Here is a 57,671-nt window from a genome sequence, read left to right as displayed (position 1 = left end):
GGCACCCGCCGGCGGCGTGATGTATTTGCCGTTGGCGTCGTTCATCGACAGGCCGGTATAGCGCGGATAACCGAACATGCGCGCATTCTGGTCCCATGCACCGTAGCCAGCATCGGCATCGGAATCCGTGTAGGGACGGTCACTGCCCCACAGCGGCGTGCGATGACTGCGCTGCAAGTTGTATACGATGTTCCAGTTCTGGCCTGACTTGCCGCCGACAAAGTTGAAGTCGGCGAAGTCGCGCCCACCGCGCTTGGAGGTGCCGACCTGCACCTTGATGTCGTCGCCCTGATAGTTCTTCTTCAGGATGATGTTGATCACACCGGCGATGGCATCGGAACCGTAGATCGCCGAAGCGCCAGTCGCCAGAATCTCGACGCGATCGATCATGCCGGTCGGGATGTTGTTGTAGTTCTGGAAATTGGTCTTGCCGTTGGCCGGCATCGGGTAATCGGTCACGCGATGGCCGTCGATCAGCAGCAGACTGCGGTTCGAACCCATGTTGCGCAGGTTCAACTGACGCGCGTTGACAGAGGTGCTGCCCCAGCTCGGCGCCGTTTCGGCGATACCCGCCTGAGTGATGGAATTCATCAGCTCATAGACGGTGGTAAAGCCCTGTTTCTTGATCTCCTCACCGGTAATCATCGTCACCGGCGCAGGCCCTTCCACCTCCGCGCGCGCAATGCGCGAACCAGTCACCACGACTTTTTCCAGCGTGGCGGCTTTCTTGCTCGCCTCTGCAGGTGGTGTTTGCGCGGATGCATCCTGCGGCGCGGAAGCCGATTGCGCGTGCGCGACAAACGGCGTGAACAAAGCGACTGCCAAGGCATTGGCTAGCGCTCTTCGGCGAAATGCAACCTGTGACATGACTATCCTCCCCATGATGTTGGCCCTCCCCTGAGGGATGTAACGAACGGAACCGCGTCTGTTTAAAAACCACCACTCCTAAAAACAACCGGTACCTCAGCGCACGATCAGCTCGTCCACAAAGGTCCAGGTATGACGATCGTCCTGCGTGGGATGGCGGGTGATTTCCGCGCGGACGTAACGGGTATGGATCGGCTTGGTGGCGGTGAACGCCACGCGCTGCACATGGCTCAGACTGTCAGTGGCGACAGTCGTGACCTTCACCTCGCGCAAGGTCCTCCAGTGCTGCTGGTCGTCGGAGACCGAGAAGCGCACCTTGCGCGGCCACCAGATCCAGGAGTCAGCCTGCTGCAGCACACCGACGCTGATCTCATGGACGTCGGTGGCGTTGCCCAAGTCGACGGTGAGGCGCGGATCGGCCTCTTCCCAACCCAGCCAGGTGCCGTCCTTGAAGTTCTCGCCGCCGAGCACGCCGTCGGTGAGTGCGGCGGCACCGTGCTGGCTGTAGGTCGGGCTGGGTGCCGGGTCATAACTCGCCGCCGCACCGAAGGCCTGGCTACGCTCCAGCTGGAAACTGTGCGGATGGTCGTAGGCCTGGCCTTTGCGGAACGGCGCAACGCGCAACGTGCCGGGCGTGGACAGGTCCAACGTGTCAGTGAACGCAGGCGATGATGCTGTCGGCTCGCTGCCATCGAGCGTGTAGTGATTCTCCACGTCGGCAAAACCGCGCTGTGCTTGCAGCTGCCAGCCGTTATGCGCGGCATTGAGCGATAGCGAATACTCCGCCACGTTGCGGTCTTCCGGGCCGTAGCCGACGTGCCACGCATCGAGCCGCGGATACTGCGCCTGCAGACGCTGATGGAAATCCGCATAGCTCGCGGCGTCGGCCGTGCCGCCGCGCCACAGGCGCTCAGCGAAGGCGATCAAGCGTGGATACAGCCGTATCTCCGCATTCAACGGGTCGGCACGCTCGCTCCACAGCGGTGCTTCGGCGCCCAGTACCCGGTCACGCCGGCCCTGGCCCGACTCACCCAGCGGGTCGGTGAGATAGAGTTTTTCCACTGTGAGACGCGACAGCGGCGTATCGAGGTAATACGGGCTGGCGTTGACGATGCGGTTGCCATTGGCGAGCGCCTTGTTAGCACCTTCGTCGCCGCGCCACACCTCCACGACTACCGACGGATCGACGCCGCCTTCCAGGATCTCGTCCCAGCCGATCATGGTCTTGCCCTTGCCGGCAAGGTACACCTGCATGCGGCGCACGAAGTAGCTCTGCAGCCCCTTCTCATCGCCCAGGTCCTGCTCGCGGATCAGCTTGTCGCAGGCCTCGCAATGCGCCCACGCACCGGCCGGCACTTCGTCGCCGCCGATATGCACATAGGGCGAGGGGAACAGCGGCAGCACTTCATCCAGCACGTTCTGCAGGAAGGTGTAGACGTTCTCGTCGGCCGGGCAAAACACGTCGCTAAACACGCCCCAGCCCGACGGCACCTTGATCGGCTTCTTGGCGCAGGAGAGTTCCGGGTACGCCGCGATCGCCGCCGAGCTATGCCCTGGCATCTCGATCTCTGGAATCACCATGATGTTGCGCTGGCGCGCGTACTCCACGATCTCACGCACTTGCTCTTGCGTGTAGAAGCCGCCGTGGCGGCTGCCGTCCGGCTCGGTGCGCCAGGCCCCGACTTCGGTGAGCTTGGGGTATTGCTTGATCTCGATGCGCCAGCCCTGGTCTTCGGTGAGATGCCAGCGGAAGGTGTTGAGCTTGTAGTAGCTCATCAGGTCGAGCTGTTTCTTGATGAAGGCGACCGGGTAGAAATGCCGGCCCACGTCGAGCATGTGGCCGCGATAGACGAAGGCGGGTTCGTCTTCGATCTTCACCGCGGGGATCGATACCTTGGTCGCCTGCGCAGGCGCCACCGGCAGTAGCTGGCGCAACGTCTGCACACCCCAGAACAAGCCCTTGCCGGTAGCCGCGCTGATGGCGATGCCACGCGGCGTCACGTCGAGACGGTAAGCCTCATCGCCGGCGACAGCGGGATCGAGCTTGAGCACGATATGACGACCCTTGCGCGTCGCGTGCTCCGGCAAGTCGATACCGGCCTGCTCCGCGATGGCGTCATGCAGGAACGCGGCAATCTCTTTCGAGCGCGCATCCGTCGGCGCGTCGATGCTCACCTGCTTGTCCAGCACGAAGCTGCCCTTGCCTTCTTCGACATGGCTCGGATAGGGCACCAGCGGCAGTGCCGCCTGCGCCAGCGTGGCCCAGACCGATGCGACCACTACAAATCCCACCATCGCGATACGACGGCTCATCGCTGTGCCTCCGGCAGCTCGTCCCATACCTTCGGGTCTTCGGACCCGAGCACCCACGAGCAGAAGCCCTGCAGGCCGTATTTCTTCACTACCTCGTAGCGGTCGCGGAACGCCTGCGCATCCGGCAGGAACACCCATTCGCGCATGCCGTCGCGATAGAAGTAGAACCAGGATTCGTGCTCCACCGGGTCCCACTGCATCGTCACGCCGAACTGCTTGGCCAGCGGAAACGATTCGTCCGCATCGATGTAGCTCGCCGAGATGTTCGACGACTCCTTGCCGTCGTCCTTCACCGGGTTGCCCGCGAACCAGTGATAGCCGTAGAGCGCAATGCCGAGCGAAAGCTTTTCCTTGGGCACCACTTTCAGCGCGTACTCCAGGTGCTCCATCGTCCACGGCATGCCGGCCACCGGGCCGGGTGTGGTCCAGCGTGTGTGCTGGTCATAGGTCATCAGGCAGACCAGATCCAGCGACTGCGCCAGCGCCTTCAGGTCATATGCGCCGCGCCAGTACTCCCACATCCATTTGGAGAACGCGCCGCCGCCGGCATAGCCCGGCGCATTCGGCACGATCGCCATGGAAAGCTTCAGCCCGTGCTTGTGCAGCGCGTCGGCGGTTTCCTTGGTCATCAAGGTCAGCGCATCGCGGTCGGTCCAGGCGATGTTTTCGAAGTCGAACTGGAAGCCGGTGAACCCGTGCAGCTTCGCCTGTTCGATCAGCGACGCGATCATCGCCTTCTTCGCGGTAACGTTACCAAGCAGCTTATGAAACTTCTCGCGCTCGCCATTGGCCGACAGGATCGGCATCACCGGCACGCGATGTTCCTTAGCGATTTTCATCACGTAATCGTTAGGCTGCCCCGAGACCAGGCCGTTCTCGTCCACGCCATACCAGGTGGGCACCAGCACATCGATCTTGTCGGCATGCGCGACGAAGGAGTCGATCGATTTCTGCGACCCCATCATGTAGAACATCGCGCTCGGCGCCTTGGCGAACGCCAGCGCCGGCACGAGCAGCAACAACAGCAGCAGACGCTTCACGGAGTCACCCCCGGCGCAGCGGCGAGTTCGATGCGCAGCACATAGGCGTACTCGCCTACCGGCTTGGCCGGCAGCGTCACATGCAAGCCATCATCCTGCTGCTTCCACGCCACGGCCTTGCCATTGGCGAGCAGCCGCACCGAGCGCACGCCGTCGCTCGGCTTGAGCGAACGGATCACCGCCTTGCCATCCGCCGGCCAATCCAACTCGATTGCGTACAACGTGCCGTTGTGGGTGGTGAAGCGGAAGTCCTGAGCGGTATACGGCTTGGTCTTGGTGTCCTGGAACGGACCGTCCGCCACTTGGGTCGGGCCTTCGCCAAACTGCCGCCACGGCTTGCTGCCGTAGATCGCCTCGCCGTTGACCTTGAGCCAGCCGCCGATCTTAAGCAGCGTGTCCTGTGCCCCCTGCGGGATCACACCATCGGCACGAGGGCCGATGTTGAGCAGCAGATTGCCGTTTTTGCTCACCACATCGGCGAGCAGATGGATCAGCACCTGCGGTGACTTGTAAGTGTCATGCTCGATATAGCCCCAGGAATCGTTGCTGATCGAGGTATCGGTCTGCCAATGCGTTGGATGGATACCCGTGAGCTGGCCGCGCTCCACGTCCAGCACGCCCGCGCCATCAGCGAATTCGCCAAGCTTGTAGTTCACCACCACGCCGTGTGCCGCGCCCTGGCCGCGCCTTGCATCTTGGTTGTAGTAGTAGGCCAGCATCTTCGGCAACGAGTTGCGGAAGGTGGGATGGCCGATCCACCAGTCGAAATAGATCAGGTCCGGCTGATAGTCATCGATCAGTTCTGTGGTGCGCGCCAGCCAGTCGTCCAGCCACGCCTGCGAAACGAAGGTGAAGTCCGTGGACAGCACGTCGCTGTCCGAGCCGGCCATGCGCACCTGCGCGGGACCATAGAACTCGGCGTACTTCGGATCGTTCACGTCCGAAGCGAACTTCCGCCCGTTGCCCATGAACCAGTCGTGTTCTGCGCGATGCGAAGACAGGCCAAAGTGCAGCCCTTCCGCGCGGATCGCCTTGGACAGCTGGCCGATCACGTCACGCTTGGGACCCATCTTCACCGCGGTCCAGTCGCTCAGCTTGGAGTCGTACATGGCGAAGCCGTCGTGATGCTCGGCCACCGGTACCACGTATCGCGCGCCAGCCTCGCGGAACAATTTGGCCCACACGGCCGGGTCGAAATGCTCGGCCTTAAACTTGGGGATGAAATCCTTATAGCCGAATTCGCTTTGCGGTCCGTAAGTGGCAACGTGATGGGCGAATTCTTTGGAACCCTCCACGTACATGTTGCGCGAATACCACTCACTGCCGAACGCTGGCACCGAGTACACACCCCAGTGGATGAAGATGCCGAACTTGGCGTCGTCGTACCACGTCGGCGAGCGATACGCCTGCAACGACGCCCAGTCGGCGCGGAACGGGCCGGCGCCATCGCCCTTCTCCACTTCCGCCAGCAAGGCGCGGCGCTGCGGTTCGAACTTGGCGCTCGCCTTCTGCCATATCAGATCGTTCTGCTGCGGGCTCTGCGTTTTCGCGGTGGGCGCACTGGCCGGATCGGCGGCGAGAACGCTGCCGGCCGCAAGCAGCAACGCAACGCTCAAGGCGCGACGTATGGCTGTGTGGCGGGGCTTAGAGCAGTTCAATGCGATACGCATAAGCATGCAATCCTTTCGGTGACGTGGGCAGGCGCAGATGCAAACCATCCGCCTGCTGCTGGAAGGGAATCTCGGCGCCAGTGGCGAGCAAGGTAATGCGGCGCACTTTCAGGTCGGCGCCGATGGCATGGATCACCGCCTTTCCATCGGCGGGCCAGCCCAGCTCGATGGCGTAGAGCCGGCCATCCTTGCTGGTGAAGCGGAAATCCTGCGCGGTGTAGGGCGCGGTCTTGCTGTCCTGCATGGTGCCGGCGGCGACCTTGGTCGGACCTTCGCCGAACTGCTTCCATGGCCGCGTGCCGTAGATCGCTTCGCCGTTGGCGTGCAACCACTGGCCGATGGCCTGCAGGATGGTCTTCGCTTCGCCGGGAATGCTACCGTCGCCCTTAGGGCCGATGTTGAGCAGCAGGTTGCCGTTCTTGCTCACTACGTCCGCGAGTAGATGCACGATCTCGTCGGGATTCTTGTAGGTATCGCCCTCGGCATAGCCCCACGAATCCTGACTGACCGAGGTCTCGGTCTGCCATGGCTGCGGCCGGATGTCCGCCGCTTGCCCGCGCTCGATGTTGAGCGTGCCGCTGCCCGTGCGCATCGAGTCGAGTTTGTAATTGAGTATCGCGCCCTGTCCGCGCGTGGCGGCCTGGTTGTAGTAGAACGAAGCGAAGCGCGCGAGTGCGCCGCGGAAACGTGGCTGCCCGATCCACCAGTCGAAATACATCAGGTCCGGGTGATAGTCCTGCACGATCTCGGCGGAGCGCGCCAGCCAATCATCCAGATACGCATCGGAGACAAAGGTCCAGTCGACCTCCTTGCCGTCCTCGCCCTTGGCGCCTTGCAGCGGATGCGCCGGACCGTACAGCGCCGCATAGCGCGGATCGTTCACGTCGGAATCGAAGCGGCGGCCGTATTCGAAGAACCAATCGTGCTCGGCGCGATGCGAGGACAGACCGAGCTTCATGCCCTCCGCGCGGATCGCCTTGGCGAGCTGGCCGATCACGTCGCGCTTGGGACCCATCTTCACCGCGGTCCAGTCGCTCAGCTTCGAGTCGTACATGGCGAAGCCGTCGTGATGTTCCGCCACCGGCACCACGTAGCGCGCACCGGCCTCGTGGAACAGCTTTGCCCACGCGGCCGGATCGAAGTGCTCGGCCTTGAACTTCGGGATCAGATCCTTGTAACCCACCTGCGGCATCGGCCCGTAAGTGTCGATCTGATGCTGGTAGTAATTCGCGTACTGCCCTTCGCGTTCGTACATGTGGCGCGGATACCACTCGCCCTTGTACGCCACCACCGAGTACACGCCCCAGTGGATGAAGATGCCGAACTTGGCGTCGCGGTACCAATCGGGTGTCTTGTACTCGGCGAGCGAGGACCAGTCCGGCTGGAATGGCCCGGCCCATGCCTGCGTATCGACCTGCTTGAGCACCGCCTGCCGCGCGCCGTCATACTTGCTGTTGGCCTGTCGCCACTGCTGCTCGATGGTGCGCGCGTCCGGCGTGCCGGCCGTCGCCGCGAGCGACGCAGCCATCAGCATCCACGTGGACGTCATAGCCAAGCGATGCAGCGGACTCTTGCTCATCCGCTCAGTGCTCCACCTGACCAAGGCAAGTTCGACAGCAGGCAACGGATCGACACATGACAAAACCTCGGGCAACAGTGGTGGTGGCAAGACACGCGGCCGGAATGCCGCGCCCGGACTAGCGAAACTCGCGATCTCCTGTAGCCCGATCTCCCTTGGCGCGCGCCTGGCGATCGAGGAACCAGCTGGCCGCGCCGATCACGCCGAGCTGGCCGTGGTCTACGACGCGCACCGGGACTTTTTCCATAAAGGGGCGCATCACGCCCTTGTCGAGGAAGCGTTCGGCAAAGCTGCTGTGGCGCATGAACGCCACGATCCGCGACAGGAAACCGCCGGCAAGCCAGATGCCGCCGGTGGCCTGATAAAGCATGGCGAGATCGCCAGCGAAGGAACCCAGCCAGCCGCAGAACAACTGCAAGGTCTCCACGGCTCGCGCATCGCTGCCGTCGATAGCAGCTGCGCTGACATCGGCTGGCTCGGCGCAGGTTGGCGCCTGCCCGACTTCGGCACATAGCGCGCGATAGAGACGCAGCAGACCGGGGCCGGACAACACGTGCTCATACGACACGTGCGTATCGGGCGCGGCCAGCAGACTCAGCACCTCTAGCTCGCGACCGACGCGAGCGGCCAGCTGGATCTGCCCCGCTTCGCTCGCCAGCACGGTCGGCGGTGTACCGGGCAGACGCACCGCAGCGCCCAGCCCGGTGCCGGGCCCGACGATCACCATCGGTCCGGCCACCTGAATGTCCGAATGAGCCGGCGTATTCACCAACGGCGAACGGGCGATATCGATGTAAGCCGTGGCGTGCGCCAGCGCTTCGAAATCGTTGAGTACCAGCACGTCGTCGAGTTGCAGTGCGCTGGCGAGCGCGGCCGGCACGATCGGCCAGGGCAGGCTTTCGTTGATGACCACGCCGTTGAGTGCGCAGCCGGTGCAGGCCAGCACCAGTTGCCGCGGCGCCTCAGGCAGTTCGGCGCAGAACGCGCGCGCGATCGCGGCCATATCGGCGTAGTCGGCGCAGCGATAAACCTTGTACGCCAGCACCACAGGACCACTGGCGCGGGTGCCGGGCGTCATCAGCGCCATGCGCGCATGGGTGCCACCCACATCGGCGGCGAGGAACGGCGGACAAGTGTTGGGTGCGATCACATCCGGCGTACCGGACGACCGCACCCATGGCAGTTCGCGCACATCGACAACACCGCCGCCGATCGCTGCCGCACGGCCATTCACGACTGGCTTCCCGATACACGCCTTTCCGGCGCCGGGAAGGCGCGAGCGGACGCAAAAATCATTTCGTGTAGATACACGTTCAAGGCTCCCCGCCCCAAGACCCGATGGGTTGTACAGCGACTCGCCGCACATTTCATGGGCGAATTGATGTTTCATATTTATATAGATCGATGCAAGTTGCAGTGCAACAGGAAATTCTCGCGATCGACAGTCTCACGCAAAGATCACTTGTAAAACTATATTTCATATGTGCACACTTGCTCGGACCGGGCACGTGGCGGTTGAGCAGGCGCCCGGCATCCGCCAGAGTCCGCGCATCAGCGGGCCTGGGCGGGGTGCAAGTCGCTATCGGTATTCCAGTTCGCGGAGCTCTGGCATGGCGGAACCTGGCCTCCACAAGCAGCAAGGCGGGAGCACCCCTGACACCGGTAGACGGCTGGGGCTGACACCGCTTTCCTTCGGTGGCGCCCCTATCGGCAACCTGTATGCCGGCGTGGACGAGAGTGACGCCGCGCAGGCCATCGAACATGCATGGCGCCGCGGTATCCGTCATTTCGACACCGCGCCCTATTACGGCTACGGCCTCAGCGAAGAACGCCTTGGCGCCGTGCTGGCGGCCAAACCGCGCGAGAGCTACACCCTTTCCACCAAGGTCGGCCGCCTGATCGAAAGCGCCGAAGGCCGCGAGCCGCTCGCCGACGGTTTCGCCGTAAATAACCGCCAGGCGATCTTCGACTACAGCCGAGGCGGCGTGCTGCGTTCGGTCGAAAGCAGCCTGCGCCGCCTGCGTACCAACCGCATCGATCTGTTGCTGCTGCACGACATCGGCGCGCTCACGCACGGTGCGCAGCATCCGCAGATCCTGCGCCAGGCGCTGGACGAAGCCCTGCCCGCGATGGCGGAGCTGCGCGCGCAAGGCATCTGTACCGCCATCGGCCTCGGCGTCAACGAAGAAGCCATCTGCCTGGAGGTGATGCCGCGCTTCGCGCTCGACGCCATCATGCTGGCCGGCCGCTACACTTTGTTCGAGCAGCAAGACAGCGCGCGCGTCATGGACGAAGCGCTGCGCCGCGACGTCGCCATCCTCGCCGCCGCGCCCTACAACTCCGGCCTCCTTGGCGCCGCCGATGGCCCGGGTGATACCTATAACTACGCGCCGGCCGACGCGCCGACGCGTGCGCGTGCGCAGCGTTTCTACGATATCGCGGCGCAGACCGGCGCCAGCGTCGGCGCCGCCGCGCTGCAATTCCCGCTACTCCATCCGGCCGTCGCCACCGTGGTCTGTGGCATGCGCTCGGCCAGCGAAGTGCACAGCGCGGTCTCACGACTGGACACCGCGCTGCCACCCGAACTGTGGGCGCAACTGCGCGCCGCCGGCCTGCTCGCGCCGAGCGCGGTCACACCATGACCCTGATCGACGCGCATCAGCACTACTGGCAGGTCAGCCGCGGCGACTATGGCTGGCTGGCGGATGCACCCGCATCCTTGCAACGGGATTTCCTGCCGCACGAGCTCGCCCCGTTATGCGCTGCCGCACAGGTGCAGCACACCGTACTGGTGCAGGCCGCTCCCACCGAAGCGGAAACCCGTTTCCTGTTTGAACTGGCGCGCAGCAACCGGAACATCGCCGGCGTGGTTGGCTGGGTGGATTTTGAAGCGAACGATGTGGATGCACGCATCGATCGCCTGGTGCGCGATGGCCGCGGCCTGCTGCTCGGCCTGCGCCCAATGGCGCAGGACATCGCCGATCCCGACTGGCTCGCGCGCCCAGCGCTGGACAAAGCCTTCGCCAGCCTGCAGCAGCACGACTTGGCTTTCGACGCGCTGGTGCGTCCCGACCAACTGCCCTCGCTGCTCAAGCTGCTGACACGCGAACCCGGCTTGCGCGCCGTACTCGACCATGCGGGCAAGCCGGCCATCGACGGCAGCGACTCCCACGACTGGGCCGCGCATATCACCAGCCTCGCTGAGCGCACCGCGCTGTACTGCAAGTTCTCCGGCCTGCTGACCCAGCTCGCGCCGGGCCTGCCCGACGACGCCATCGCGCCTTACGTCGAACACGTCTTCGACTGTTTCGGTGCGGAGCGCCTGCTGTGGGGCAGCGATTGGCCGGTGCTGACCCTGCGCGGCGATTACGCGCATTGGCTGGCACTGGCCCGCGCACTGACCCATCGCTTCGCGCCCGGACGCGAAGCGGACATCTTCGGCGGCAACGCCGCCGCGTTCTACGGCATCGATCTCGCCGCACCTTCTTCGTCTGACAAGGAATCCCAGCCATGAACTCACGCCTGGCCGGCAAACACGCCCTGGTCACTGCCGCTGGCGCCGGCATCGGCCGCGCCACCGCCCTCGCCTTCGCCGAAGCCGGCGCGCAGGTGCTGGCGACCGATATTGACACCGCCGCGCTAGAGAGTCTCGCCGCGGTGAATCCGTCGATCCGCACGCAGCGCCTGGACGTGACCCGCCCCGACGAGATCGACACATTGGTGGCTGCCAACGACGCTTTCGACGTACTGTTCAACTGCGCCGGCTACGTGCATGCCGGCACTATCCTGGACACCGACGAGCAGGCCTGGAAGCGTTCCTTCGGCATCAACGTCGACAGCATGTTCCACCTGTGCAAGCGCGTGCTGCCCGGCATGCTCGAACGCGGACGCGGCAGCATCGTCAACATGTCATCGGTGGCGTCCAGCATCAAAGGTGTACCCAACCGCTTCGCTTACAGCACCACCAAGGCCGCGGTGATCGGCCTCACCCGCTCGATCGCCGCCGACTTTGTCGCACGCGGGGTGCGCTGCAATGCGATCTGCCCCGGCACAGTGAAAACCCCCTCGCTGGGCGAGCGCGTGCGCGCGCTGGGCGGCAATGAAGACGCCGTGTGGCGCAGCTTTATCGAGCGCCAGCCGATGGGCCGCCTCGGCACGCCGGAAGAAATCGCCGCGCTCGCGCTGTACCTCGCCTCTGACGAATCCGCATTCACTACCGGCACGATCCACGTGGTGGACGGCGGCTGGTCCAACTGAAGGAACGAACAAGATGAAACTGGTCCGCTACGGTGCGCACGGCACCGAGAAACCCGGCCTCATCGACGCCAACGGCGTGCTGCGCGATCTGTCCGACGCCGTCGCCGATATCGATCCCTCCGCACTCAGTCGCGAGAACATCAAGCGCCTCGCCAGCATCGATCCGGCCACCCTGCCTGAAGTCAAAGGCAGACCGCGCTTTGGCGCGCCGGTGTCACCCGTGGGCAAGATGATCTGCGTGGGCATGAACTACGCCAAGCACGCCGCCGAAACCGGCGCGGCCGTGCCCGAACAGCCGGTGCTGTTCATGAAGGCCACCAGCGCGATCATGGGACCCAACGACGATGTGGTAATCCCGCGCGGCTCGACGCGTACCGACTGGGAAGTGGAGCTGGGCGTGGTGATCGGCGAGACCGCGCGCGACGTACCGGTGGATGCCGCGCTGTCGCACGTCGCCGGCTACGTGGTGGTCAACGACTTGTCGGAGCGCGAATTCCAGTTCGAGCACGGCGGCCAGTGGGTGAAGGGCAAGAGTTGCGACACCTTCGGCCCGATCGGCCCCTGGCTGGTTACCGCCGACGAAGTGCCCGGTCCACAGAGCCTACGCCTGTGGCTGGAAGTGAACGGCCATCGCTACCAGGACAGCAACACCAGCGACATGGTGTTCGGCGTCGCCAAGCTAGTCAGCTACATCAGCCGCTACATGACGCTGATGCCCGGCGATGTCATCAGCACGGGCACGCCTGCCGGCGTCGGCCTGGGTCTGAAGCCACCCACCTATCTGCGCCCCGGCGACGTCATCGAACTCGGTATCGACGGGCTCGGCCGACAGCGCCAGCAAGTGCATGCGCATCCCGCCGACCAAGGCAACGCACGATGAGCCGTCCCGTCACGACATTGCTTCTCTCCGGCACAAGGAGGCCGGACGCATGGTGAAAATCACCGCACTGGATACCTACGACGTACGCTTTCCGACTTCGCGCGAGCTCGATGGCTCCGACGCGATGAATCCGGATCCGGACTACTCAGCCGCCTACGCCGTACTGCGCACCGACGATCCGCACGGCCTCGCCGGCTATGGGCTGGTCTTCACCATTGGCCGCGGCAATGACGTGCAGAAGGCCGCGCTCGATGCGTTGCGCCCCTACGTCGTCGGGTTGAGTCTCGACCAAGTGATCGGCGACCTCGGCGGCTTCGCCGCGCGCATGATCGGCGACTCGCAGCTGCGCTGGCTCGGCCCCGAGAAGGGTGTGATGCACATGGCCATCGGCGCGGTGGTCAACGCGGCGTGGGACATGGCCGCGCGTCATGCCGGCAAGCCGCTGTGGCGCTTTATCGCCGACATGACGCCGGAACAGCTGGTGAGCGTGATCGACTTCCGCTACCTCGCCGACGCGCTCTCGCCCGACGAAGCCCTGCAACTGCTGCGCACTGCCGAACGCGGCAAGGCGCAGCGCATCGAACAGCTGCTGGCCGAAGGCTATCCCGCCTACACCACCTCGCCTGGCTGGCTCGGCTATTCGGACGAAAAGATGCTGCGCCTCGCACGCGAAGCGGTGGCCAGCGGCTTCCGCACCATCAAGCTCAAGGTCGGCCACAACGTCGAGGACGATGTGCGCCGCTGCCGTCTGGCGCGCGCCGAAGTGGGGCCTGATATTTCCATCGCCGTGGATGCCAACCAGCGCTGGGATGTGCATCGCGCCATTGAATGGCTGCGCCGGCTGGCCGACGTGCAGCTGGCCTGGATCGAAGAACCGACCAGCCCCGACGACGTGCTGGGCCATGCCGCCATCCGCCGCGCCATCGCGCCCACGCCAGTCTCCACCGGTGAGCACACGCACAACCGCGTGATGTTCAAACAGCTGTTCCAGGCCGGCGCTGTCGACCTGGTGCAGATCGACGCCGCGCGTGTCGGCGGCGTCAACGAGAACCTGGCGATCCTGCTGCTGGCGGCGAAGTTTGGCGTGCGCGTATTCCCGCACGCTGGCGGCGTAGGCCTGTGCGAACTGGTGCAGCACTTGGCGATGGCCGACTTCGTGGCGATCACCGGAAAGAAAGAGGACCGCGCCATCGAATTCGTCGATCACCTGCATGAGCACTTCGTTGACCCGGTGACCATCCGCAACGGCCGCTATCTGGCGCCGACCACACCGGGCTTCTCGGCGCAGATGTTCGAAGCCTCGATTGCCGAGTTCCGCTTTCCGGACGGCCCCGCCTGGCAGGAACCCACCCAAGCCCTGAGCGCCTGAGCTGAGGAACCACCATGGCCACGCCGATCACCAACGTGCTGGATCTGCGCGAACTCGCCCGCCGCCGCGTGCCGCGGGCGTTCTTCGAATACGCCGACCGCGGCGCCTATGACGAAGTAACCTTGCGCGAGAACCGCCACGCCTTCGAGCGCATCCAGCTGCGCCAGCGCGTGATGATCGACGTCGACCAGCGTTCGCTCGCCACGGAGATCGTCGGCCAGCCGGTGTCGATGCCACTCGCCATCGCACCGACCGGGCTTACCGGATTGCAGCACGGCAGCGGTGAAATCCTCGGCGCACGCGCGGCGGAGGCAGCCGGTATTCCGTTCTGCCTGAGCACGGTGTCGATCTGCTCCATCGAGCAGGTGCGCGCCGCCGTCGACAAACCGTTCTGGTTCCAGCTCTACGTGATGCGAGACCGCGGCTTCGCACGTGAACTGATCGGCCGCGCCAAAGCGGCCGAATGCTCGGCGCTGATGCTTACTGCCGACCTCACCGTGCAGGGCCAACGCCACCGCGAGATCAAGAACGGTCTGTCGGTGCCGCCCAAACTCACTCTGCACAACCTGCTCGATATCGCCAGCAAACCACGCTGGGCGTGGAGCGTGTTGCGCGCACCGAGCCGTTCGTTCGGCAACCTGCAAGGCCGCATCGGCGGCACCGACAGCCTCACCACGCTCGCCCAATGGATCGCCAGCCAGTTCGACCCCACCATCACCTGGAAAGATCTGGATTGGATCCGCGAGCTATGGCCCGGCAAGCTGGTCCTCAAAGGCATCATGGACCCGCGCGACGCACGCCTTGCCGCGGATCACGGTGTCGACGCCATCGTCGTCTCCAACCACGGCGGTCGCCAGCTCGATGGCGCTCCCGCCACCATCGATGTGCTGCCCGCCATCGTGCAGGAAGTCGGCAACCGCCTTGAGGTGCTGTTTGATGGCGGCATTCTCAGTGGACAGGATCTGCTCAAGGCGCTGGCCAGCGGCGCACGTGCCGGGTTGATTGGCAAGGCGTTTCTTTATGGGCTTGGGGCGATGGGGGAAGCTGGGGTGACGAAGGCGATCGAGATGATTCGGCGCGAGTTGAGTGTGAGTATGGCGTTGACGGGGCAGACGGACGTGCGGGCGATTTCGCCTGAGGTGATCTGGCGACGCTGATCTCGCTTTGCGCTTTCTTGCCGCGGCCTGATTTAGGTCGAATCTTGGGGTGGTCTCGCGCCAATCCCTCCTACTTCGTCATTCCGGCGTAGGCCGGAATCCAGTGGCGTTGTCGCTTCGATTGTCGCGCTGTCGCGACCGGGCTCGCCTGCCGCGGGCTTTCGAACCGCTGCCGCGGTCCGAGTCACTTTCTCTTTGCTGGCCCAAAGAGAAAGTAACCAAAGAGAAATGGCCTGAGAGCAGGCGGTGTGCTCTGTAGCTGCGCCTTTTCCAGTGTCAGGCGTCGGGATGGGTTTCTTCAGGGCCCAATCGTCCAGCCCCCATCACTACATAGGGGCGTTGGGGATCAAGAGCAGCGCCAAGGCCATAGCAAAAGCGAAGACGCCTATCAGCTACTCTCTAATGCACTCGGCAAGAGAGAAAACCCTCTCCATCGGCACCCACTTCTGCCCCGCCTTCGCCCACGGCAGCCGCTGCTGAAACGTATTCATCAACGCCTCCCACGCTTGCACACGCGGATCGGCAGCATCGGCGGCCTGTTTGGCCGCGCCATCGAAACCGTCGGGCACATCCATCACCAACACCAGGCGATTACCGGTACGGAAGATTTCCAGATCGCTTATGCCGGCGGCGCGGATCGAGGCGACGATCTCCGGCCAGATCTGACTGGGCTGATGCCAGCGTTCGTATTCAGCTATGGCGAGCGCGTCATCGCGCAGGTCGAGGGCGAAATACTGGCGCGGCATATCAGGCTCCCGCCTGCTGGCGGCGCGCGAACAGCAGCACCACCACAAAGCTCACTGCCGGCACCGCCATTGCTCTCGCAATGCCGCCCGCATCGGATACCGCGCCCATCGCTGCGGTGAGCACTGCGCCGCCAATGATGGTCATTACCAGCAATGCGGAACCGAGCTTGCGTTCGTCGTCGCCGCGGCCTTCCACGCCCAGCGCGAAGATGGTGGGGTACATCACCGACATGAAGAAGCTGCATGCGACCAGGGCGCATGCACCCGCGTAGCCCGGCATCAGGATGGCAAACACGGTCAGTGCGATATTGATCGCCGCGAACAGAGCCAGCAGGCGGCGCGGCGCCAGATACTTCATCAGGGCGCCGCCCGCGAAACGTCCCGCCATGAAACACACCAGCGATGCGGTAAGGAAGTTCGCGGCGGCCTTGGCCGGTGTACCCGGCACGCTCGCCTGCACATAGCGGATCAGGTAGCTCCACACGCCGACCTGTGCGCCGACATAGAAGAACTGCGCCAGCATGGCCCAGGTAAAGCGGCGGTCGCGCAGCAGTCTCCGCAACGCACCCTCGCCTGCCGCCGGCTCTTCGCCCACTGCATGGACGGCGGGGAAACGCGTGAGCAGGATCAGCAATCCCCAGCCCAGCACCACCAGCCCGATCACCAGATAAGGCCACTGCACCGCGGCCGTTTCCTGCGCGAGATACGTCGCGCGGCTTGCCGCGCTCATCGCGGACAGTTCGTCGGGGGAACGTTCGATGCCGGAGAAGATAAAGTGCTGGCCGATCAGAATGCCGGTGATCGAGCCGAGCGGATTGAAAGCCTGGGCCAGATTCAACCGCTGCGCCGCCGATTCGCGCGGCCCCAGCAAGGTCACGAAGGGATTGGCTGAGGTTTCCAGGAAAGCCAGCCCACTGGCGATCACGAACAGCGCGAACAGGAAGAAGCCATACGTGCGCAGCTCCGCCGCCGGCCAGAACAGCAGCGCGCCGATGCCATACAGCGCCAACCCGAACACCACCGCGCTCTTGTAGCCGAAGCGCCGCATATACATGCCGGCCGGCATCGCTACCAGGAAATAACCCAGATAAAACGCGCTCTGCACCAGGCCAGCGCGGAAATCGTTGAGCACGAAGGCCTTCTTGAACTGGGCGATCAATACGTCATTGAGATTGTTGGCGACGCCCCACAGGAAAAACAGGCTGACGATCAGCACCAGGGGAAGCATGGAACGGCGAGAAACCTGGGCGGCCTGCGCGGTCGCCGCCGGCCGGTGCTCGGTACCCCAGCCGTTGTGTTGCATGTCCAAATCGCTGCTCCCGCTAGGCGGCGCCCGTCATGCGGGGCCAATGACAAGACTCGACTCGATGTGCAAATATGAACAATATATTCACTTGTAGCACAAGTCGCATCGCAGCATCGACGTCCAGACGTCCATCCACGCGGCAACCTTTGCGTGGCGACGTGCATCACAGTTGAGGCAAGCTTCACCATCACTCGGGGGATCCCATCGCGTTATGCCCAAGACACCACCCAAGTACCGCGCGCCGGCGCTGGACAAAGGCCTGGACATTCTCGAACTCCTTGCCGCTTCGCCGACACCGTTGACGATTGCCGAAGTGTCCGAGGGCGTGGGCCGCTCACGCGGCGAGATCTTCCGCATGCTGCAGGTGCTGGAAGAGCGCGACTACATCACCCGCGGCGAAGGTGACACCGGTTACTCGATCACGCCGCGCCTGTTCCGCCTCGGCATGGAGCAGCCGCAGCTCAAGACCGCGGTCGAAGCCGCGCTACCGGTGATGCATCGCCTCGCCGACCTGGTGGAACAGTCCTGCCATCTGGTGGTGCCCTCGCGCGAACAGATCGTGGTGATCGCCCGCATCGATCCGCCCGGCGAAATCGGCCTGGTGGTGCGCGTCGGCCATCGCCGCCCGATGTCGCAGGCCACCTCCGGCCATGTGCTGCTGGCCTATCAGAGCGACGAGATCCGCAACCTGTGGCTGGACATGATCGCCACCCACGAGCCCGACCTCGACCGCAAGAAGCTTCTCAAGCTGGTGGCGCAGGTGCGCGCCCGCGGCTACGCCAGCGCGCCCAGCCATATCGTCGACGGCGTCACCGACCTCTCCGCCCCGGTGATGGAGCACGGCCATGCGGTGTGTGCGCTCACCATTCCCTTCATCGAGCGCCGCGCCTCGTCGATCACCATGCTGCACACGCAGGCACAGTTGCGGCAGGCGGCGAGCGATATCTCGGATGCGTTGCAATATGGCGCGCCGGTGCGGAAGGAATAGGCAAACCGCCTTCCCCCACGTACACGGCCGTCTCATGGATCGGCATACCAACAAGGAAAGATCGATGCGCAGAAAACGGATCGCCTGCATCATGCTTTGCACGTTGTCTCTGCAAGCCCTTGCCTATCCCGCGGACAAGAACGATCTGGCGCACCAGCTGGATGCCATGCTTCGCAGCAGTGTCGGGAATGATGCTCCCGGGGCCAGCGTGCTCGTAGCGCAAGACGATAAGGTCATCTATCGCGGTGCCTACGGCAAGGCAAACCTCGATCTGAATGTCGCGCTCACTCCGCAGCACGTATTTCGTATTGGCAGCATCACCAAGACGTTTACGGCGGCAGCGATGGTTCGACTGAGTGCGACCCGTCAACTGTCGTTGGACGATCCACTATCGAAGTACCTGCCGGACTTTCCTAACGGCGGGCACATCACCCTCGCTCAGCTACTGAGCCATACCTCAGGCGTCAGCGACAACTGGGATGCCGATCCGGGCAAGCCGTTGGACACGCCCTCGCTGGTAAAACTGATTGCTGCGAAAGCCCCCGACTTTGAACCGGGCGCCGCCTGGTCCTACAGCAACTCGGGCTACATCCTGCTCGGCGCGGTCCTGGAGAAAGTCACCGGAAAGCCCTGGGCCGAAGCTATCCACGATCAGCTGACGGCGCGAATCGGGCTGGACCACACCGCGTTCTATGCCGATGACGCCATCGTGCCGGGGCTCGTGTCGGGCTATAGCCAGAATGAATCTGGCAAGGTCACGCAGGCACCTTACGTCACGATCAGCGGCCCTGGCGCAGCCGGCGCGCTCGTATCCACCACGGACGATCTCTTTCGATGGATGCGCGCGCTCGCTACTGACCGCGCGCTGCCCGCAGGGCTCTACCAGACCATGTCGAGTCCGAAGTCCACGGCTCGCGGCGATCCGGTGCCTTATGGATATGGTCTGATGCTGGGAACCGTGCGCGGGGAATCCATCATCGAGCACAACGGCGGCATTGACGGTTTCGCATCCCAGTTGACCTATTTCCCGACACAGCATGTCACGGTGGTGGTACTCGCCAACACCGATGCCGGCTCACCGAGCCCACGCTCACTCGCTCACCGGCTGGGAGCGCTAGCCATCGGAAAACCCTATGCCGAACTGGATGCTGCCATGGCGAGCACTGCCTATTTGCAGGGACTGAGCGGCGCCTATCGCATTGCCGAAAATGCAAAGCACATCCTTTCCATCGAACACGGAAACTTGGTCATACAACGCGACGGCGGTCCCAAGCGAGCCTTGGCTGTAGCCAAGGACGACGTACTCTTTTTCCCGTCCGACAAAACCGACCACATCAAGGTTATTCGCGATACCCGAGGTGCCGTCACCGCACTCGATTTCTATGCCGATGGCATGCCACCCGCCCGGCACGAAACCCGACTTCCATAACCTTTCCTCGACGGAGGCCGGCGGGAGCCCTCAATCCCGCTGCGACCCCGACAGCACATCCACCCACACCGCCAGCACCAGAATCGTGCCCTTCACGATGTACTGCCAGTAGGTATCCACATCCATCATCGACATGCCGTTGTCGAGGCTAGCCATCACTAGGGCGCCGATCAGCGCGCCATGCACCGTCCCCGCGCCACCGCGCATAGAGGCACCGCCGATAAAGCAGGCGGCGATGGCGTCAAGTTCGCCGTTGCTGCCTGCGGAAGGCGAGCCGGCGGCGAGGCGCGCGGTGTTGATGATGCCGGCGAAGGCGCACATCAGACCCATGATGGCGAACACTACCAACTTCACCCGCGCCACGTTCACGCCAGAGAGGCGTGTCGCTTCCAGATTGCCGCCCACGGCATAGATATGCCGGCCAAGTACCGTCTGCGTACCAAGGTAAGTGAACACCGCCAGCAGCGCGACCAGGATCATCACCGGCAGCGGCACGCCGCCGTAGCGGTTGAGCGTGACGATGAAACCAGCCAGCGCCGCGCCGATCAGGGCCAGCTTCAGCACATCGGTCCACCACGGCAATTGACGCAGTTGCAATGCCGCGCGACGGCGGCGACGCAGCACCGTGAGTGCAATCAGCACTGCGAAGATCACCATACCCAGCAGACTGGATAGCATCGGCGCGACATAGCCCTGCCCCAGGTACACCAGATCGTCCGGCACCGGCGAGATGGTGGAGCTATGCGTCACACCGAGCAATGCACCACGGAACGCCAGCATGCCGCCCAGACCCACGATGAAGGAAGGCACGCGCATGCGCGTCACCCACACGCCGTTGAACAGGCCGATCAATACGCCCAACGCCAGTACCGCCGCGATGGCCATTGGTGTGGACCATTGCAGGTTCACGGTGAGCACCGCGACCACGCCACCGAGCAGACCGAGCAGCGAACCGACTGACAGATCGATTTCGCCCGCGATGATCACGAACACCATGCCGCATGCCAACATGCCGGTGATCGCCATCTGGCGCAGCAGGTTGGACACATTACGCGGCGTGACAAAGGCACCTTCGGTAGCGATATGGAAAAAGATCCAGATCGCCGCCACTGCCAGCAACAGGGCCAGGATCTTGTAGCGCGCGAACAGTTGTTGGATGTGCTGGGCTTGCATCGCGGATTCCGTACTATTTTCAGCGAGTGAAAGGAGCCTCGAATAACCTCTCATTACTCGTCATTCCGGCGAAGGCCAGAATCCAGTGCCTTTGCGCCTCAAAGACTTAGAGTCGCTGGATCCCGGCCTTCGCCGGGATGACGAGTTTGATGGTCGATTATTCGGAGTGTCATGAATTCAGGCGGCGGCGCGTGGGCCGGCGTCGATCGCCGCAGCCAGCACCTGTTCTTGGGTAAGGCCCTGGTTGGGGAAGTTGCCGCGAAGGCGCCCCTCGCCCATCACCAGCACGCGATCCGCCAGGCCCAGCACTTCGGGTAGTTCGGACGACACCAGGATGATCGACACGCCCTGCGCGGCCAGCTCGAAGATCAGGCGATAGATCTCCGCCTTGGCGCCGATATCTACCCCGCGCGTCGGCTCGTCGAGAATCAGCACCTTCGGATTCGCCAGCAGCATCTTGGCGAGCACCGCCTTCTGCTGATTGCCGCCCGACAACCGGGCGATAGGCAGTGCCGGGCTCGCGGTCTTGACCTTGCGCTGCCCGATCTGCGCTTCCACCGTCTGCAATTCGCGCTGCCGATCGATATGCCCGGCGCGCGCGTAGTGCTGCAAAGTCGCCAGCGTGATGTTGTCGCCCACGCCGAGCATCGGCACGATGCCATGCCGCTTGCGATCCTCCGGCACCATACATAGACCGGCGCGAATTGCCTCGCCCGGCGAGCGGACTTTCAGCGGCTTGCCTTCCAGCACCAGCTCCGCCGAACTTCTACCCACATAAGCACCGAAGATTGCACTGACCAGTTCGGTGCGCCCTGCGCCCACCAGGCCGGCAATGCCGAGAATCTCTCCACGCCGCAGCTCGAACGACACATCGTCCACGCGCTTGCGCTGAGGATTGACCGGATCGAGGCAGCTGACATGGCGTGCCTCAAAGATCACTTCGCCGATAGCGTGCTCAACTTTCGGAAACAGGCTTTCCAGCTTGCGCCCCACCATCAGGGCAATGATGGCGTCGGTGTCCAGCTCGGCCATCGGCCGTGTGGCGATGTGCTTGCCGTCGCGGATCACGCTCACGGTGTCGCAGACACGCTCCACCTCGTCCAGCTTGTGCGAGATGTAGATGCAGGCCACGCCGCGGTGCTTGAGGTCTTCCACGATGCCGAGCAATACCTCGGTCTCGCGCGCGGTCAGCGACGAGGTCGGCTCGTCCAGGATCAGCAGCTTCGCGTCCTTTGCCAGCGCCTTGGCAATCTCGAACAGCTGCTGGTGGCCGCCGCCGTAATTCATCACCGGCAGCGCCACGTTTACATCGTCGAGCTTGAGTTCTTGCAGCAAAGCGCTGGCTTTGGCGTACATGGCGTCGTAGTCCATGCGTCCGCCGGGTCGGGTCAGCTCATGGCCGAGAAAAATGTTCTCCGCCACGGAGAGCTTGGGCACCAGCATCAGTTCCTGATGGATGATCACGATGCCGGCGCGCTCGCTGTCGCGCACCGAGCGTGCGCGCAGCGGTTCGCCGCGCCACAAAATCTCTCCTTCCCAGCTGCCGTGCGGATAAACGCCGGAAAGCACCTTCATCAAGGTGGACTTGCCCGCGCCGTTCTCGCCGCACAGCCCCACGCACTCGCCAGCGCGCACTTTCAGGTCGATACCATCCAGGGCTTTGACGCCGGCAAATGCCTTGATGATGCCGCGCATCTCGAACAGATAGTCGCCCTCTGCCGCCATGCCCTGCCCTTACTTGCCGTAGATCTGGGCGTGGGTATAGAAACCGTCGGTGATCACGGTATCGACGTTCTGCTTGGTCAGCAGGGTCGGCGTGAGCAGGATGGTGTCCACGTCCTTCTTGCCGTTATTCATCTTGCCGGTGAAGCCCGCTTTGTCGCCACGCACCAGCGACACCGACAACTGCGCCGCCTGCCCCGCCAGCAGCTTGATCGGCTTGTACACGGTCATCGCCTGCGTACCGGCCACCACGCGCTTCACGCCGGCAAGGTCGGCATCCTGACCCGACACCGGCACCTTGCCCGCCAGCTTCTGCGCGGCCAGCGCCTGGATCGCGCCGCCAGCGATGCCGTCATTGGAAGCGACCACGCCCTGAATGTTGTTGCCGTTGGCGGTCAGCGCGTCTTCCACGATGCGCATCGCCTTGGAGGCATCCCACTCCGGCGTCCACTGCTGGCCGACGATCTTCACCGCACCGTTGGCGATCACCGGCTGCAGCACCTTCATCTGGCCTTCGCGGATCAGCTTGGCGTTGTTATCGGTGGGCGCGCCGCCAAGCAGAAAGTAGTTGCCCTTGGGCGCGGCGTTCAAAACACCCTGCGCCTGCAGCTCGCCAACCTTCTCGTTGTCGAAGGAGATATACGCATCCACATCGGCGCCCAGGATCAGGCGGTCGTAGGACACCACCTTGATGCCGCTGCGCCTCGCCTCGGCGATCACATTGCCCAGCACCTTGGAGTTGAACGGCACGATCACCAGCACGTCGACGCCGCGCGAGATCAGGTTCTCGATCTGCGCCACCTGCCGTTCTTCGCTGGCATCGGCGGACTGCACATAGACCTTGGCGCCCAGCGCGCCGGCGGCCGCGACAAAGTAGTCGCGGTCGCGCGCCCAGCGCTCAATGCGCAGGTCGTCGATCGAAAAGCCGATCACCGGCTTGTCCTTGCTGGCATGTGCGGCCGGCACCATCGCGGCCAGCAACAGCGCCGGCAGCAGCGCCCGCGCGAACAGATTCTTCATGAGCTTCCCTCATTGTGACTGGCGGCAGAGCGCCCGGCCGGTGATCCGTCACGGCCGCTCGCTCCCGAGTACAGCGGTTGCAGTTGCCGGTACAGCTGGCGGAATAGCGGCTGGCGGCGTTCGCGATAATAGGCATGCCGCGCGGGATTTGGCTCGCGCACCGCAACAAGCGGTGGCATGGCGCACACTTCGGCGAGCGACGCGCCCGGTTCCGCCGCCAGTCGCGCCGACCGTGCCGCGCCCAATGCAGCACCCACATCGCCGCCACTGCGCAGGGTCAGCGGCCGGCCGATGATGTCGGCCAGCATCTGCGTCCAGTACGCACTGCGCGAACCGCCACCGATTACCGTGATGTCATTCGCATGCAGGCCAGCGGCATCTACCGCTTCAATACCGTCGAGCAGGCCAAGGCCCACACCTTCTAGTGTCGCGTTCGCCAGATCGGCCGCGCTGCTATCCGCGCGCAGTCCGCTGAATGCACCGCAGGCATGCACGTCGTTGTGCGGTGTGCGCTCGCCGGTGAGGTAAGGCAGGAACACCGGGCCGTCATCGCGACCGCTACTGCGCTCGGCTTCGGCCAGCATCGCGACAACACTGGGGCGGCCGGTCAACCGTGAGGTGAAATCAAGACAGCTGGCGGCATTGAGCATCACCGACATCAGATGCCAGGTGCCTGGTACGGCATGACAGAAACTGTGCACAGCCTGTTCCGGCCGCGAGAGAAACCCGTCCGACACCGCGAAATACACACCCGAAGTGCCCAGCGAAAGCATCGCCTGACCATGACCGATGATGCCGACGCCGACCGCACCCGCCGCGTTGTCGCCGCCACCGGCGGCCACCGGCACGCGGTCCATATTCCAGCGCGCCGCAAGTTCGGGCAGCAGCCGGCCGGTCGCTTCGGTACCTTCATGCAGGCGCGGCATGTTTTCCACCGACAGACCACAGGCATCGAGCATCGGCTGGCTCCAGCGGCGCCGCGGCACATCCAGCCATAGCGTGCCCGCCGCGTCCGACATATCGGTGGCGTAGTCGCCGGTGAGCCAGAGACGCAGGTAATCCTTGGGCAGCAGCACCTTGGCGACCTGATCGAAAATGCGCGGTTCGTGCTCACGCACCCAGGCCAGCTTGGGCGCAGTGAAACCCGGCATGGCGAGGTTGCCGGTGATGCCGCGGAAACCGGGAACGCGCTCCAGCTCGCGACACTGCGCATCGCTGCGCCCGTCGTTCCACAGGATCGCCGGACGCAGCACTCGATCATTCCTGTCCAGCAGGGTCGCACCGTGCATCTGCCCGCTAAGACCGATCGCCGCCACTTGTCGCGACGAGATACCTTCCGCCGCCGCGGCTGCGAGCAATTGCTCGACGGTAGACAGCGCGGCCGCCCACCATGCGGCCGGATCCTGCTCCGACCAGCGCAGTTGCGGATGCGATAGCGAGAGATGGTGCGAAGCCATCGCCCGCACCTTCCCTGCCTCATCGATCAAAACCGCTTTGACGGCCGACGTGCCCAGATCCAGGCCGAGGAACATCACCCGCTCAACCGTAGATAAAGCGGTTGACCAGATTCTCCAGCCATTCCTGCCGGCCGGAGATGTGCGACGGACGTAGATCGCGCCGGGCCGCCTCTTCCGTCAGCGTCTGCAGATTGAAGCCGCCATCCAGGATCTGTTTGCCGAACGCGCCATCCCAGCCGGCATAGCGCGCGGCCTTGAACTCCGCCAGCAGATCGCGCTCGATCATGCCCGCGGCGCGATCCAGTGCCAGCGCCAACGCATCCATCGCGCCGATATGGCCGTGGAACAGATCCGCCGCATCGCTGCTCTGGCGGCGCACCTTGGTGTCGAAATTGAAACCGCCGGTGGTGAAACCACCGTGGCGCAAGATCTCGTACGTCACCAGGGTCAGCTCTTCCACGCTGTTCGGGAACTGATCGGTGTCCCAGCCGTTCTGCGGATCGCCGCGGTTGGCGTCGATGCTGCCGAAGATGCCCAGCGAGATCGCGGTAGCCACTTCGTGATGGAACGAATGCCCGGCCAGCGTGGCGTGGTTCGCCTCCAGGTTGACCTTGACCTCGTTCTCCAGGCCAAACTCCTTGAGGAAGCTGTACACCGTGGCGCTGTCGTAGTCGTACTGGTGCTTGGTCGGCTCCTGTGGCTTTGGCTCGATCAGCAAGGTGCCGTTGAAGCCGATGCGGTGTTTGTGCTCCACCACCATCTGGAAGAAGCGGCCGAGCTGCGCGCGTTCGCGGCTCAGATCGGTATTGAGCAAGGTGTCGTAACCCTCGCGACCGCCCCACAACACATAGTTGGCGCCGCCCAGCCGCTTGGTCGCGCCCATCGCGTGAAACACCTGGCTGGCCGCATACGCAAATACTTCCGGTTGCGGGTTGCTGGCCGCGCCAGCCGCGTAGCGCGGATGGCTGAACAGGTTGGCCGTACCCCACAGCAACTTCATGCCGGTCTCGGCTTGCTTGGCTTCCAGCACATCCACCATCGTGGCGAAGTTGCGTGCGTAATCGGCGAGGTTGTCGCCCTCCGGTGCCACGTCGGTGTCGTGGAACGTGTAGAAAGGCGCACCCAGGCGGGCAAAGAAATCAAACGCCGCATCGGCCTTCACCCGAGCCTGGCGCATGGGGTCGCCAGCTTCTTGCCAGGGGCGCTGAAAGGTGCCGCTGCCGAACATGTCCGCACCCGGCCACACAAAGCTGTGCCAATAACACACCGCCAGGCGCAGATGCTCGTCCATGCGCTTGCCAAGCACCAGGCGGGATGGGTCGTAATGGCGGAATGCGAGGGAATCGGCAGCGTCGGCGCCGGCGTAGCGGATCGGCGCCACGTGATCGAAGTAGGTCATCAAACAAGCCTCCTGAATGCCCTGGATGCTGCAGTCGGGCCTATCGGGGCGCAATTGCGAAATCCGCCATCGCCTTGGTTATTTTTCCCTGTCGCGATGCGTCATGCCTGATGCCTGCGTAACTGGTAGCGTCGGAACTTCACGGCAACCGCCGTTAGTTACAGCCAGTGGTACGCCCCATGTCGCCGCATCGCATCGCCCTGCTGTTCAACGCCAATAAGGTCTATGACCGCCAGGTCATCTCCGGCATCGGTCAATACCTCAAATCTACCCGCGTCGAATGGGACCTCTTCATGGAAGAGGATTTCCGCTGCCGCACGCTGGGCATCCAGCACTGGCGCGGCGACGGCATCATCGCCGACTTCGACGACCCCGCCGTAGCTGAGACGCTTACCCATCTGCCCATGCCGGTGGTCGCGGTGGGCGGCTCTTACGCCGACGACAGCCAGTACCCGCCCAACACACCGTATGTCGCTACCGACAACACCAAGCTGGTGCGCCTCGCCTACGACCATCTGATCGCCCAGGGTCTACAGCGCTTCGCCTTCTACGGCCTGCCGCCCTCACCCGGCAACCGCTGGGCGCACGAACGCGAAACCGCCTTCCTGCAGATGATCGATGCGGACGGCCTGGAAGGCATGGTCTACCGCGGCTCGCCCACCAGCGCGGGTGGCTGGGGCCGCGCGCAGGAGGATATGGCGGCGTGGGTGAAATCGCTGCCCAAGCCGATCGGTGTCATCGCCGTTACCGATGCCCGCGCACGCCAATTGCTGCAGGCCTGTGTAGTCGCCGATGTGCCGGTTCCCGAACAGATCGCCGTGGTCGGCATCGACAACGACCCGATGGCTCAGCTGCTCAGCCGCATCCCGCTGACGTCAGTCACGCAGGGCGCCGAAGAGATGGGCCGCATGGCCGCGCAGGTGTTGCACCAGATGCTGCACGGTGGCGATTGCACCAACACGCGCGTGCTGGTGCCGCCGGTGGGTATCAACGTGCAGGCCAGCAGCCTGCATCAGCCGATGCGCAGCCCGCATGTGATGCGTGCGCGGCATTACATCCGGCAATACGCCTGCCTGGGCATCAAGACTGAGCAGGTGGCGGACTATGTGGGGATTTCGCGCACGTTGCTTGAGGAGCATTTCAAGCGCGAGTTGAAGCAGACGGTGCATCAGACGATTTTGGAGCACAAACTGGAGATGGCGCGCGCGATGCTGAAGGACAGTTCGATTCCTCTGGCTGATGTCGCGGTGCGGTGTGGGTTTACGTCGTTGCAGTATATGTATGCGGTGTTTCGGCGGGAGTTTAATTGCACGCCGCGGCAGTTTTTGGGGATGGCCCGCGCTTAGCGCTTTGCTCCCTATCCCTTCGGGAAGGGGGTTCGGTCTTGCGACTCTCCTGCCTACTCCGTCATTCCGGCGTAGGCCGGAGGAGCTCTTCAACAGCGAAGCTGGTCATCCAGTGGCGTTGTCGGTCGGTTGTCGCGTCTGCGTATTCTAGCTCGCCTGCGGCGGGCTTTCGTCCTCCTGCCGGAGGCCGAGTCACTTTTCTTTGCTTGCCCACGCACCCGCAGGAGCGGGTGCGAACAGCGCAGCTGGCCCGAAGGGCGGAGGGCATGGATGCCCGGAGTCAAGAAAAGTAACCAAAAGAAAAGGCACCCCTCTTACGCACCCTCCGGCTACGCCTGCGGGTCCGTGAGGCTTGGCCGGGCTTTTCGACAGGACATCCATGTCCTGTCGAAAAGGCATCGGCATCCGTGCCGATGCCCCCTTCGGGGCCTGATCGTCCAACCCTCACCGCTCCACAGGGGACCCGTCACGGGCTCGCTTACGCATCGCCTAGCAAGAGCAGAAAAGCGGTGCTCCCTCTCCCCTCCGGGGAGAGGGTTGGGGTGAGGGGCGGGTGCTCGGAACAGCGCCGCTACGGAACGTCTGTAGGAGCGCACCCTGTGCGCGATTCACGCAGGCAGGGCGATCGGAAACCGCGATGGGTTCCTACAAATAGCGTTGCTACTTGGTCTTCAACGCCACTTTCTGCTCTGCTCCGTCGTACTCAACGTTGATATCGCCACTCGCATCATTGCCATCGGCATTCGGCTTACCACCCTCGATCCACCGAATCACAAACTTCCGCTTCGCCGGCGCCCCACTCCCATCGCCTTCGCGCTTACCCAAGGTCAGCGTGCTGCTGCTTTCGTCATAGCTGAGCGGTATGCGCGAGTAGTGCCCCTTCTCGTAGCCGTAGTTGGTGCCTTCGTCTTCGTAGAGGGAGAACTGGCCATTGCCACCGCTGTAGATGAGCAGGGTGATGGGTGCGTCGGGTTGTTGGCCGGTGTATTGGATGGCGAGGCCGGTCGGTACGATGGCGCCGGCGCGGACGAACAGGGGCATGCGTTCCGGTGGTGCGTCGGCGGTGATGGTAGTGCCGCCGTCGTAGCGGTGGCCGCTGTGGAAGTCGTACCAGGCGGTGCCTGCGGGCAGGTAGACCTGGCGGGAGGTGGCGCGGTATTCGGTGACGGGGGCGACGAGGAAGGCGGGGCCGAAGAGGTATTCGTCGTTGATGTTGTGCACGTTGGCGTCGCCGGGGAAGTCCATCGGCAGGCCGCGCATGATGCTGCCGTCTTTCCAGTAGGTGTCGCCGGCGAGGGTGTAGATGTACGGCATGAGGCGATAGCGCAGGCGGTCGTAGTAGGCGAGCGCTTCGTACAGGGGCGTGCCGGGTGACGCGAGGTTGTAGATCTCGCGGTATGGCAATTGCCCGTGCGAGCGGAACAGCGGGCTGAAGGTGCCGAACTGGAACCAGCGCAAGTTGAGTTCGCGCCACTCGGCGAGATCGGCCGCGGTGGGGGTGGCGGTCTCGTAGCGTTTCTCCAGGGCGAAGCCGCCGATGTCGGTGGTCCAGTTGGGAATGCCGGACATGGAGAAGTTGATGCCGGCGGAAATCTGGTCGTGCAGATTGCTCCAGCGCGAGACGACGTCGCCGCTCCATGTCGCCGCGGCGTTGCGCTGCTGGCCGGCGAAGGCTGAGCGGGTCAGGATGAACACGCGGCGATCCGGATTGTTTTCGCGCGAGCCCTCATACACGCCAGTGGTGTGCATCAGCGGGTACGAGTTGAAGAACGCGGCGCCAGGGCCAAGTGCGGTCGGGCCCATGCGCAGCTTCCGCTCGGCGATGTCGACATTGGAATGGATATCAGGCTCGGAGGCGTCGAGCCACCAGCCGTCCATACCCAGCACACCGAGTTTGTCGTGGATCTGCCTCCAGTAGATCTGGCGCGCTTCCTTCGCATACGGATCGTAGAACGAATTCAGATAGCCCTTGCCAATCCAGTCCAGCTCACCCTGCTCCACGTTGCGGCGGTAGATGTAGCCCTTGGCGTCGAGTTCCTGGTAGTTCTTGGTGGTGGGATAGAACTTGGGCCACACCGAGATCATCAGCTGCATGTGCATCGCGTGCAGCTGGTCGAGCATGCCCTTGGGGTTGGGGAAACGCGCGGCGTCGAAGTCGTGCGAGCCCCAGGCGGCCTCGGGCCAGTAGCTCCAGTCTTCCACGATGTTGTCGATGGGCAGGCCCAGTTCGCGGTAGCGCTTGGCGGTATCGAGAATCTCGGCTTGCGTCTTGTAGCGTTCGCGGCTCTGCCAGAAACCGTAGGCCCAGCGCGGCAGCATGATGGCCTTGCCGGTGATCGCGCGATAGCCGGCAATGACCTGGTCGAGGTTGTCGCCCGCGACAAAGTAATAATCCACCGCATGCCCCAGCTCGGAGAACAGCGACAGCTCGCTCTGCTCGCCGCCCGTCAGCGGATCGAGATGCAGCAAGGTGAGGTAACCGCTGTCAGGCTCCCATTCGATGCGCAGACTGTGGCGGCTGCCTGCTTCCATCGGTAGGCGCAGGTTGTGGTACCAAGGATTCCAGTTCTGCCGCCAGTCGTCGTACACCGGCTTGCCGTCGAGAAAGACCTTGGCGTAACTGCTCGAATACAAGCGGAACTTGTGCTCGCCCGACACCGTCGGTTCGATGCTGCCTTCCCACACCACCTTGCTGGTGGTCTTGGCCGGCGACTCGGCGGGCCACTGTTTGAGATCCTTGATGTACTGGTAGTCCGGCTGCGTCTCGACGCGCTTCAGCTTGAGCGCATCACCCACGTAATAGCTCGCGGTAAGGCCGCCCTGCTTCCCTTCGGCGTCGTACACCTTGAGCGACTGACTCAGCGGCTGGTACTCGCGCGGATCGCCGAAACGGGTGATCGAGTTGTTGTCCCACAGCAGGCCGTAGTTGCGCGACGACACCACGAACGGAATACCTACGTCGATGTTGTGCTGGGCCAGTTCCACATCCTCGCCCTTGTAGTTCATCTGGCGATTCTGGTGCTGGCCCAGACCGTAGAACGCCTCGTCATCCGGCGAGTCGAAGCGCTGGCGGATCGCGTAGAACGGCTTGCCGTCGACCATGGTCGGCTCGAAGCTGCGTCCACCCGCGCGCTCGGCCAGCACCGGCTTGCCGGCGGCATCGAAGAAATGCACCGCGCCGTCGCGCAGCGACACCTGCGCGGACAGCTTCGCGGTCTTCAACGTCACCGCGTCTGCGCTTTCGCTGAAGGTGAAGCGCGTATCGCCACCGCTCTTCAGCGCCATCAGGCTGAATGGCAGATCGAAGTTGCCGTCGGGTGTGGCGGTGACATGCACGATGCGCTCGTCCACCAATTGCAGGCGCACCTTCTGCGGTGAACCGTCGAGGCGCACGATCACGCCGTCATCCAGCTTCTGCGCATGACTGCCGGCGGCCGCGCCTTCGGTGGAAGGCGACTTACCACAGCCCGCCAGTACGGCGAGCGCGACGGCACATAGCGGAAAGCACTTCAGCGTCGGATGGATCATGGCTGTTTCCCAAGCGTGAAATCGGCGGTAAGCGGGGTACGGTCGGAGGCATTGCCGACATAGATGCGGAAGCGGCCCGGGTCGACCTTCCAGCCGTGGCCTTTCACGTCGTAATAAGCGAACGCGCGGCGATCCAGAGTGAGCGTGACGTGCTGCGTCTGGCCAGGCGTCAGCCGCACTTTGCTGAAGGCCTTCAGCTCCATCGCTGGGCGCGGCACGGCGGCGGACGGATCACCCACATAGACCTGCGCCACTTCGGCGCCTTCACGCGCGCCGCTGTTGCGCACGTCGAACGACACCGTCACCGGTCCATCCGTGGTCGGCCTGGCCGGCGACAGTGTGAGGTTGCTGAAATCGAAGCGCGTATACGAAAGCCCATGGCCGAATGCGAACAGCGGCTGCGTCTGGTGCGGATGGCTGGTGTACCAGCGATAGCCCAGGAACACGCCTTCGCCATAACGCACCGTTGGCTGCCCGGACGCGCCTTTGGTCGCATCATAGAAATCGTGCGTGGGGTTGTCCTGCCAGCGATGCTCGAAGCTGATCGGCAACTTGCCTTCCGGCGAACGCTTGCCGAACAGCACCTCGGCAATGGCCTCGCCGCCCTCGTCGCCCGGATACCAGTTCTGAATCAGCGCCGGCACTTTGTCCAGCCAGCGATCGGTGGCGTACGCGCCGCCGGAGGTCACGGTGACGACGGTGCGTTTGTTGGCCGCTGCCACGGCTTCGATCAATGCTTCCTGCCCCCATGGCAGATCGAAGCTGCGATCGAAGGCTTCACTCTCCGAGGTAGCGTCGTAACCCACCGCGACCACGGCGGCATCAGCCATCGCCGCCATCTTGCGCGCGTCTTCCGGAATCATTTCGTCCACCGCGATGGCGCCCAAGCTCATGCGGCTGTAGCTGACGTCGGGGCGGTAGTCGAGCCGCACTTCCACTGCCTTGCCGGCCTGCAGCGACACTTCGGTGTAGTGCGGTGCCTGGCCTTCGCGCAGCGGCTGCTCGATCGCTGGCTTGCCATCGAGGTACAGCGTGTAAGTGTCATTGCTCGCCGCGGCGGTGAGGAACAGGTACTTGCCAGTCGTGCGCGGCACATAGCGGCCGCTCCAGCGAATGCTCTGGCGCTCGATGGCCGGTGTGGTCCACAGCTCCGGCTTCCACTGATCGACCTTGCCGTTCACCGTGCGATCGATCGGCTTGCCGGCGAAATCCGGATTGCCGAAAGTTTCGCGCAGCAGGCCGCCATGACCCTCGTCAGTAGTGAATCCTTCCTTCTTGAATACCTCATCGGTGCTCGGCAGGCCGCGGCTGTACAGCACCCGCACTTTTTCGCCGGCTTGATCCACCACGCCGGTGAGAATGCTCGCGGTGCGGAACGCATCGATATGTGAACTGCCGCCCGCGCTGCCGGCACCGGGATGCGCGGCCGGGCCGATCACCGCGATGGTCTTCATGCGGTTGGCGTCAAACGGCAGGGTGTCGTGCTCGTTCTTCAACAACACCAGCGCTTCGCGCGCGGAATCCAGCGCCACCTGTTGGGCCTCACGGCCGAGCAGCGGCATGCCGTAATCGCGCGACGCACGGTCGAGGAAGCCGAAACGCACCGCTGTACGCAGCAGGCGCCGCGTCTTGTCGTCGAGGTCGTCGCGCGACAGCATGCCGTTGCGCAGGCCATCCAGGATCAGCCCCGGCTTCATCGCTTCGGGCGCGGGCATTTCCAGATCCAGGCCGGCCTTGAAGGCCTTGATGCCGTCGTGTGTGGCGCCCCAGTCGGACATGAAGAGACCGTTGAAGCCCCACTCCTGTTTCAGGATGCCGTGACTGATGCCGCGGTTCTCGGCGAGATAATCCCCATTGACCAGGTTGTAGCTGCTCATCACCGCGCCCACCTGCCCTTCCTTCACCGCCATCTCGAACGCCGGCAAATAGATTTCGCGCAGGGTGCGTTCGTCGATCAGCGTGTCGAGGTGGCGGCGGTCGTACTCCGAGTTATTGGCCGCGAAGTGTTTGACGGTGGCGACCACACCTTGCCCTTGCACACCGCGAATCAACCCCACCGCGATCTTGCCCGCGAGATACGGATCTTCGCCGTAGTACTCCATGCCGCGGCCGTTCTGTGGCGCGCGATACATATTTACGCCGGGGCCAAGCAGGAAACCCACGCCGCGCGCCCGCGCATCGCGCCCCATCGAATCACCCACGCGCTTGGCCAGTGCCGGATCCCAGCTCGCGGCCAGGCCGATACCGGCAGCGTAGGCGTTGGAGGGCCCTGGCGCACGCACGCCAATGGGGCCATCGGACATGCCGATGCGTGGCAGGCCAATCGCCGGAATGTCCCGTGTAGAAAAATTGTCCACGCCGCCCAACAGCGCCACCTTCTGTTCCAGCGTGAGTTTGCCGAGCAGGCTTTCCACGCGTTGCTCCACCCTGACATCGTTCGGTGGCGGCAGCGCGAAATCGGCGGCTTGAGTGACGGTGGATACGGACGCCAATAGCGCCCATGCGAGCAAGGTCTTGCGCATGAAGTTCCTTAAGAACCGGTTCTCAACGTGGCCAGCTTCACCCGCAGCACCTGCGGCTGGCCGGTGAAATTCAAACCGTAGTCGGTCTGGTCGCCGTTCCACAGGCGACGGAAGATCCAGCGGCCATGGTCGTAATGGCCCTCTTCGACACGATCGAGCAGAAAGTGGATGTCCTTGCGTTCGCGGCCCGGAAAAAAATTCACGCGCACGTTGCGGCCGGTCACCAGATATTCGTCGGGACCGAGGCGGGCGATCAGCACGCCACCGTCGAGCTCCGCATTGCCTTGCGGCGGCTCCACACCGAACTGCAACTGGCCATAGCCGAGATGCACCTGCCAGTCGCCGAGATCCAGTGTCTGTTCGTGCGTGGCTTCCGGCTCGGCCGCGCCCCATAGCTGATTGGCGTAACCAGCGGCGGCGATCTCGCTGGCCATCGGCGCCAGCACGCGATAGTTGGCCGCGAATGCATCGAGCGTGGCGTCGTCGAGCTTGCGTGCGCCCAGCGGGTAATTCGCGTAACCGCTGTAGTCCATGCCGAAGGGTGAGAAGCCGATGGCGCGATGGCCGAGCGCGGCGTACAGGTAGCGCGCATAGACCTTGTCGTTGCCGGTCTCGGCGACCAACAGCGGATTGTCCTTGCGCGCGTAGCGCTCCAGCACGGCGGTGTATCGCGGGTAATCGCGCAGATAGATGTCGGGCGCCAGCAGATCCAGCGCGGGTGCCGCGGCTTTCCAAACATGCAGCACGTTGTCAGTAGGCCCACCGCTGGCATAGCCACCGGGAAGGCCGGGCTTGAACGGATCGCGCAGCGCCGCGTTGACGTACATTGGCAGCGGATACACCGCCTTGCCTGCAGCGGCGACCTGGCCGATGTAGTGCGCCACCGACCATGCCTGGAAATACTCAGCCGCATCCACGCCAAACACCTGGCTCCAGCTGCCTGCCGCCTTGCCGCTCGCCTGCAGCAGCGGCTCCGGCACCTTGCCGGCGAACAGCGCGTCCGCAGTGGGCGAGTGATCGCGGTCGGTGCCGTAGGTGCCGGACTCGTTCTCCACCTGCACCATGATGACGGTGTGCTGCTCGCCATCGAGCGCACGCAAATGCGTCATTAGCTGTACGAAGGCCTTGCGATCCGCCTCCAGCGTGGCCGCGGCATGCGGCGACAGCGAACCAAGCTGCTTGCCCTCGCGGCTGATCATGCGCGGAAAGCGGCGGTTATCCAGCTTCACCCACGACGGCGCATAGGCCGGCCCGTTGTTCTTCCAGGTGGCGAACCACAACAACACCAGCCGCACGCGATGCTCGCGCGCCTGCGCCACCAAAGTGTCAAGAAAACTGAAATCGAACTGCCCTTCCTTCGACTCGATCTGCTCCCACGCGATCGGCACCTGCACCGTATTGGCCTGCATCCGCTCGATCGCCGGCCACACCTCGCCGAGCATGTCCGGCCAGTTGCTGGAGTTGTTCACCTGCGCACCGAGGATCAGATACGGCTTGCCATCCACGAATAGCGCATGGCGGCCGTTATCGCTAACGACCTTCGGCAGCTCAGCCGCGAATACGGAACCCGTGAACACACAGGCGCACGCCGCGAGCAGCGCGCGCCGGATAAACGATAAGCGCATGGACAGTCCCTGGCCGAAAAAAGGTTTGATGGATTTCATGGGGACGCCTCTGCAGCCGGCTCGCCGTAGAAAATCCCACGCCCGCTGGTAGCAAAGTAAAAGCGGCCGAACACGCGCGGATCGCCAGTGAGATGACTGATGCGGCCATAGCGGTGATCCGCATCGTCGATACGCTGCCAGCTCTCGCCATCGTCGGCGGAACGGAAGATGCCCTGCGCACCATGCAGGCGACCGGCTACGAACAAAGTGGGTGCGCTTCGACCCGGCGTCGCTTTACCGAAGCCGAAAGCATCGACACCGGTCAGCCCGGGCAACCGCTTGATGACACGACCGGTGTCGTCACCGCGCAGCAGTTCGCCCTCGCGACTGGCGACATACAACTCACTGGCCCTATCCGGCGCGGCCTGCACGCGCATCTGCCCCCGCCCCTTCGCCGCCGCGCCAAGCTCGCCGCCGATGTCGGCGAAATGTGCGCCACCATCGCGGCTTGCGGCAAGGGCACCGGAGTTATGGTCGTAGGCATAGAAACGTTTCGGATCTACTCGGTCCGCCAGCACGCGCATGCCCGCGCCCAGCCCTTCCGCCACTTGCCAGTGCTGGCCGATATCGCGGGTGAGGTAAACATGCTGCGCTCGATTCGGCGCCCATAACACCGTGCCGCCGTCGGCCGCGATAGCGATGCTGCCCGCGCCCTGCCCCTCCGGCGGCTCGCTGGCGAACGCTTTCCACTGCTTGCCGCCATCCTGCGACCACGCGGCGCGGACCGCGGCGCCGAACGGCTTGCGCAGGTAGCCGCTGCGCACGATCAACGCCGGCCTCGCTGCGGCATAGTCGATGCTCTCGCTATTGGCGTAACGCGGCGGCGCGGCGAATTGCAACTGGGCCGTATCCAGATCGTCGTGGCGATACCCATCCAGATCGCCGAGCGCGCTGAGCAGGTGCGCACCTTCCGGCGGACTGATCAGACCCAGCGCCACTGTTTCCTCCAGCCCCTGGTCCTGGAACGTCCAGTGCACTGTGCCGCCGCGATCGGACGCAGTCATATCGCGCGACGACCAGATGCCGTAGCCGGTGACGAACATCACGTGATCCGCATCGAACGGATCGATGGCGATGGAGGCCAGCCAATGCGGCGTGTGCTCGCGCGTCCATACCGTGGTGCCGTGATCGAATTCAGAGTGCGGAAACACGGCACGCCAGTGAGCGCCGCCGTCGGTGCTGCGGAACAGTTCATCGTGCGGTGTGTAGCGCGAAAAAGTGGCTGCCATCACCACCTTTGGATCGCGGGGATCGACAGCTACTGCGCCCCAGCCAAAGCCTTGAGTGTCCTGCGCTGTGCGCGGCATCGGCGTCACGTCGGTCCAGCGCTGTGCGGCAGGCTCATATTTCCATACCGAGCCGGCATGCATAGCATCGGGGCCGGGCTCGTCGCCGTAGCTCAGGTAATAACTGCCGTCACCGGCGCGCACCATATGGTTGGGACGCAAGCCCGCCGGCTGGCCCGGCACGGCTTTCCAGCTGCGCCCGCCATCATTGGAGCGGAACAGGCTGGTCTCGCGGGTGGACACGCTCGCATAAAGCGTCGGCGTCGGCTTGCCCGGCTTACCGCTGGCGGGCTCGAACACCACGAACACGATGCCGATGGCCTGGCGCCGCCAGCTGTTTTCCGCGCTCGCCGCGGGCGATGTCGCCACAGCGGGGAAGCTGTCTATCCGGGCCCAGTGCGCGCCGCGATCGTCGCTGCGCCACAACCCAGCGCTGCGCGAACCGAAGAACAGCACGCGGCCATCGTGGGGGTCCACGGCCAGCCGCTCGCCATTGCCGCGCCCCAGCTCATTGCCGCCCAGCTTGAACGGCATGTCCGCACGTTCGAAATGTTTGCCGCGATCGACAGAGCGCAGGATCGCGCCGTTGCCGGCGATTTCCGTGGTGTAGGTGCCCCCGGCCAGATAGACGCGCTCCGGATCGCCGGGATCGACCGCGAAACTGTCGATCCCCAGCAGGTTCTCGTCCTTCGCTTCGATCCAGTCCGTTACCGACACCCATTGCGCCGACGAACGATCCCAGCGATAGGCCCCGCCAACATCGGTGCGCGCGTAGTACAGGCCGCGTTCCAGCGGATGGAACAGAAGTCCGCTGACAAAACCGCCACCACCGATGCGCACGCTGGCATAGCGGTAGGCGATGGTGTCGTTTGCGTGGACGGCAACGGCGATGCATAGCAGCATCGCGGCGAGTGCCAGTCTCCATGCGCAGAGCCCCTTTCCCTTCGGGAGAGGGGTTGGGGTGAGGGTTCGGGCGGAGCGCGGTAGTGAGTACATGTTCAATGTCTTCACCATCGCACTTCGCCCGAACCCTCACCCGCTGCGACCCGAAAGTAGTCCCTGTGGGACCGGCACCCTCTCCCGAAGGGAGAGGGATTTGTTGTGGGGCCTTCGTCATTCACGACGGCGCTATCACCATCAGAACGTTGCACGCATCACCAGCTCGTAGCGGCGATCGTTGATGAACCAGCCGCGGGTATACAGGCGGTGATCGACCGTGCCGTCGGCATAGCTGGTCGGCCCCATCAACACCTTGGTGGTGGCGTTGGTGAGGTTGTTGGTCTGCAGGCCGATCTGCACGTTCTTGTTGATGCGATAGAACACCGAGCCATCGAGCTGGCCAAAGTCATCCGCCCAGGTCGGCAGGTGCGTGGCCGCATCGCTGGTGGTGAGCAGGTAGCGCGAGCGCCAGTTCCAGGCAAGCCGCACCGACCATGGTCCCTGTTCGTACATGCCGACCAGGTTGTAGCTGCGCTTGGACAAACCTTCCAGCGGAAGGGTGACGCCGGTGACGGTGGTGTTGAAGTAGGGATCGGTCGCCGTGTTGGTGCCGCCCTTGCTGTCGACATAGGTGAAGTTGGCCTGCGCGCCGAAACCCTTCAGCCAGCCCGGCAGGAAGTCGAAGAACTGCGAGTAGCCGAATTCGCCGCCGCGGATCCTGCCCTTGCCCATGTTGTACGGACGCGTCACCTCGAACGGCTGGCCGTTGTATGTCTCGGTGCGCGTCTGGCTGGAGATGTAGTCGCGCACATCCTTGTAGAACAGCGTGGTGTACAGCTGGCCGGCCGGCGCGAAATACCACTCCAGCGCGGTGTCGTACTGGTTGGCGCGCATCGGCTTGAGCGACGGATTGCCAGCCGTACCATTCCATTTGGTGACGGCGGTGTTGTCCGCATTGAGTGTCGCGCTCATGTTCAGGAACGGCTGCAGCTGGGTGAAGTCGGGACGGCTCATCGCCTTGGATGCGGCCAGGCGCCACTGCAGGTTGTCGGTAAATTTGAAGCGCAGGTTGAAGCTGGGCAAGGCATTCTTGTAATGGCCACGGCCCGTCAGCGGGAAGTACGCGCCGTTGTAGATAGCCTTGAGGCTATCGGCCACGCCGCTGGTGGTCAGGTCGGGATACTGGCCAAAACCATTGGCATCCACGTCCGTGCGCACCAGGCGGACACCGATGTTGCCGTCCACCGGCACACCAAGCGCCTCATCGTTGCCGAAGTACAGCACGCCATAGACGCTCTTGGTCTTCTCGCTCTGATCGTTGATGTCCTGCTTGCGATACATGTCACGCGGACTCCAGCCCCACGGCACGCCCACCGAGTGCAATTGCTGGTAGGCGTAGTGGTAGTTGCTCACCAGGGCATAGCTGGGAAAGTAAAGCTGCGAGGGAAGCTTGGCGTTGCCGCGGAAGAAGTTTGAGTATGCATACAGTGTGGAAAGATTTGGCAGGTAGTTGGCCAGATCCGCGAACCCGCTTGGCGTATTGATCTGGGCCCAAGTGTCTGTGACCACGCCCCAGTTGTAGCCGTTGCTTTTGTTCAGCTCGCTACGGCTGGTAGCGCGCGCGCCGAATTTCACGTAGCGCAGCCACTTGTTGTCCTCGAAGTTGTATTCGAGATCCAGCCGCAGGGCGCGCTCGATGCCCTTGTTTTTCTCATGGTGGTCCATCGCCGCGTTCCAGAAATAGTTCGCCGGATTGAGCGCGTAAGACGAAGGGTTGACCGTGACGACAGGCTTGGCGCCGTTGGGTGCGCTCAGCGTGATGCCCGGCAGGTAGGTCGCGTCGAAAGCGGTGAAGTCCAGCGTCTGGCTGGTGGACTTGATGAACTGCGCATCCGCGTACAACACCATCTGGTCGCTGATGTTGTACTTAAGGCTGTTGGACCAGTCGGTGGTGATCGTGCGCTGGGTGGAGTAGCGGCGGTCAGCGCCGAAGCGCACGGTCGGCTGTCCAGCGCTGTTCGTGCCGGTCTGCAGCGCGCCGCTTTGGAACACGCCGTTGCTGTCGTAGTTGAACGTGCCGCCGTTGGCCGGCACCACGTTGTTGCTGCTGTCGCCGAAAAGGCCGCCGAACTCGTCCCAGTGCATGCGGTAGTCCGAGCGCAACACCTGGCTGGTCAGCTCCAGGTTCTTGGTCGGGCGCCATTGCAGCGCACCGGCCAGGCCGATACGGCGGCGCTGGAAGTCCAGCGAGCGCCAGTCCGAACCACCCGGCACGTAGACGCTGCTGAAGTTGGTTCCTTTCAGCACGGCGGCATCGCTGCGCTTGACGTAGGGCTCCATCTGGATGCCGTCCGAGCGCGTGGCCAGCTCGGAGTACGCCACATCGAACAGCGCGCCAAACTCACCGTGGTTCTCGGTCTTCCACACATTGCTGTAGAGGAATGACATCGACGGCTTGCTCTTCTTGGCGAAGTCGCCCTCGTTGACGCCGCCGGTAAAGCCGATCACGCGGCCCGGTGCATCGAACGGCAGGCGCGTGCGCAGATTCACCGTGCCGCCGACGCCGCCTTCAATGATTTCGGCCGACGGATTCTTGTACACGTCCACGCCAGCCATCAGCTCGGCCGGCACATCCTCGAAGCTCAGGCCGCGGCCGGAGTTGGCGCTGAACACGTCGCGGCCATTCAGCTCGCTGCGCACCTGGGTCATGCCGCGGATCATCACGCCGCTGCCTTCGGCGGAGAAATGATCCGGGTCGTTGCGTGCCATGAAGTGATCGATGGTGACGCCGCTGATGCGCTGCAGGGTCTCGGTGACGCTGCGGTCGGGCAGCGCGCCGATATCCACGGCGGTGACCGAGTCGATGATCTGGTCGGCGTTCTGCTTCAACTGCTGGGCCGACTGCAGGCTGGCGCGCACGCCGGTGACGGTGACGCCGGTGAGATTCTGCACCGGCTTCTCAGCCTCGCCCTGTTTCTTCTTGGTCTTGGTCTTGGCCGCGCTATCCGCCGGGGCAGCCGAATGGGCGCCGCCGTTGCCTGCATCCGTCTGCTGCGCATACGCCGCCGGCCCGTACATCAAGGCCAGGCCCATCGCCACCGCAACGGCCAGGCGCGCGCCGGAAAACTGCTGCTGCGCCCCGAACGGGTGACACGAAGCCCCGCCATGCACTCTTTCGATCATGGTCAATACACTCCCGGCAAATTTTTATGAGCGGTGGACGGCGTCCACCGGCTTCACTGGCCGATCCGGCTCCCCGATCCGGTGGCTGGGTCCTACGACTCCTTCAGCCATGACCGACCTATGACAGGGCGCATGCTGAGGTGCGGGACTGTGGCGCACAATTGCGAAATTAGGGGTTGGGGGTAATGTTTCTTCATTTGCGTTCGCCACATCGGGGGGCCGCCCGCCCGCGCCGGATCGGCTCGCCGATACCTCGCAAACGTCGGCGCAGCAAGGATTTCGGCAGTAAGAACGTCGGGAAAAACGCGTCGCGATGCGCCGATTAAGAAGCAGGCAGGATTATCGGTTGCCGCTTTCGCGCTGAAAGAAAGCCATGGGCAAACTTCCAGCGTCGGCGATTTCCACGGTGATGTGAACCAGCTCCTCATGTACCGCCAGGCGCCCGCGCACCGCCGCGGCAGTCAGCGGCTGCGCGCTGACCAACCCGAGAATACAGGCGAAGCGCCCTTTGCCGACCCGCCATACGTGCAGGTCGCTCACCGCGGCGTACGGGAAATGCTCTTCGACGACCTCGCGGATCTCCTGTACCACCGGCGCATCCATCTCCGCATCCAACAGGATCCTGCCGGACTGTTTGAGCAGGCTGATGGCCCAGTTGGCGACCAGGAATGCGCCGACGATACCCATTACCGGATCCAGCCAACTCGCGCCGACATACTTGCCGCCCAGCAACGCCGCGATAGCCAGCACCGAGGTCGCCGCATCGGCGATCACGTGCAGATAGGCCGAGCGCAGATTGATGTCGTGATGATGATGTCCATGGGCATGATCGTGCGAATGACCGTGTTCGTGGCCGTGATGCCCATCCTTCAGCAGCCACGCGCACAGCAGGTTCACGCCCAGGCCGATGGTCGCGATCACGATCGCTTCGTTGTAGTGAATAGGGCTGGGTGCAAACAGCCGCTCCACCGACTGGAACAACATCAGCGCCGCTACCACGCCAAGCAGTAAGGCGCTGCTGTAGCCGCCAAGCACTTCGATTTTCCAGGTACCGAAAGCGAAGCGGCCATCGTGGGCTAGTTTGCGCGCCAGTGCGTACGCACCCAACGACAATCCAAGCGCCAGCGCGTGCGAACTCATATGCCAGCCGTCGGCCAGCAAGGCCATGGAGTTCAGCAGGTAGCCGCCGGTGATCTCGACCACCATCATCACCGCGGTGATCACCGCAGCACGCAGCGTGTTCTTCTCCGCGAGCGGATTGCCATCGTTGAACTGATGGGAATGCAGGTAGGACGAGGTATCGGGTGCAGTGCTCATGGCGCCAAGGGTTTAGTATACCCCCCCATACTATATCGATACGCCCGGAGCAGGCCATGGCCCACATCGCGCAGAACAAGAAACCGCTGATTTCCCGTGTGCGCCGCATCAGTGGCCAAGTCGCTTCGCTGGAGCGCGCCATCGAAGCCGACGACGACTGCGGCGTGATCCTGCAGCAGGTGGCCTCGATCCGCGGCGCCGTGCAGGGATTGATGCTGCAGTTGATGGAGGGCCACCTGAAGGAACACGTCGCTCCCCAGGATGCGCGCAGCGATGAGCTGGAACCGGTGCTCGCGGTGCTGCGGGCTTATCTGCGCTGAGACTTAACTTCACGATCAGGCGATCTACACGCCGCCGGGCGCAGGCTTTGCGATTACAGCGGGGTCATCCACGAGGGAGATCGCCATGAGCAGCTCATATACGCGGCGCCTGTCACTGCTGGCCGCCCTGGGATTCGCATTGGCCGTTGGCGGTGCGGCGGCGCAGAACTATCCGCCGCAGGAGAAGATGGGCGGCATGCGCACCAACGTGCAGGGCCTGCATACGATGCCGGCGACGGTGACGGCGACTGATCCGAAGTCGGGGACGGTGGATGTCACGGCGGGGGGAATGGCGTTGCGGGTGCATTTTCCGCCTCCGGCGATGGCGGAGTTGAAGGCTGGGGATCAGATTACGTTGCATATGGGGTTTAGTAAGCCTTGAGGCTTTGACTCTCTTCCCACGGGGGCTGAGGTGAGAGGCCGTCCCTTGCGACACCCTTCCCTACTTCGTCATTCCGGCGAAGGCCGGAATCCAGTGGCGTTGTCGCTCGGCTTTAGCGACTGCGTGCCCTGGCTCGCCTGCCGCGGGCTTTCGAACCGCTGCCGCGGTCCGAGTCACTTTCTCTTTGCTGGCCCAAAGAGAAAGTAACCAAAGAGAAATGGCCTGAGAGCAGGCGATGTGCTTTGTAGCTACACCTTTTCCAGTGTCAGACGTCGGGATGGCGTTCTTCTCAGCCTGATCGTCCAACCCTCATCGCTGCGCCAACCTCTTGCTCCCTCCCCTGCTCGCAGGGGAGGGATGGGGAGGGGTGTGGGTGCTCGGGATGACGCTTCTATACTTGGCGCGCTTTTTTTAACGCACCACTTCCGCGAATCACCTCACATGCACCCAATGCACGTGAATCCCGTTCACCTTGTCTTCCTCGCGATACCCTTCGCGCCCTTCCACCACAGTGCCCCACACACTGCGCACGCCGGTAGGCGTGGGGCGGTCGATGCGGACGTGTTCGTTGGGTGGAATGAGGAAGTTGGTTTCGAGAACCAGGGCCTGGTCGCGCTCCCATACCAGTACGGCGTGGCGGCCGCCGCTGGCGCCCCAGCCGACATGGACCTGTACGTCTTGCGGCGAGAAGGTGCCGCGGTTGTCGAGTTTCCAGTTCTCGGACCGGCGCAGCAACGCTTCCAGATCCGGATCGCTCCAGTTGACGCGGTTGGCGGACCATTTCGAGTGCGACTTGTGAAAGGTCATGTGGCGAGACACCTTGCAGGGGAGACAACGGGCGCCTGGTTTCGCGACAAGCGAAAGCATGACGCCCCGCCGGACACGATAGTGCCCCTACTGGGGGTCGAATGCCATTGAAAGAAAAATAAGCGCACCTGGGGTATTTATCGGCCGTTTGCGCGGACGCTTGAGTGCGCCTCAGGCCTACACACCACATTCACGGAATACATTCATACCGCGCGTTAGCGTGCCGACTCTTGCGCCCATCGGGAGCTGGCCATGCATAGCCCTATGTGGAAGGCATTCTCCCTGCGCCGGCCAGTCCGGCAGCACTCGCTCTTCCTGCTAGCCCTCGCCGCACTCGCCTTGTCAGGCGCAGCGCCGCGCACGAGTGAAGCCGGCAAAGCGCACGACACCGTCACGCAGATTTTCGCGTTTGGCGACAGCTATACCGACAACGGCGTCAAGCTGAATCTGAGTGCCAAGGCGGTGGCCGCGGGTGTTCCAAATGCGGTGGTGATGCCCAATCCCAAGCTGTATTACCAGGGGCGCTATTCCAATGGCCCAGTGGCTGTCGAGGATCTTGCCGATAAGCTGCATGTGAAGTTGACCGACTATGCCGTTGGCGGCGCCATGTCTGGCGATCAGAATTACGAGTCCTGGATGGACGACTACACCGCCACCGGCCTCCAGGCCCAGGTCGCCAGTTTCCGGCACGACCTGGGTGGCCTCCGCGCTGATCCGCATGCGCTCTACGTCGTGGCGATTTCCGCCAACGACTATTTCAAGTTCGTCGACTTCGCCCAGCCGGGCACGCTGCTTGTTGGCACGCAGACACCGGCCACCATTCAGGACATGGCCGACCGCGCCGCGGAAAACACCGCGCTGGCCGTGCACCGCCTCGCCAAACTGGGTGCACGCCGCTTTCTGGTCTCCGAGTCGTTCGATCTGAAAGGCCTGCCATACATTCTCTCCGCCGGCCAGTCCAACATCGCCGATGCCTTCGCCACGCGCTACAACGCGCGCTTGCAGGAAACGCTGCATGCGACCGAAGTCACCGATGGGCTGTCGATCCGCCTGTTCGACTGGGGCGGCAAGACGCGGGAGATCATCGACAACGCCGCGCGCTACGGCATCACCAACACCACCGACGCCTGCGAAGTCACCTTTCCAGTGCCGCAGCCTGCGTGCGCCACGCCAGACGCCTATCTGTTCTGGGACGAGTACCACCCATCGCGCCGCGCGCATCAGATTCTCGCCGGCATGATGGAGCAGCTGGTACGGCATGGGTGATCGCCGCGCCGGTGGGGTGTCGATCCGCGGCACGCCCGTTCGTCTTCTATATAGGGCGGCATCCAGCATGCCTGCCTGCAGCACCGCGATCGCCACATTGCACACGCTCGCGCATTCACGGAGGAACCGCCATGCCAGTCCATACCCTGCCCGCCGCCAGCAACGGATATCTGAAACTCAACGGTGTCGATTACTACTACGAAGTCCACGGCCAGGGTGAACCCCTGCTGCTGTTGCACGGCGGACTCGGCACCGGCGACATGTTCAGCCCCGTGCTGCCAGCACTCATAGGACAGCGACAGGTAATTACGGTGGACCTGCAAGGCCACGGCCGCAGTTCGCTCGGCCACCGACCGATCCGTTGCGAAGCGATCGCCGACGACATGGCTGTGCTGCTGAACAAACTCGGCCATGTACAGGCCGATGTGCTGGGCTATTCCTTCGGCGGCAGCGTGGCGCTTCGCCTGGCCGTGCAGCATCCGGAACAGGTGCGCCGGCTAGCGCTGGTTTCCACCCCGTATGCGGACGACAGCTGGTATCCGGAAATACGCACGCAACAGGTCATGCTTTCCGCCGAAGCCGCACCGATGATGAAAAACACACCGATGTATCAGGCCTACGCGGCGGTAGCGCCGCACGTAGAAGACTTCCCACGCCTGCTCGACGCCATGGGCGACTGGATCCGCCAGCCTTATGACTGGTCCGCCGACGTCGCCAAACTGCCGATGCCGGTGATGCTGATCTTCGGCGACGGCGACATGATCCGCCTGGAACATCAGACCCGCTTCTACCAACTGCTCGGCGGCGGCCTCAAAGATGCCGGCTGGCAGCGCGAACATATGCCCCGCAATCGCCTCGCGATCCTGCCGGACCTCACCCATTACGATATTTTCGCGTCACCGCGGATGGTGGAAACGGCGGTGCCGTTCTTGAATGGGCACAGCGGTGTGACGCGTTGGGCGGAGCAGCAGAAAGCTTCCAACTGAGCCATACCCCACGCCCCGGCGCACTTGCTGGCTTCCATCGCGAAAGCGCAGACTCCGGCGTATCAACCGCCGTCATGCCAAAGGAGTGTGTATGAAAGCAAGCAAGCTTGGATTCGCCGCCTTCTCGCTCACGCTTGCCATGGGTGTTGCCCATGCGCGCGAAGAAGATGGAATCGCCGCACGGCTGGCCTCGCTGCGGAGTCAGGCGGGCGATCCCGTTGCCTCGCTGGCGATCAACGATCGCAATGCATCGTGGGAAGCCCTGAGCAATCAGGATTTGTTGGTCCACTCGCAGAACGACAACCAGACCTGGTTGCTCCACACCAGCCTCTGCCCCGGTCTGGCCAGCGTGAAAGATATCTTGGTGACCTATGCCCAGGACGCCCGCATCTATGTAGGCACGGACTACTTGAAGCGTATGAATGAAGCTGGCGGACGTTGCCAGATACTGGAGGCGCGCCCTGTCGCCAACGTACAAGTACAAGGCGTGCGCGGCTCCCTCTTCACCGGCCCCCGCGGCACGCACGAAAGCGATCTGCCCTCCTCCAAGGCACCGTGATCTTCAGGACGTAGATCTGTAGGAGCGCACCCCCGGATCAAGTCCGGGGTGCGCTCCTACAGAAAGAAAGCGTGGGGTCACGCTTTCTTGAGAAAACACACCTTCAGCACCAGCCCCTTGATCTTGTCCGAGTTGCCTTCGATGTGTTCGGCGTCGCCGTCCACCAGGCGGATGTTGCGGATCATGGTGCCCTGCTTGAGCGGGATCGAAGAGCCTTTCACCTTCAGGTCTTTGATCACTACCACCGAGTCGCCGCTGTTGAGGACGTTGCCGTTGACGTCGCGCACCACCGCGCCCTCTTCCGTCGACGCAGCAGCCACCATCGGCCATTCGTGGCCGCAGTCGGCGCAGACGTAGTTATCGCCGTCGGGGTAGGTGTTTTCCATGCCGCACTGCGGACAAGCGGGGATATCGGACATCGACGGGGCCTGCGGACTGAGTGAACCCGGAATTATAACCGCCCGCTTGCGTGCCGGCTTGGCTACCATCCGCAGCCATTGCCGCTATCACTGCGTAGAACCGTGCCGACCAACGACCGTCCCTGGTGCCTGTATTTGATCGAATGCCGCGATGGGTCGTTCTATGCCGGGATCACCAATGATCTCGACGCGCGCTATGAAGCGCATGTTGCGGGGCGTGGCGCGCGGTATACGCGCTCGCATCCGCCGTTGCGGTTGATCGGGTCGAGGACTTATATCGATCGCGCGGCGGCGTCGCGCGCGGAGTGGGAGATCAAGCAGTTGCCGAAGGGAAAGAAAGTCGCGTATTTGCTGGAGGCTGAGGCTTAGGTAGTAGCGCCCTTACCCCCTCCCCTGCTTGCAGGGGAGGGTTGGGGAGGGGTGAGTACTTGAGAAAGCGTTTTGGGAGAGGTTTTCGCAAGCCCCCTCCCAACCTCCCCCTGTCCCACGGGACTAGCTTTGCGTCGCGAGCAGGGGGGAGGAGCAAAAAAGTTCAGCGCATGATCCCCGTATGCCCCAGCGAATAACGCCCCGGCTGCGGCCACACCGCCAGGCCGTGCGGCTCGGCGCCGACCTTGATCTTGCGCACGGCACCCGTCGCGGTGTCGAAGGCATACACCAGATCGTCATAACGGCCCGACAGCCACAGCACCTTACCGTCCGCACTGACGTTACCCATGTCGGGGCTACCACCACCGGGGATCGGCCAGTTGGCGACAACCGTGCGCGTAGCGAAATCGATCACCGACACGCTGCCCTTATTAATGCCCTTGTTCTTGCCGCGACGCTCGCCATGCACATGGTTGGAGCCGCGGTTGGCGACGTACAGCTTGGTGGCATCGCGGCTGGGATACAGGCCGTGCGTGCCGATGCCGGTCTTGATGAAGCCGATCTTGGTGAAGCTGGCGCCGTCCACCACGTACACGCCATCGGCCATCATGTCGGCCACGTAGAAGATCTTGCCGTCCGGCGATACGCGGATGTCCTGCGGCATGCCCTTCTTCTCGAGCTCGAGGTAGCCGATCACCTTGCGGTTGGCCATGTCGATCTTGACCAGCTTGCCGCCGAACTCGCAGGTGAAGATGGCATAGCTGCCGTCGATGGCGAAATCAGCGTGGTTGATGCCCTTGCACTCCGGCGCCTGCAGGCTGGAATGCAGCTGCATGGTGTGCGCATCGCGGAAATCCAGGCGTGCATGCGCCTCGGCGACCACGATGGCTTCTTTGCCATCCGGCGTGAAGTACATGTTGTACGGGTCGTCGACCTCGATCGCCCTGCCCGGCTTGCCGGTCTTCGGGTCGATCGGAGTCAGGCTGCCGTTGCTCTTGCCTTCGGCATTGTTGGTAACCCACAGCGTCTGCAGGTCCCACGCCGGCACTACGTGCTGCGGGCTGCTACCTACCGGGAAGGTATCGACCACTTTGTAGGTCTTCGGATCGATCACCGACACGGTGTTGGAGCGCAGGTTCGGCACATAGATGCGCTCCAGCGCGCCCTTCACGTTGGGGCTGAAGTTGTTGACGTGCGCCTCGGTGTACATGTTGTCCGGGTTCAGCACGGCGGGCATGCCCGGCACCGTTTTGACGGCGGGCGACGCGGCCAGCGCGGCGCCGGTGAAGCAAAGCCCTGCCAGCACGGCACTCGTCAGGGAGGCGAGCCGCGAGACGCTACGGAGAGAAGACATCCGGATAGAAGACAGCATGGGGAATTCCGTTCTCGAAAATTTTGGGGGTTAGTTCAATGGGCGCGGAAACTCAGCGCCCGGCCGTGTCTTTGCGGATGGCATCCACGGTCTGCGCAACGATAGCATCGATGCCGGCCTGCCCAAGCGCCGCGCTGGAACGGCGCGGGTCGCCACCGTATACACCGTCGGCAGCCCCCAGCTTGGGGCCGCCCTTGAGCTTGTCCATCCGCACCATCTGCGGTGCCACCGCCAGTTGCAGCGAGGTATCGGCGAGCCCGGCATGAGTGCCGATTTCGTCGTCGCGGAAACCACGCTGGCGCAGCAGCTGAGCGAAACCATCCGAACTGGCCTGGTAATAAGTCGGCGGCACGAAGGCCTTGGCCGCCTTGCCAGCCCAGGCTTTGTTGAGCTGCGCCACCACCTGCTTCACATCGCTCTGGTAGCCGCCGTGGTCGCCAAGGAACACCACGTTCTTGAAGCCGTGTGCGGCAAAGCTCTGCGCGGCAGCGGTCAAAATCTGCTCGAACGCGCCATCGGGCACGCTGATGGTGCCGGGAAATTTGGCATGCCCCTGCTCCGGCGCGTAGCTCACCACCGGTGCCACCAGCGCGTTGCCCAGCTGCTCCGCGATGTGTTGCGCCAACCAGGCGGCACGCGCATTGTGCTTGCCCACCGCGATACCGGGACCGCTCTGCTCCGTGCCGCCGATGGGAATGATGATGGTGGTCTTGCCGGCGGCGACCTGGTCGCGCACTTCGGTCCAGGTGAGTTCTTCCAGCAGCACGGTCTTGGGCGTTTGCGCCCAGCTCGCCTGCGCAGCGGCGAGCATCAGGATGGCGGCAAAAACCCGCCGTAGTGAGTGATTCATGGCTTGACCAGATCAGGTGCGTCGACAGCGCGGAACGGTAACACCGTCGCGGGGCCCATGGATCGATAGCGATGTGGCGTGCGTCTGACAGCGTTAATCGTGGGTGACCGGCCTCATGCAACCAAACAGTTGCATTTAAAAAATGCCCGACCTAATATGCAACCCGGAGGTTGCCCATGAACACATCGACTGATCGCATCGAACGACAGATCCTGCTCAAGGCCCCGCGCTCGCGCGTGTGGCACGCACTGGCCGACGCCGAGTCCTTCGGCGACTGGTTCGGCCTGGCGCTCAAAGGCAAGCGTTTCGTCGCCGGCGAGTACACGCAGGGAAACATCACTTACCCCGGCTTCGAACACCTCGTGTTCGAAGCATTGGTGGAAAGCCTGAAACCCGAGCACTACTTCGCCTTCCGCTGGCATCCCTACGCCATCGATCCGAACACCGACTACTCGAAAGAGCCGACCACGCTGGTCGAGTTCACGCTGGAGGAAACCCGCGACGGCACCCTGCTGCGCGTCGTCGAATCGGGCTTCGACCAGATTCCGGTGAGCCGCCGCGACGAAGCCTATCGCATGAACAGTGGCGGCTGGGAAGAGCAGATGAAAAACATCGAGACGTATGTCGCCACGCACTAAGCCGTCCACCCGCAGCGCGGCGGAAGTCCCCGCGCTGCAGCGCTCCGCGCCGATCTTCGCCGCGTTGGGCGACGCCACACGCCTGCGCCTGGTTGCCCTGCTCTGCGCGGGCGGTGCCATGTCCATCGCGCAACTCACCACCAGCACCGACATCACCCGCCAGGCAGTGACCAAGCATCTGCAAGTCCTTGCGGACGCCGGGCTGGTGCGCGACGTCAAACTGGGGCGCGAACGCCTGTGGGAATTCGAGCCGTCGCAGCTCGAACAAGCGCGACGTTCGCTCGAAAGCATCACGCAGCAATGGGATCGCGCGTTGTTACGCTTGAAGTCGATGGTCGAGCACTGAGTCGGTTCTGCGCATTGCGCAGGCGCAAAAATCGGGCTAGCTGGATCGACCGTTTTTGAGCTGACGACAGTGGCCTAATGGCGCCCATCTAAATGGCTCTTCCCCTTGCCCGTGAGTGGGGCGCATTTTGTACCTACCCACGCCACGAGCGAGCCCCATGAGCGAGTCCATTTCCACCGCACGCCGGAAAGTGATGCTCGACGGGCTGGTCTGCGCCAGCGCGTTGAGCCTGCTCCCCATCACCAGCGCCCTGGCCGCCCACACCAAGACCCCCTCCGAAGCCTGGGCCCCACCCGGCGCCACGATACCCACCGGCGACATCCACGACTTCGACTTTTTCGTCGGCCACTGGGACTTCGTCAACCGCCGCCTGAAAAAACGCTGGGTCGACAGCGACGACTGGGACACCTTCCCCGCCTCCCTCGTCTGCGCCAACCACCTCGGCGGCGTAGTGAACATCGACGAAGGCGTCTTCCCCACCAAAGGCTGGTCCGGCATGACCGTACGCATCTTCGACCGCACCAAACGCCAATGGTCCCTGTACTGGATCAATAGCAGCACCGGCGTGCTCTATCCCCCCGTCGTCGGCGGCTTCAACGGCGACCACGGCGTGTTCTACGGCGACGACCACGACGACGACATGCCCGTCAAAATCCGCTTCCTGTGGACCCGCCTAGGACACGACAAAGCCCATTGGGAACAAGCCTTCTCCAAGGACAACGGCAAGACGTGGGAAACGAATTGGTTGATCGACCACACGCGAGCCGCGGCGTGAAACGCAAGTAAGCAGCAAAGCCACACGGTGAGGATTGGACGATCACCCCAAAGAAAACCATCCCGACGCCTGACACTGGAAAGGGCGCAGCTACAAAGCGAAACGCCTGCTCTCAGGCCATTTCTCTTTGGTTACTTTCTCTTTGGGCCAGCAAAGAGAAAGTGACCCGGACCGCGGCAGCGGTTCGGAAGCCCGCGGCAGGCGAGCCAGAGCACGCAGACGCGACAACCGAGCGATAAGGCACTGGATTCCGGCCTTCGCCGGAATGACGAAGTAGGAGGAATGGCGCGAGACCGAACCCTCACCCCAACCATCTCTCCCATGGGAACTACCTACGGGGCACCGCGGGGATGAAAGCCAACCATCGCCATCTGGTGCACCCCACCAAGAAAACACCAAAGAAAATCCCTACCATGGCCCAATGGCCAAACACGCCACCTCCGTATTCTCCGTCGACGTCACCGGCCTCAATACGGAACCCGGCCAACCCACCTACGCCCGCATCTGCGAACGCATCCGCAGCGCCATCACCAGTGGCGCGCTTGCATGCAACGCACGGCTCCCCTCCAGCCGCACACTCGCCAAAGACTTCGGCGTCGCGCGCAACACCGTCGACTGGGCCCTCGGCCAACTCGTCGCCGACGGCTACATCGTGAGACGCCGCGGCGCCGGCAGCTTCGTCGCACCTCAACTGCCCGCACGCGATGCGGCGCCACGCACACCCAAACGCCCAAGCCCGGCCACGCCCGGCCAAACAGCACCACGCCTATCGCAACGCGCCCAAGCCCTGCAAAGCTATCCGGGCCACTACCAGGCCGCATCGGCTACGTCATTCACCCCCTCGCTGCCGCCTTCCGACCTTTTCCCGCGCGACCTGTGGAATCGCCTGCTGCATCGCGAAGCGAGCCGGCCCGGCAACGACTACTGGGAATACGGCGCCAGCAACGGCCTGCCCGCGCTGCGCGAAGCCATCGCCGCGCACGCATCCGCCATGCGCGCGGTGCGCTGCTCGCCGGAGCAGGTGGTGGTGGTCACCAGCACGCAGCAAGCCGTGGAACTGGCCGGCAAGGCACTCGCCGATCCCGGCGACCAGGCCTGGGTGGAACAACCCGGCTATCAACCCGTACAACATTGCTTGCGCGCCGCCGGACTGCAGACCGTGCAGGTGCCGGTCGACAAGCACGGACTCCACGTAGAAGCCGGCCGGCAGTTGGCACCGCACGCTCGCCTCGCCTACGTCACGCCATCGCATCAATACCCCCTAGGCTACGAGATGTCGCTGCCGCGCCGAAAAGCGCTGCTCGACTGGGCGCGCGAAGCCGATGCCTACGTACTCGAAGACGACTACGACGGCGACTACCGCTACGAAGGCCGCCCCATCGCCTCGCTGCAAGGCATCGACAGCCACGGCCGCGTGATCTACATCGGCAGCTTCAACAAAATCCTATTTCCCGGTTTGCGCATCGCTTATGCCATCGTGCCGGAAGCACTGATCGCAGCCTTCGTCGACGCCAAGCACATCGCCGATGGCCATACGGCCCTGCTCACTCAAGGCGTACTCGCTGCCTTCATCAGCGAAGGACACCTGGCAAACCATCTGCGCAAAACCCGTGCGATCTACGACGAGCGGCGGCAGGCATTTCTGGAAGAAGCCAAAGTGCTGGCCGGTGTACTGGATTTCGGGCCGGCCGTGGCGGGCATGCACGTCACCGGCATCTTCAAAGAGCGTTACTCGCACCTCGACGACCGCGCCATCGCCGCGGCGTGCGTGCACGAGGGCGTCGACATCCATTCCTTGTCCAAATACGGCGCCGTCGATCGCGGCGGCCTGGTGTTCGGCTTCGCCGGTGCGTCGCGCGAAGCGTCGCAAGCTGGGCTACAGCTTGTGCGACGCGTGTTGGAAGCGGCCGCTTAGCCCCGTGGCCTAAGTCACATGAGCCGCCTTAATCGCTGCGATACCATCGGCCGCCACCCCAAGGACCCCACCCGGCGATGCGTATGAAGCGTTATCTCCCTGTCCTGCTAGCGGTACTCGCGCCCTTCTGCGCAGCGAGCGACAAGCCGCCCTCCACCGTGCATCCCTGGACACCCGTTGGCGTCTCCAGCGACCTGTTCGAATCGCATCCCGCGCTCGATCCACAAACCGGCGCGCTGTATTTTGTGCGCAGCTCCAAGAAGTTCTCCGGCTGGCGCATCCTCACCTCGCATTGCGATGGCAAGGCATGGACCACGCCAGTGGATGCGCCTTTTGCCGGCCCGGGCACCGAGGCCGATCCGTGGTTCACACCGGATGGCCGCGCCGTCTACTTCATCTCCACTCGCGCGACGGGGAGCATGAAGAGCAAGGATCTCGATATCTGGCGCGCCGAACGTGCGCCCGACGGCAGCTGGCAACCGCCCGTTCGCCTGCCGCCGCCGGTGAACTCCGACGAAGCGGAATGGTTTCCGCGTCTCGCGCCCGATGGCTGGCTCTACTTCGGTTCCAACCGCGCCGGCGGCCTGGGCAAGAACGACATCTGGCGCGCGCGTGAAAACAGCCCCGGCCAATGGACTGTGGAAAACGCCGGCCCCGCCATCAACAGCGCCGGGGATGAATACGAGCCCCTGCCCTCACCGGATGGCAAACGACTAATCGTGGAGGCCGACGGCGGACTCTACGAATCCCGCCTCGGCCCGAAAGGCTGGCTGCCGAAGGTGAAACTGGGGCCGGAGGTCAACGTCAACGGTAGCGAGATCGGCGCGATGTTCTCGCCCAGCGGCAAATCGCTGCTGTTTGCGCGCGATACCGGCGAACCGAAGTCCGGCGAGTTCTTTGTATGGCAACCGGATGGCAAGGAAGCGTGGCCGCCGATGTGCGGCGATACGGCAAGCAAGAAGAGCGCGGGCGCACCGGCAAGCCATAAATAATCAACGCGGCTATCGCAATGGCCTTATGCATAAGGCCGCGATTGGCCCTAGGTATTTGGGCAGTGCTTACCTATAAAAACGGTTTGTGCAGGCCAGCGCATAACCTGCAAATACAAGATCGAACCTGATTAGCATCGAACCTCAGCTTCTAGCTCCCTCCCCTGCTCGCGACGCGAAGCTAGTCCCGTAGGACAGGGGAGGGTTGGGGAGGGGTAAGTACTTGAGAAAGCTTTTCGGGAAAGGTTTTCTCAAGACCTCACCCCCTCCCGGCCTCCCCCTGCTAGCAGGGGGAGGAGAAAACCATGACCGGCTGAAACTCAACGCCAACTAGCCATCCACCTTTCAGCACCACTGCCGTGTGCCACACACCACGAGGGAGACAGGGTATGGAACGATCGATTCACGCCGACCGCACCGCGTTCACCAACAGCCTCTCTGCCGCCAGCAACATGAAAGCCATGCCCATGAGCCTGGCCTACGTGACGTTCGCCATCGTGATGGTCGCGCTCGGCGTCATCGGCCTGATCTACGGCGATGTCGCACTGGTATGGCAACGCATCCCCATTGAGCACCTTCCGGGCCAACAGTTGCTTGCCTACGCCTTCGCGGTGATCGAACTGGGCACCGGCATCGGCCTGCTCCTCCGCCCGCTCGCCAAGCCCGCCGCCGCCATCCTGTTCGTCTACATGGTGCTGTGGGCGGTGCTGCTGAAACTTCCGGCTGTGGTCGCCGTGCCGCAGATGGAAGCCACCTGGCTGGGCTTCGGTGAGATCGCGGTAATCCTGGCGGGCGCATGGGTAATCTACGCATGGCTCGCGGACAACCACCACAAGCCTGCCTTCCTCGCTGGCGCCAAAGGCATTCGGAACGCGCGCCTGCTGTTCGCCATCTCGCTGCCAATGATCGGCCTCTCCCACTTCTTCTACAGCCCGCAGACCGTTGAGCTTGTACCGAGCTGGCTGCCACTTCCGCTGGGCTGGGCTTATCTCACTGGTGCGGGCAGCATCGCGGCATGCATCGCGGTGTTGTTTGGCATCTTCCCGCGCCTAGCTGCGACGCTGGAGGCGGCGATGCTGTGGGTGATCACGCTGTTGGTATGGGGACCGAAGCTGTTCACGATGCCGGTAGACCGGTTGGCCCTGACAGCGTTTGTGATCTCGGCGGCGATTGCGTGTGGGGCGTGGGTGGTGGCGGAGTCTTATCGGGGCTTGCCTTGGTTGGCTACCGGCGCTCCAGCGTGGAAGGCGCTGGCGAGATAGACACCACCGTCATCTTTGCATCGTAGGGCCGGCTTGCTGCTGTACCTGCGATTGCGCCTGCTCCTGCTGCGCCTGGCCTTGTTGAAACTGCTGCATGGCGGCAGGCCACGCCGCACTGGTTTGCTCTACCGGCGTGCTCACGCCCGCGACCGTATCGACACTGGCGTGCTGATCAAAGAAATGATCGCGAACACCCGGCGGCCGTTGCACGGCCCACACACGGCTCGCGTCATCACTCAATGCCACCTGATCAATACGCTCCAGCCCCTGTGCCCGGGCTGCGACGGTCAAGGCCGCCGCCAGATTCTCGCTTTGCTGATCGGACGCGCGGCCTTGCTGGGCATCCAGTTGATGTACAGCGTTGCGTGCTTGCTGAAACAACGCGTGGTCGGGATGTCCGGGCTGATCCAGGCGAAGCACCGCCTGCCCTACGGTGATTTGCGGGGATTGCTGCTCACGGGCGCTTCTTAAAGCATTCATCGTTTTCGGACCAGCCGTGCCGTCCACCTGTAAGCCCTGGTCGCGCTGAAAGACTTCAACGGCGGCTCGTGTGCTCGGCCCAAAGTCAGCATCGGCTCTCAGGGCACGTCCCCGCGCATCGGTATACCCAAGCTCACTCAGCTGGCTCTGCATATCCCGCACATTTTCACCATGCGATCCCTGCCTCATTGCAACCGGGGTGCTCCCATGCGAATGAGTGCGCACACCATCCCCCCGATGAGACTCATGAGGTTGGTCTGTGTCGCCTCGACCGGCCTGCTGCTCAACCGCGTGAGCAGGCACCCCATTCTGAAGCCCTTCCTTCCAGCCCTCGAAGTTACGAATACCATCAGCGAGCGCGCCGAGCTCCTGCTCGCTCATGTGTTTTATCTTCTTATCACGCAAATCCACGCCGGCTTGGTCCCCAGCGGCATAGATAGCTTTTTCCTGGGCCTGATGGTGCGTACCGCCGCTGTAGTCCGCCTTCGAGTAGTTGCCCAGCATTTCCGGGACTGTCTTATCCCCCATACCCCTTAGCAGTTTGATCTTTGCTTCATGGCCTGCCTCATAAGTCTCGAATACGGCATTCCCCCATTGATCCAGCCCGACCACTCCATCGTAGTTTGACTGCGCCGAGGCGAGGGCCTGCTCTTTCGTCCTGCGCGTATGAACCGTCTTGTCGGCGCTATCGGCGTACTCAAACTTGAGATTGCCTGGATTGTTGTTTCGCCAGGAGACGGTACCTCCCGTACGCTCCACCTGTATTCCGTCGTCCATCTCAACAACGCGCTTCGTACCTTCGGCAGCGATGAGCCGCGCCACCTTCCTGTTTTCTGCCACATCTTCCATTCTCAAAACCTCCGTGTTGTTGACGGGGTCGGCTAAGCGCCCCCGTCGTCATCGTGAGCCGGTACTGCAATCATTCCTCAGCACCTCGCACGGGCTCTTCCCCTGTCCAGTGCACTGATCCAGCGCCTTACGCGAGACCGCGGCTCCGCCGCCTCGCTCTTCAAGAGTGGATGTCGCCGTAAAGAACTGACCCGAACCGCTCTTTACCAGAGCCATGCATCCATATTTCTGCTTAACCAGTACATGGCAAATGCCTTCTGACTGACAGTCCCCGTGGATGTCCTCGTCCAGGCTCTGTTCGTCAGGTTTATCGACGATGGATGAAAAGGCATGTGTCTTGTCGTTAACGACAAGCGCGTTCCAGTACTCGGGCCGGTGCCATTGAGGATCAAAATCCGTCAACAAGGTGTCGGATGGAAGCTGGAGCTTCTCTACCTTCTTCGCTCCTTCACCAGCGTCCCCAAAGCGGGTTCTGGAAGCGCTCACCACACGCCACTGCTGTGCGGCACGATCATAAACAAAGGTGTAGTCCGCCGAAGAAGGGTGATGCCCACCATGGATCTGCTCGATCTTCATATGACCCGGCGTCAAATCCACCAAATGATCCCCGAAGGGGTCATCCAGAAAGTCACCGCACGTCGAGCACGCAATGATGTTGTTGTTGCGATCCACTTCTTTGAACACCCCGTTGACCCTGCGAAACATCAACAGTGGCCGTTGACCCGAAGTGATATCCGCCTCGGACGGAATCTGCTTTTGTCGTTCAAGGACTACAACCGCATCTGATCCGTCTGTAGTCCCCGTGGCCTTATAAAAGATCACCTTGGTATCGGGCGGTACAAACGCCTTCAGTTCCGCAGGCAGTGACTGGGTGGCAACGGGGTGATAAGGGTTGTCCTGCGCGAGGGCCGCGACCGACAACAGAAGCAG

46 protein-coding genes (2 of these 46 running past the window's edge) are annotated in these 57,671 nt (G+C 63.3%); 21 read left to right on the top strand and 25 right to left on the bottom strand.

The window, feature by feature from the left end:
• From BM338_RS19310 to BM338_RS19285, 6 genes are all read right to left on the bottom strand, one after another.
• A protein-coding gene (locus tag BM338_RS19310; protein WP_090453915.1) for a TonB-dependent receptor plug domain-containing protein crosses the window boundary here: on the bottom strand, window positions 1-867 show its beginning. It extends 2,049 nt beyond the left edge of the window; the window shows 867 of its 2,916 coding nt (coding positions 1-867); its start codon is at window positions 865-867; its stop codon lies beyond the left edge, outside the window.
• Window positions 868-963: 96 nt separating this feature from the next.
• On the bottom strand, window positions 964-3,180 hold the full coding sequence (locus BM338_RS19305; RefSeq protein ID WP_177229420.1) for a glycoside hydrolase family 20 protein: 2,217 nt from the start codon (window positions 3,178-3,180) through the stop codon (window positions 964-966).
• Window positions 3,177-4,154: a glycosyl hydrolase family 18 protein gene (locus BM338_RS19300; RefSeq protein ID WP_090454189.1), complete on the bottom strand. Its 978-nt coding sequence runs from the start codon at window positions 4,152-4,154 to the stop codon at window positions 3,177-3,179. Before BM338_RS19300 ends, BM338_RS19305 begins: the two co-directional genes overlap by 4 nt.
• A 62-nt stretch (window positions 4,155-4,216) precedes the next feature.
• On the bottom strand, window positions 4,217-5,896 hold the full coding sequence (locus tag BM338_RS19295; RefSeq protein ID WP_090453909.1) for an alpha-L-fucosidase: 1,680 nt from the start codon (window positions 5,894-5,896) through the stop codon (window positions 4,217-4,219).
• Window positions 5,865-7,424: an alpha-L-fucosidase gene (locus BM338_RS19290; protein WP_255367396.1), complete on the bottom strand. Its 1,560-nt coding sequence runs from the start codon at window positions 7,422-7,424 to the stop codon at window positions 5,865-5,867. The genes BM338_RS19295 and BM338_RS19290 overlap by 32 nt, the downstream gene beginning before the upstream one ends.
• A 163-nt stretch (window positions 7,425-7,587) precedes the next feature.
• The gene (locus tag BM338_RS19285) at window positions 7,588-8,703 is read right to left on the bottom strand and encodes a glucokinase (RefSeq protein WP_255367383.1); all 1,116 of its coding nucleotides are present in this window, start codon (window positions 8,701-8,703) and stop codon (window positions 7,588-7,590) included.
• Window positions 8,704-9,079: 376 nt separating this feature from the next.
• Here BM338_RS19285 and BM338_RS19280 point away from each other — a divergent pair, with 376 nt between their 5' ends.
• From BM338_RS19280 to BM338_RS19255, 6 genes are read left to right on the top strand one after another with little or no spacing between them, the layout of a single operon-like run.
• Window positions 9,080-10,111 carry an aldo/keto reductase gene (locus BM338_RS19280; protein ID WP_090453907.1) on the top strand — a complete coding sequence of 344 codons (1,032 nt, stop codon included), beginning with the start codon at window positions 9,080-9,082 and terminating at the stop codon, window positions 10,109-10,111.
• Complete coding sequence (locus BM338_RS19275) at window positions 10,108-10,983, top strand: amidohydrolase family protein (protein ID WP_090453904.1); 876 nt, start codon at window positions 10,108-10,110, stop codon at window positions 10,981-10,983. The genes BM338_RS19280 and BM338_RS19275 overlap by 4 nt, the downstream gene beginning before the upstream one ends.
• Window positions 10,980-11,726, top strand: coding sequence for an SDR family oxidoreductase (locus BM338_RS19270; protein WP_090453902.1), 747 nt, complete (start codon window positions 10,980-10,982; stop codon window positions 11,724-11,726). The genes BM338_RS19275 and BM338_RS19270 overlap by 4 nt, the downstream gene beginning before the upstream one ends.
• Before the next feature lie 13 nt (window positions 11,727-11,739).
• Window positions 11,740-12,606 (top strand): fumarylacetoacetate hydrolase family protein, encoded by an 867-nt coding sequence (locus tag BM338_RS19265; RefSeq protein WP_090453900.1) that lies wholly within the window; start codon window positions 11,740-11,742, stop codon window positions 12,604-12,606.
• A gap of 49 nt (window positions 12,607-12,655) precedes the next feature.
• Window positions 12,656-13,975, top strand: coding sequence for an L-fuconate dehydratase (locus BM338_RS19260; RefSeq protein WP_090453898.1), 1,320 nt, complete (start codon window positions 12,656-12,658; stop codon window positions 13,973-13,975).
• Between the two features lie 14 nt (window positions 13,976-13,989).
• Complete coding sequence (locus BM338_RS19255) at window positions 13,990-15,132, top strand: alpha-hydroxy acid oxidase (protein WP_090453896.1); 1,143 nt, start codon at window positions 13,990-13,992, stop codon at window positions 15,130-15,132.
• Between the two features lie 392 nt (window positions 15,133-15,524).
• Here BM338_RS19255 and BM338_RS19250 read toward each other — a convergent pair whose 3' ends face one another.
• Window positions 15,525-15,878 carry an L-rhamnose mutarotase gene (locus tag BM338_RS19250; protein WP_090453894.1) on the bottom strand — a complete coding sequence of 118 codons (354 nt, stop codon included), beginning with the start codon at window positions 15,876-15,878 and terminating at the stop codon, window positions 15,525-15,527.
• A 1-nt stretch (window position 15,879) separates the two neighbouring features.
• Complete coding sequence (fucP, locus tag BM338_RS19245; protein WP_090453892.1) at window positions 15,880-17,181, bottom strand: L-fucose:H+ symporter permease; 1,302 nt, start codon at window positions 17,179-17,181, stop codon at window positions 15,880-15,882.
• Window positions 17,182-17,395: 214 nt separating this feature from the next.
• On the opposite strand from fucP, the gene BM338_RS19240 reads away from it, so the two are divergent.
• Complete coding sequence (locus tag BM338_RS19240; RefSeq protein ID WP_090453890.1) at window positions 17,396-18,172, top strand: IclR family transcriptional regulator; 777 nt, start codon at window positions 17,396-17,398, stop codon at window positions 18,170-18,172.
• Between the two features lie 34 nt (window positions 18,173-18,206).
• Window positions 18,207-19,601: a serine hydrolase domain-containing protein gene (locus BM338_RS19235; protein ID WP_177229418.1), complete on the top strand. Its 1,395-nt coding sequence runs from the start codon at window positions 18,207-18,209 to the stop codon at window positions 19,599-19,601.
• 30 nt (window positions 19,602-19,631) lie between these two features.
• On the opposite strand, the gene BM338_RS19230 is transcribed toward BM338_RS19235, so the two are convergent.
• The 5 genes from BM338_RS19230 to xylA form a co-directional block, all read right to left on the bottom strand.
• Window positions 19,632-20,774 (bottom strand): sugar ABC transporter permease, encoded by a 1,143-nt coding sequence (locus BM338_RS19230; RefSeq protein ID WP_218156397.1) that lies wholly within the window; start codon window positions 20,772-20,774, stop codon window positions 19,632-19,634.
• A 177-nt stretch (window positions 20,775-20,951) separates the two neighbouring features.
• On the bottom strand, window positions 20,952-22,499 hold the full coding sequence (locus BM338_RS19225; protein ID WP_090453884.1) for a xylose ABC transporter ATP-binding protein: 1,548 nt from the start codon (window positions 22,497-22,499) through the stop codon (window positions 20,952-20,954).
• 9 nt (window positions 22,500-22,508) lie between these two features.
• Window positions 22,509-23,516, bottom strand: a complete 1,008-nt coding sequence (xylF, locus tag BM338_RS19220; protein WP_090453882.1) for a D-xylose ABC transporter substrate-binding protein — start codon at window positions 23,514-23,516, stop codon at window positions 22,509-22,511.
• Window positions 23,513-25,048 (bottom strand): xylulokinase, encoded by a 1,536-nt coding sequence (xylB, locus tag BM338_RS19215; RefSeq protein WP_090453880.1) that lies wholly within the window; start codon window positions 25,046-25,048, stop codon window positions 23,513-23,515. The genes xylF and xylB overlap by 4 nt, the downstream gene beginning before the upstream one ends.
• A gap of 7 nt (window positions 25,049-25,055) precedes the next feature.
• The gene (gene xylA, locus BM338_RS19210) at window positions 25,056-26,372 is read right to left on the bottom strand and encodes a xylose isomerase (RefSeq protein ID WP_090453877.1); all 1,317 of its coding nucleotides are present in this window, start codon (window positions 26,370-26,372) and stop codon (window positions 25,056-25,058) included.
• 179 nt (window positions 26,373-26,551) lie between these two features.
• Here xylA and BM338_RS19205 point away from each other — a divergent pair, with 179 nt between their 5' ends.
• Window positions 26,552-27,718 carry a XylR family transcriptional regulator gene (locus BM338_RS19205; protein ID WP_090453875.1) on the top strand — a complete coding sequence of 389 codons (1,167 nt, stop codon included), beginning with the start codon at window positions 26,552-26,554 and terminating at the stop codon, window positions 27,716-27,718.
• A gap of 660 nt (window positions 27,719-28,378) precedes the next feature.
• Here BM338_RS19205 and BM338_RS19200 read toward each other — a convergent pair.
• The 6 genes from BM338_RS19200 to dmeF form a co-directional block, all read right to left on the bottom strand.
• The gene (locus tag BM338_RS19200; RefSeq protein WP_090453873.1) at window positions 28,379-31,246 is read right to left on the bottom strand and encodes a TIM-barrel domain-containing protein; all 2,868 of its coding nucleotides are present in this window, start codon (window positions 31,244-31,246) and stop codon (window positions 28,379-28,381) included.
• Window positions 31,243-33,768, bottom strand: a complete 2,526-nt coding sequence (locus tag BM338_RS19195) for a glycoside hydrolase family 3 C-terminal domain-containing protein (protein ID WP_090453870.1) — start codon at window positions 33,766-33,768, stop codon at window positions 31,243-31,245. Before BM338_RS19195 ends, BM338_RS19200 begins: the two co-directional genes overlap by 4 nt.
• 8 nt (window positions 33,769-33,776) lie before the next feature.
• Window positions 33,777-35,432, bottom strand: a complete 1,656-nt coding sequence (locus BM338_RS19190) for a GH35 family beta-galactosidase (RefSeq protein ID WP_255367382.1) — start codon at window positions 35,430-35,432, stop codon at window positions 33,777-33,779.
• Entirely contained in the window at window positions 35,429-37,621 is a 2,193-nt protein-coding gene (locus tag BM338_RS19185; protein WP_090453868.1) for a beta propeller repeat protein, read from the bottom strand. The genes BM338_RS19190 and BM338_RS19185 overlap by 4 nt, the downstream gene beginning before the upstream one ends.
• 234 nt (window positions 37,622-37,855) lie before the next feature.
• Window positions 37,856-40,735, bottom strand: coding sequence for a TonB-dependent receptor (locus BM338_RS19180; RefSeq protein ID WP_255367395.1), 2,880 nt, complete (start codon window positions 40,733-40,735; stop codon window positions 37,856-37,858).
• Window positions 40,736-41,179: 444 nt separating this feature from the next.
• Window positions 41,180-42,157 carry a CDF family Co(II)/Ni(II) efflux transporter DmeF gene (gene dmeF / locus BM338_RS19175; RefSeq protein WP_090453866.1) on the bottom strand — a complete coding sequence of 326 codons (978 nt, stop codon included), beginning with the start codon at window positions 42,155-42,157 and terminating at the stop codon, window positions 41,180-41,182.
• Window positions 42,158-42,213: 56 nt separating this feature from the next.
• On the opposite strand from dmeF, the gene BM338_RS19170 reads away from it, so the two are divergent.
• Together BM338_RS19170 and BM338_RS19165 are read left to right on the top strand one after the other, a co-directional pair.
• Window positions 42,214-42,477 carry a metal/formaldehyde-sensitive transcriptional repressor gene (locus BM338_RS19170; protein ID WP_090453864.1) on the top strand — a complete coding sequence of 88 codons (264 nt, stop codon included), beginning with the start codon at window positions 42,214-42,216 and terminating at the stop codon, window positions 42,475-42,477.
• Between the two features lie 85 nt (window positions 42,478-42,562).
• Complete coding sequence (locus tag BM338_RS19165; RefSeq protein ID WP_090453861.1) at window positions 42,563-42,859, top strand: hypothetical protein; 297 nt, start codon at window positions 42,563-42,565, stop codon at window positions 42,857-42,859.
• A gap of 432 nt (window positions 42,860-43,291) precedes the next feature.
• On the opposite strand, the gene BM338_RS19160 is transcribed toward BM338_RS19165, so the two are convergent.
• Window positions 43,292-43,666, bottom strand: a complete 375-nt coding sequence (locus tag BM338_RS19160) for a hypothetical protein (protein ID WP_090453859.1) — start codon at window positions 43,664-43,666, stop codon at window positions 43,292-43,294.
• A gap of 252 nt (window positions 43,667-43,918) precedes the next feature.
• Between BM338_RS19160 and BM338_RS19155 the strand changes: the two genes are divergently transcribed.
• From BM338_RS19155 to BM338_RS19145, 3 genes are all read left to right on the top strand, one after another.
• Window positions 43,919-44,932 carry an SGNH/GDSL hydrolase family protein gene (locus BM338_RS19155; RefSeq protein ID WP_143109348.1) on the top strand — a complete coding sequence of 338 codons (1,014 nt, stop codon included), beginning with the start codon at window positions 43,919-43,921 and terminating at the stop codon, window positions 44,930-44,932.
• A 131-nt stretch (window positions 44,933-45,063) separates the two neighbouring features.
• Window positions 45,064-45,918: an alpha/beta fold hydrolase gene (locus tag BM338_RS19150; protein ID WP_090453855.1), complete on the top strand. Its 855-nt coding sequence runs from the start codon at window positions 45,064-45,066 to the stop codon at window positions 45,916-45,918.
• A gap of 91 nt (window positions 45,919-46,009) precedes the next feature.
• The gene (locus BM338_RS19145) at window positions 46,010-46,477 is read left to right on the top strand and encodes a DUF6491 family protein (protein WP_090453852.1); all 468 of its coding nucleotides are present in this window, start codon (window positions 46,010-46,012) and stop codon (window positions 46,475-46,477) included.
• A gap of 77 nt (window positions 46,478-46,554) precedes the next feature.
• Here the strand turns inward: BM338_RS19145 and BM338_RS19140 are convergent, their stop codons facing one another.
• Window positions 46,555-46,896, bottom strand: a complete 342-nt coding sequence (locus BM338_RS19140; protein WP_090453848.1) for a zinc ribbon domain-containing protein YjdM — start codon at window positions 46,894-46,896, stop codon at window positions 46,555-46,557.
• Window positions 46,897-46,998: 102 nt separating this feature from the next.
• Between BM338_RS19140 and BM338_RS19135 the strand changes: the two genes are divergently transcribed.
• Window positions 46,999-47,265, top strand: a complete 267-nt coding sequence (locus BM338_RS19135) for a GIY-YIG nuclease family protein (protein WP_090453846.1) — start codon at window positions 46,999-47,001, stop codon at window positions 47,263-47,265.
• A gap of 163 nt (window positions 47,266-47,428) precedes the next feature.
• On the opposite strand, the gene BM338_RS19130 is transcribed toward BM338_RS19135, so the two are convergent.
• Together BM338_RS19130 and BM338_RS19125 are read right to left on the bottom strand one after the other, a co-directional pair.
• Window positions 47,429-48,637, bottom strand: a complete 1,209-nt coding sequence (locus tag BM338_RS19130) for a YncE family protein (protein WP_255367381.1) — start codon at window positions 48,635-48,637, stop codon at window positions 47,429-47,431.
• A 52-nt stretch (window positions 48,638-48,689) separates the two neighbouring features.
• Window positions 48,690-49,487, bottom strand: a complete 798-nt coding sequence (locus BM338_RS19125; RefSeq protein ID WP_090453842.1) for a creatininase family protein — start codon at window positions 49,485-49,487, stop codon at window positions 48,690-48,692.
• Window positions 49,488-49,663: 176 nt separating this feature from the next.
• Between BM338_RS19125 and BM338_RS19120 the strand changes: the two genes are divergently transcribed.
• The 6 genes from BM338_RS19120 (at window position 49,664) to BM338_RS19095 (ending at window position 55,412) form a co-directional block, all read left to right on the top strand.
• A complete protein-coding gene (locus tag BM338_RS19120; RefSeq protein WP_090453840.1) occupies window positions 49,664-50,125 on the top strand; it encodes an SRPBCC family protein in 462 nt (153 codons plus the stop codon).
• The gene (locus BM338_RS19115) at window positions 50,109-50,471 is read left to right on the top strand and encodes an ArsR/SmtB family transcription factor (RefSeq protein WP_090453838.1); all 363 of its coding nucleotides are present in this window, start codon (window positions 50,109-50,111) and stop codon (window positions 50,469-50,471) included. The genes BM338_RS19120 and BM338_RS19115 overlap by 17 nt, the downstream gene beginning before the upstream one ends.
• Window positions 50,472-50,628: 157 nt before the next feature.
• Window positions 50,629-51,246 (top strand): hypothetical protein, encoded by a 618-nt coding sequence (locus BM338_RS19110; protein ID WP_218156395.1) that lies wholly within the window; start codon window positions 50,629-50,631, stop codon window positions 51,244-51,246.
• Window positions 51,247-51,667: 421 nt separating this feature from the next.
• Complete coding sequence (locus tag BM338_RS19105) at window positions 51,668-53,161, top strand: MocR-like pyridoxine biosynthesis transcription factor PdxR (RefSeq protein ID WP_090453836.1); 1,494 nt, start codon at window positions 51,668-51,670, stop codon at window positions 53,159-53,161.
• 83 nt (window positions 53,162-53,244) lie between these two features.
• The gene (locus tag BM338_RS19100; RefSeq protein ID WP_255367380.1) at window positions 53,245-54,153 is read left to right on the top strand and encodes a TolB family protein; all 909 of its coding nucleotides are present in this window, start codon (window positions 53,245-53,247) and stop codon (window positions 54,151-54,153) included.
• Window positions 54,154-54,539: 386 nt separating this feature from the next.
• Window positions 54,540-55,412, top strand: coding sequence for a DoxX family membrane protein (locus BM338_RS19095; RefSeq protein WP_218156394.1), 873 nt, complete (start codon window positions 54,540-54,542; stop codon window positions 55,410-55,412).
• A gap of 9 nt (window positions 55,413-55,421) precedes the next feature.
• On the opposite strand, the gene BM338_RS19090 is transcribed toward BM338_RS19095, so the two are convergent.
• Entirely contained in the window at window positions 55,422-56,741 is a 1,320-nt protein-coding gene (locus BM338_RS19090; RefSeq protein WP_090453831.1) for a peptidoglycan-binding domain-containing protein, read from the bottom strand.
• 48 nt (window positions 56,742-56,789) lie between these two features.
• Window positions 56,790-57,671, bottom strand: the 3' portion of a protein-coding gene (locus BM338_RS19085; protein ID WP_090453829.1) for a DUF4189 domain-containing protein. It continues 36 nt past the right edge of the window; 882 of the gene's 918 nt are visible here — the last part of the coding sequence; its start codon lies off the right edge, out of view; its stop codon occupies window positions 56,790-56,792.

The organism is Dyella sp. OK004 (assembly GCF_900114495.1).
In the GTDB taxonomy this organism is placed as follows: Bacteria; Pseudomonadota; Gammaproteobacteria; order Xanthomonadales; family Rhodanobacteraceae; genus Dyella_D.
This window is presented reverse-complemented; position numbering and strand designations above follow the sequence as displayed.

Coding starts and splice junctions, on each gene's coding strand:
- BM338_RS19305 (WP_177229420.1), bottom strand. CDS start 3,180: ATGAGCCGTCGTATCGCGATGGTGGGATTTGTAGTGGTCGCATCGGTC.
- BM338_RS19300 (WP_090454189.1), bottom strand. CDS start 4,154: ATGTTCTACATGATGGGGTCGCAGAAATCGATCGACTCCTTCGTCGCG.
- BM338_RS19295 (WP_090453909.1), bottom strand. CDS start 5,896: ATGCTTATGCGTATCGCATTGAACTGCTCTAAGCCCCGCCACACAGCC.
- BM338_RS19290 (WP_255367396.1), bottom strand. CDS start 7,424: ATGCTGATGGCTGCGTCGCTCGCGGCGACGGCCGGCACGCCGGACGCG.
- BM338_RS19280 (WP_090453907.1), top strand. CDS start 9,080: ATGGCGGAACCTGGCCTCCACAAGCAGCAAGGCGGGAGCACCCCTGAC.
- BM338_RS19275 (WP_090453904.1), top strand. CDS start 10,108: ATGACCCTGATCGACGCGCATCAGCACTACTGGCAGGTCAGCCGCGGC.
- BM338_RS19270 (WP_090453902.1), top strand. CDS start 10,980: ATGAACTCACGCCTGGCCGGCAAACACGCCCTGGTCACTGCCGCTGGC.
- BM338_RS19265 (WP_090453900.1), top strand. CDS start 11,740: ATGAAACTGGTCCGCTACGGTGCGCACGGCACCGAGAAACCCGGCCTC.
- BM338_RS19260 (WP_090453898.1), top strand. CDS start 12,656: ATGGTGAAAATCACCGCACTGGATACCTACGACGTACGCTTTCCGACT.
- BM338_RS19255 (WP_090453896.1), top strand. CDS start 13,990: ATGGCCACGCCGATCACCAACGTGCTGGATCTGCGCGAACTCGCCCGC.
- BM338_RS19250 (WP_090453894.1), bottom strand. CDS start 15,878: ATGCCGCGCCAGTATTTCGCCCTCGACCTGCGCGATGACGCGCTCGCC.
- fucP (WP_090453892.1), bottom strand. CDS start 17,181: ATGCAACACAACGGCTGGGGTACCGAGCACCGGCCGGCGGCGACCGCG.
- BM338_RS19240 (WP_090453890.1), top strand. CDS start 17,396: ATGCCCAAGACACCACCCAAGTACCGCGCGCCGGCGCTGGACAAAGGC.
- BM338_RS19235 (WP_177229418.1), top strand. CDS start 18,207: ATGGATCGGCATACCAACAAGGAAAGATCGATGCGCAGAAAACGGATC.
- BM338_RS19230 (WP_218156397.1), bottom strand. CDS start 20,774: ATGCAAGCCCAGCACATCCAACAACTGTTCGCGCGCTACAAGATCCTG.
- BM338_RS19225 (WP_090453884.1), bottom strand. CDS start 22,499: ATGGCGGCAGAGGGCGACTATCTGTTCGAGATGCGCGGCATCATCAAG.
- xylF (WP_090453882.1), bottom strand. CDS start 23,516: ATGAAGAATCTGTTCGCGCGGGCGCTGCTGCCGGCGCTGTTGCTGGCC.
- xylB (WP_090453880.1), bottom strand. CDS start 25,048: ATGTTCCTCGGCCTGGATCTGGGCACGTCGGCCGTCAAAGCGGTTTTG.
- xylA (WP_090453877.1), bottom strand. CDS start 26,372: ATGACCTACTTCGATCACGTGGCGCCGATCCGCTACGCCGGCGCCGAC.
- BM338_RS19205 (WP_090453875.1), top strand. CDS start 26,552: ATGTCGCCGCATCGCATCGCCCTGCTGTTCAACGCCAATAAGGTCTAT.
- BM338_RS19200 (WP_090453873.1), bottom strand. CDS start 31,246: ATGATCCATCCGACGCTGAAGTGCTTTCCGCTATGTGCCGTCGCGCTC.
- BM338_RS19195 (WP_090453870.1), bottom strand. CDS start 33,768: ATGCGCAAGACCTTGCTCGCATGGGCGCTATTGGCGTCCGTATCCACC.
- BM338_RS19190 (WP_255367382.1), bottom strand. CDS start 35,432: ATGAAATCCATCAAACCTTTTTTCGGCCAGGGACTGTCCATGCGCTTA.
- BM338_RS19185 (WP_090453868.1), bottom strand. CDS start 37,621: ATGCTGCTATGCATCGCCGTTGCCGTCCACGCAAACGACACCATCGCC.
- BM338_RS19180 (WP_255367395.1), bottom strand. CDS start 40,735: ATGTACGGGCCGGCGGCGTATGCGCAGCAGACGGATGCAGGCAACGGC.
- dmeF (WP_090453866.1), bottom strand. CDS start 42,157: ATGAGCACTGCACCCGATACCTCGTCCTACCTGCATTCCCATCAGTTC.
- BM338_RS19170 (WP_090453864.1), top strand. CDS start 42,214: ATGGCCCACATCGCGCAGAACAAGAAACCGCTGATTTCCCGTGTGCGC.
- BM338_RS19165 (WP_090453861.1), top strand. CDS start 42,563: ATGAGCAGCTCATATACGCGGCGCCTGTCACTGCTGGCCGCCCTGGGA.
- BM338_RS19160 (WP_090453859.1), bottom strand. CDS start 43,666: ATGACCTTTCACAAGTCGCACTCGAAATGGTCCGCCAACCGCGTCAAC.
- BM338_RS19155 (WP_143109348.1), top strand. CDS start 43,919: ATGCATAGCCCTATGTGGAAGGCATTCTCCCTGCGCCGGCCAGTCCGG.
- BM338_RS19150 (WP_090453855.1), top strand. CDS start 45,064: ATGCCAGTCCATACCCTGCCCGCCGCCAGCAACGGATATCTGAAACTC.
- BM338_RS19145 (WP_090453852.1), top strand. CDS start 46,010: ATGAAAGCAAGCAAGCTTGGATTCGCCGCCTTCTCGCTCACGCTTGCC.
- BM338_RS19140 (WP_090453848.1), bottom strand. CDS start 46,896: ATGTCCGATATCCCCGCTTGTCCGCAGTGCGGCATGGAAAACACCTAC.
- BM338_RS19130 (WP_255367381.1), bottom strand. CDS start 48,637: ATGCTGTCTTCTATCCGGATGTCTTCTCTCCGTAGCGTCTCGCGGCTC.
- BM338_RS19125 (WP_090453842.1), bottom strand. CDS start 49,487: ATGAATCACTCACTACGGCGGGTTTTTGCCGCCATCCTGATGCTCGCC.
- BM338_RS19120 (WP_090453840.1), top strand. CDS start 49,664: ATGAACACATCGACTGATCGCATCGAACGACAGATCCTGCTCAAGGCC.
- BM338_RS19115 (WP_090453838.1), top strand. CDS start 50,109: ATGTCGCCACGCACTAAGCCGTCCACCCGCAGCGCGGCGGAAGTCCCC.
- BM338_RS19110 (WP_218156395.1), top strand. CDS start 50,629: ATGAGCGAGTCCATTTCCACCGCACGCCGGAAAGTGATGCTCGACGGG.
- BM338_RS19105 (WP_090453836.1), top strand. CDS start 51,668: ATGGCCAAACACGCCACCTCCGTATTCTCCGTCGACGTCACCGGCCTC.
- BM338_RS19100 (WP_255367380.1), top strand. CDS start 53,245: ATGAAGCGTTATCTCCCTGTCCTGCTAGCGGTACTCGCGCCCTTCTGC.
- BM338_RS19095 (WP_218156394.1), top strand. CDS start 54,540: ATGGAACGATCGATTCACGCCGACCGCACCGCGTTCACCAACAGCCTC.
- BM338_RS19090 (WP_090453831.1), bottom strand. CDS start 56,741: ATGGAAGATGTGGCAGAAAACAGGAAGGTGGCGCGGCTCATCGCTGCC.